Consider the following 57,421-nt stretch of genomic DNA (forward strand, 5'->3'; position numbering starts at 1 on the left):
GCCGTAGAATTTGATCACGTCGTCTGTATTACGCAGCGTCCATTGCGTATTTACGGCCGGTTTGAACGCGACCATGAACCACGACGCGGCATGCGTCCCGTCACCCTTGAACAGGTCCGAAACGATCTCGTCTCGGTTGGTGGTAAAGAAATCTACAACAGCCTGTCTTGCCGCATCATCCAACTCGTTAAGATACATCCGTTTAGGATCACGGCCTGATCTCAACGGCGGCGTCTCGCCGACAAACAGCCTCAAGGCCGCAACGACGTCCGTCGGCATCCGCCACATCTTTGCATACGTCGCCAGCCACCGTTTATCTATCTGATTAAAGCCATTCGGATTGCTCACGAGCTTGATCGAGATGCCCTCGACCTTTTCTCCGGCTTTTGTCTTTACACGGACCTCGACATCAGCCTTTTCACCATGCGGCTTGGCGGCGAGGACATTCTCAATTTTACTTAGGTCGTGATTCATCGCTGCAAGCCACTTCTTCGCGTCCTCATCCGTCTTCCAGCTATTGAACTTGTCCCGTATCTCGTCCTCATTCCGAAAGCCGCCTTTCGCCGTCCGCGAACCCAACTCCGTCGCATCGCCCTGATCTAAGCCACGCTCCGCCGCCTGGCCAAACGCGTGTCCGGCCAACAACAGCATGACTGCCAACGCCAGCAGCCCGATACGCTTGCGATCAATCATCGAGCGGACTCCGGACGAAGTTTTTATTTTGCATCACGTGAGTATAGATCTGAGTGGTCCGCACATCCTTGTGGCCGAGAAGTTCCTGAACGGTGCGAATATCATAATGATCTTCGAGCAGATGTGTTGCGAAACTGTGGCGAAAGGTATGACAATTTGCGTGTTTGTAGATCCGTAGTTTTTCGAGAGCCCGTTTTACAGCCTGCTGCGGAGTGCTTTCTGCGGTATGATGCCGCCTGACGACGCCATCCTCGCGCGTCGGTGAAAGCTTCGCGGAAGGAAACACGTACGTCCACGCAAACTCTTTATCGACTTTAGGGTATTTGGCCTTTAGCGCGTACGGCAACAATACAGACCCGAATCCGTGCGACAGATCTTCTTCGTGAAGCAATTTTACGCGCTCCAAATGCCGCCGCAGATCTTCGCTGAGGGCTTTAGGCAACATTGTGGTTCTGTCTTTGGCACCTTTACCGTCACGCACGATGATCTGGCCCATTTCAAACTCGACATCCTTTACCCTTAGCCGCAGCGCCTCGCTCAGACGCAAACCGCTTCCGTATAGCAGACCAACGATCAACTTTGTCGGCCCTTCCAGCTCGTTAATAATGTCCTTTGCCTCTTTCGGCGTAAAAACCGTCGGCAGACGCGCGGGCCGTTTGGCGCGTAAAACGCCCTCAATGACCGGAAGTTCGATCTCTAAAACCTGCTTGTAAAGAAATAAGATGGCGTTAAACGCCACGTTCTGAGTTGAAGCGGCAACATTCCTGTCCACGGCCAGATGTGTCAGATAGTCCCGCACCTCGGTCACGCCCATGTCTTTCGGATGTCTTTTATTGTGAAAAAGTATATACTCGCGAATATATCCAACATATGCCCGTTCTGTCTTGTGGCTCAGATGCCTAACCCGCATCACATTTCGAACGCGGTCAAGTAATTTTGGCGGATCTGACATAAGTTATTATGCTTGATAATACTTCGATTTTTGAGTATTATCAATGGCGATGTTGTTAATCAATAGTTGGGTGGCGCCACAACTAGGCCGTAGAATCGGATAGCACCTATGGAGCAACCGGCTGATTTCATTCGGCGTGCACCACTACCGAGCTTTATTGCACTTGCGTTCCTCTTCACATGGGCGCTCCTGCCGTTCGCCGCGGAGTGGTTGCCGGCTAGCCTCCTGGCACTTTGCGGGCCCGCAGTCGCCGCATGGGTCGTGACGGTTGCGGACTCCGCAACGGAGAGAAGAAATTTTGTCGGACGCCTTCGCTGCTGGCGTCTTCCGCTTAGGTGGTACATTGCGGCTCTGCTACTGCCTCTCGCGATCTCGGCGTTGAGGAGTGTCTCAGAGCTGTTCCTTGGAGCTACGGGGCCGATACAACCACAGCCCGTCTCCACACTGGGTCTGATCGTGTTTGTTCTGGTCGCCGGCGAGGAGATTGGGTGGCGAGGCTTCGTATTGCCTCGGCTCCTGAGCCGATTCGGACGTTGGTACTCAAGTGTCATCTTGGGGGTCATCTGGGCCCTCTGGCATCTACCCCTTTTCTACATCGACGGCATGCCTCAGCATGGCAACCCGTTCGCCGCCTTTATTGTTTATACCTGCGCACTTTCTGTGATTCTGACGTTTCTTGCTGAACGTACCCGAGGGAGTGTCCTTATCGCGACTTTGTTTCATGGAGCCGTCAACACATTTGGCTTCACGACTGTGGCCGCTGGGCCGGACCTGAGAGGGTGGTCCAATGCCGTGTCGTACGGGGTCGTCGCAATCGCAATCGGAGGCTTGGCATGGGGTCGACACCACACTCGTTCAGCCAGAACCTCGAAGGCGGCATGAGCGAAATGCGGCTCCCTCCGAGTCTCGGCGGCGCATCGATGTCGATCCGCCGGCTCGTCGGACTTGGTGCGATTGTGGCTCCCACACTCCATTCCATCACCGACCTCATGGAGTGGCTGCAGGGCGGGTTCTCCCCAGTCCAGCTCTGGCTGAACTATTTCGCCTTTCTCTTGGTGCCTGCGGTCCTCGTCGGTCTCTACGCGGTGCAACGCCCTCGAATTGGTCGAATGGGTCTTGTCGGATCCCTGCTCTATGGCTTCTCGTTCATCTACTTCGCACACTCCACGCTGCATGCCTTAGAGGCAGGGGTGCAGACCTACGAAGGCCTGTGGGCGGAGTTAGGGTGGCTTTACTCTCTTCACGGCGCTGCCATGATCCTCGGTGGCGTCCTGTTCGGGTCAGCCGCCTTGAAGGCCAGCGTGTTCCCTCGATGGACGGTCTGGCTGTTCCTGCTAGGCCTCGGCCTCAACCTCCTCTTTGCGGTGATACCGCTTGCAGAAATCTTCCAGACCCTCGGCACGACGGTACGGAATATCGGACTGGTCGGGATGGGGTTTGCCACGGGTGGCGGGGCCAAACTAGTGCACAAGGACGCCACCCAACAACAGCATGCAGCTGACGGCGCTTCGCGCCGCAGCTGATGCTGAGCGTTGGGCACAACATGGCAATCGCATACCTTACACACATGATTTCGAGCGGTGCCGGGCGCATGAATTGGAGCGTCTCTTTCCGTCGCGGCGAGGATCCGTATGGTGCGTCGATTACTTTGGAAATCCCCGAACCTGTATTGATCCTGGAACTTGAGGGCTCCATTCCAAAGAGTGAATTCGTCAAGCCAGATTTATCGGTTTGTGGCTGTCAGCTTGCGGAAGAATCTCTCCTGTCAGCATATCGCCGATATGGCTCCGCGCCGTCTGTGGAAATGGTCGCCCAACGCTCGCTGCTGATCTATCGCGTGCCAGGCGCTTCGAACGAAACGGAACTTGTCGCGAGTGCAGAAGAAATTGCAGGCGAGTCTTTCCGCTACCATTACGTCAAACGTCCGGGTGCCTAACAAAGCGTTGGACGCGGAGTCGCCGATCGCGTCGTTCCTGAAGTCGATGTTGATTGGCGGCGGCTTGGTCAAAGCGGTCGTTGGGCACCCACGTCAACGCCGCCGTTGACCTTGCGATGATCCATCGATATTGTGTAGCATATTGTGTGGAGAATTCTATGGCCACGAATCTTGCATTAGATCCGAGCTTAATAGACCGGGCACTCACCCTGAGCGGTGAGCGCTCGAAGAAGGCGGCTGTAACGCTCGCCCTCAAAGAGTTTATTGCCCGCCGCGAGCAGAAACGCATCACCAAGCTATTAGGCCGGCTCGAATGGGATGAGCGTTTTGATCACAAGGCCGAGCGCACTCGTCGGTGAGCCTTTTTGTCGATACCAGCGTCTGGTCACTCGCGCTTCGCCGTGATGCTCCGCCCGACGATCCAAAGGTTGGCATGCTTCGCAAGGCCCTGCTTGGCGGAGAGACCATTGTAACCGCGGGCATAGTTCTTCAGGAACTATTGCAAGGTTTCAGTGGGCCGAAGGATCAGGCCCGAATTATCGAGCATTTTCAGGCGTTGCCGATAATTAGTCCAAGTCGTGAGACTCACATCCAGGCGGCAATGCTCCGCAATAAGTGTCGGCGCGACGGCGTCCAGCTGGGAACTATCGATGCCCTTTTGGCCCAGCTTTGCATAGAACATGACCTTGCGATGCTGACCACGGACAATGACTTTGTGCACGCGGCGCGCTTCATTCCGCTGCAACTCGCACTTTGACCTCGTCGATGAAGAATCTCTTGCTTTCTCATACGCTGTTTCCTGCGGGGATATTCCTGGCCCTGCTATTGGGTGTGTTGCCCGCATTCGCTCAAACGAATGGCCAGACATCTGCAACGCCGGCCTCGTCGCCTATTCCCGCCACTGAACGAGCCAAGATCGAAAGCGTGATCCGCGAATATCTGCTCAATAATCCCGCTATCCTGCGCGAGATGATCGATGCGTTGCGGGTCAAAGAGGAGCGTGAAAAGGCAGAGGCGGCATCGGCTAGTCTGACCAGGCTGCGGCCGCAGATACTGAATGATGCCGATTCGCCGACAGGCGGCAACCCGGACGGCGACCTTACGATCGTCGCCTTCTTTGACTACAACTGCGGTTACTGCCGCAGTAATCTGCCCGTGGTCCGCGCGCTGGTCGAGCGCGACAAGAAGCTCCGCGTAATTTATAAGGAACTACCGATACTCGGCCCGCAGTCCGAGAAAGCCGCTCTCGCCGCGCTCGCTGCACATCGACAGGGCAAGTACGAAGCGTTTCACGACGCGCTCTTCGCCGGCCGCGCGGTCAGCGATGCCTCCATCAAGGCAATTTCCGACCGCCTCGGCCTCGATCATACTCGGCTTACCAAGGACATGGCCGACCCAAAGACCTTAGCCGCCATCAATCGCAACAAGGCCCTGGCTCAGGTCCTCGGTATTAACGGAACGCCCGCATACATCATCGGCACACAGATCATTCCCGGCGCACCAACCGACGAAACCCTCGAAACCGTGATCACCGAGGAGCGGGCAAAGCTCCCAAGAGCAGCAAACGAAAAGCCGTCGAGCGGCCCTGAGCAGAATTAGTACACCACCTCAGTTCGAAGGGATCTGAACGTCCCACTTGTCGCCGCCACCGCAGCCGATAACTCTCGGAACATTTGGTGAGTCAGGCAAGAGAATTCCCCTGTTGGTTTCTGTACCGGCCATCACGAATCCATTGCCGCCTTGGTACAGATGCATCCATCCAATGTAGTCGGGTTGGTTAAGACCGGGCAGCGAATGTTTCTGGATCTTTGTAAAAGTCAGCGTAAGATCGATGGACTTTCCAAGTTTCAACTCCGGTATTGGGTGGCGCACCTGGACGAACGCTTCACCGGACAAGAGTCCCGGCTTTGCCTTCCAGCCCCCGAACCAGCCGCCCTTGAAATTATTTTGTAGATTGACGACTGCATATACGCTGCACGTAGGCAAAGCGAAATCAGGGTCCGGCTTTACTCGCCTGACGCGAACAATGATGTATGACGGTTCGTAAACTGAGCCGGTCGCCGGTTTAATGTCAGTGCCCGGATATGCAGTGAAGCACGGCAGCGGCAGCCTGCCGTGCTCTTTAGCTGTTTGTGCATCGCCGCAGTCGGGTTCTTTTCCATCTTTCTGTATCTCTGCAAGAATTTTGTCGAGGCCCTGCTTGTACCACTTGGCAAGTTGGGCACGCATCTCGGGCGTGCAGGCGCCGCCCTGACTCTCGAAACTGTCGCACGAGAATTCGACCGCCGCATCAACGACCTTTCCTTTTCCCATCTCTTGAAGCGCCGCGGTGTCGGGCAGAGATGGGGGGACGCCGGCCGCCGCTAATCCAACCGAGATCGCAGTTCCCGCAAGCTGCTTTGCCGCATCCTTGCAGTCGTCTTTCGCTTTCTTCCCAAGCCAGTGACACGGCACGGTATTGGCAAACTGCGTAGCGAGATACGACTTGGCTTCGTCATAAAAGTGAGCGAGCCCGTCGTAGGCTTTGACCCAACCCGTCACACCTGTCTCGATCCATCCCCAGGTCGTCTTTTCCTGGGTCGAAGGATCAATCGGCGGACAATATGATCTGCCAGGCTGATAGGGAGCTAATGGGTGAGTAAACTTCTGGTAATAAGGATTCTTTACGACGACGATGCAACCCCATCGATTAGGATCGGGGAAAATAACCGGCCGGTGTTTGAGCAGCTTTACCTCAAACACGCTGGCCTTTGCCCGCATTGCCTCGGTCTCCGCTTTAATTCTGGCTGCCGATGCGAAAACGGCTGCGACGTCGATATTACCGTCCCGGCCGCCACGCGCCAGCGTGACCGTGGCACTCGGAGATCCGACCGGCTGGCCCGCGGCATCGAGCAGAACGATGCGTATGTAAAGACGCGGCGACGCCAATAGGCCTCTGCCCGTCGGAAACCATGAACTAATATCGACCTTAAAATCCCTCGTCTCACCTGATGGAGGAACGCTGTCAGGGACTGGCTTTATGCCGACAATGCCCGGCGGTGACAGCGGTGCGTCATTTGATGACGGTTCCTGGCTTGATGCCACGAGCACCGCGCTGTGGGCTCCGGGAACATTTGCGGACCATCGAAACGACCAGAGCCATTTCGTGGTGCTCGGCCCATACACGGCGTCCTTCACATAAACCAATGGAGCACCGTCCACCGTAAAGATCCCATTCCAGATCTGCAGTGTCGGGCGTAGGCTGATGAGTGCCGGAATGATGGTCCGAGGAGGTGAAGCAACTCGCGTCGGCTCCCGTGCAGGAGAAACAGCCTCGGTCATCATCAGCCGCACACGATCGATTCCCACTAAATAGCCGCTCGAACTTCGATCTTTTCCGGTGATCTTGACGCTCAGTTTGTGAGCGCCCGAACGGAGATCAAAACCACCAATATTGATCGGGCCAGAATGAACGACATTCGGCGCGAAGCCATTAAATACGCCGCCGGCACGCCGGCCGTCCACCTCAAATTGAAGCTGTCCGTAGTCAGGCGCACGCGTCAGTTCCAGTTCGACCGTGTATCGGCCCGCTGTCGCCACATCCAAGTTCAGATCGAGCACAGCACCAGGCTCGCCGCCACCCCAGAATAACTGCGCGTTGCCGCTCCAGCCTTGTCCAAAATCTGACATCGGCTGTGCCGTAACATTTCCACCTCTCGCGATCGCTTTCCCTGATCTGACGAGAGCTTCGCCTTCGTAAACGCCCGCGTTTGACCGAATCGGCTGGGCATCTGCGGACTGAGCTATCAATAGCACAAGGGCCTGCAGGACTATCACAAGCGGAATCGATGCGAGACGAAAGGAACTGTTTTCCTTCCCGTCCATATGCTCCTCCTTGTTCCCCCGCAGGCCCCCGTCTGATCGACGCCCTACGCCATATTGAAATCGTACTCCCTGCGCCATGAGGCGGCAAGGTCCTATTCTATTATCTCTGTCATGAAACGGACGGCTAATACGACCTTACAAGATCGACACCTGTGTAGTAATGCCGGATGATCGCGTCGTATTTAACGCCCATTTTGGCGAGGCCAAAGGCGCCGTATTGGCACATGCCGACGCCGTGGCCCCAGCCTCGGCCGGTGAAGGTGTAGCTTGAGACGGTCGAGCCGTTGTAGCGTTTGTTCATTACGAATAGCTGCTCGGGCAGGCGAAGCGCGGAGCGTATCTTGCCGCCTTTCAACGTTTTAACGCCATTCGAGCCGATGATCTCAAGCTCGATCGGGCGGCGTGAATAACCGACCTTTTTGACGTTAATGTCATAAAGCGTTCCGATCCCGCGGACATAGCGTGATAGACGCGACTGCACGGCGGAGGCCGAGACCGTCTTGTTCCAGTATTCCCACGGCGACATACGCTCGGCCGTGGTGGGCGTGTCGGTCGGCTCGACCTCGAGATACTTTACATCTCCGGCGGTGTCGAGTTGATAGCGGACCTGCTCGCCGCCGACGAGCGCGGCCTCGCGGACTGGATAAGTCTGCTCACCAAATTTCCTGAATAGGAATACATCAGGCCGAACGATCAGTTGCCTGACGCTTCTACCGCTCTTGAGCACCAGTTTGCCATCGACACTCGGTTGCGATTCGGCCGTAAGCATCTCCGGCATCCATTTTTTCTTGTCAAGGATCTGGCGGATCAACCGAAGCATCTTGGCCCTCGAGAACGGCCTGTTCGGCTGCAGCGTCAGATCGGGCCTAATCGCGAAATAGCCATCACGCAGCAATGCCGCGACGTCGGCCCGACGGTCGCGCGGTATCTCAGCCGCATCGTCAAACGACAGTTGATAGTTGATGTCCGATTCGGTCAGCAGAGTATCATTTTGGCCTAGAGAATAGACAAAACCGGCGATAATGCGGGCAAGTTCTACCGGCTTGGCCGAATCGCGGTTCACGTTTGGATATGTCTTGCCAAACTTTGCAGCGAGATTATTGAGCCAGTTAGACATCTCGCTCTCTGTCGGCACATCTTCAAACCATTCGTCGTTCATCTGCCCGGTCGATAGCTGATAACCATTCGACGCGAGCAGCGCCATCAGCCGCGTAAGCTCAAGATTGCCCTCGTCGCGGAGCTTCGCCGGTATTCGCGAGGTTTTGATCAGGAACGGCTCAAAGTGCCTGTGCCCCTCGAGCGAGCACTCGACGCCCTTGAGATACGGCTCGCCTTTCTCAAATATATTCCCGCCGTCCTCGGTTCGCCCGCCGCAAGTCGATGTGTAATAAGCAACGATCGGCTTGCCGTGATACGTCGCCACGACGCCGCGAGTCTCGCGGACGGCCTGTGTGCCCATCTTTGTCTCGATCGATACACCCTTGTAGACCTGTGAATAAACAGTCGGCACCATGTCGAATCCCTGATTGCCGTAGCCGCCGATATTCGCTATCGCATAGGTCCGAGCGGCAACCGCCTGTGCCTTTTGTGCTTCGAGCGCCGGCAATCCCAGTTCAGATGGGACCACGCCCAAGAGGTATTCCTCGAGCGGAACGACGTTAACGACCGTCAAACGACCGCGCGAATTGACGAACACCTCGATCTTGCCGCGATATGCCTTGCCATTGAGGCGAACCGGATTCGCTCGCTCATTGAGCGAGCCAAACGCCACTGACTTGAGCGACGAAAAACTTCCCGACTCGACCGGTGCATTTACGATCACCTCGCGCAGGTTAGGATCGATCGCTCCTGTCACCGGCAATGCCGAACCGGTCGCCTTGATCAAACTCCGGACCTCGCTGCGGCCCGGCATTCTTCATCTGCTGCGACAGCGCAACCGCCTCGGGCGTAACAACCGCCTTTTTTTCGACCACGACGACAGCGTCATCAAAATCCTTTTCCGCAAGCCTCGCCTTTAACGCATCGGCCTCCTCGGCCGATTCCTTGACCGAACCGACCCATACCTTCCACAAATTCGACGCCGGATCGACGCTTGCGATAGCTGTCTCACCGGTCGCCTCGCGTATGTCCTTTGCCAGATCGTCTGCGTCGCCCCGCGTCGGAAGCCCTTGAAACTCGATCCTGTAATCCTCGGTCTCCGGCGGACGATACGCCCTCGCCGATACCGTCACCCGCGTCGAAGCGATCAACCTCGGCTGCTCGTCGGGGCTTACAGCCACCAACGACGAATCACCCGTCGTGATCGTGACCGAACCCGCATTCGTCGCCAGCCCGATCCGTATCAGCGGCTCTGACGACAGCCTGAAATACTCAAAAGCAGTGTTCGCCGCAGCATTCTGGGCGGAGAGGGACGCAAGGACGGAAAAGATCAATGCGACGCGGAATTTCATGCCCCAATGATACCAGAATCAGCCGGCCCTATTTCTCTAAAGCGTTGAAAATGAACGGAAGCGTCCCCCACGACTGGCCGCGGTGCTGTGGGCGGAAGGCAAACAGGACGATGTCGCCCCGGCCGTATTTTACCTCGACAAGGGCGGCTTTTCCGTTGAGAAAGCTTTCGCCGAGCATCCAGCCTGAGAGCAGGGCGTCCTTGTCGGCATAGCGGGCGACGGTCGTCACGCGGCTGCCGTCGGTGATCGCGAATGCGGAACTTGTAGCAAAATACGCCGGCGTTTCGGGCGGCATCGCACGGGCCAACGGATGGCGTTGATCGATGAGCAGTTTCACGATGGAGCCGGGATTGTAAAATTCCTTTCGGCGAAGGCCCGACAGAACATTTTGTATCGGCAGGCCGAAGCGACGAATAACCATCTCGCACGAATCGTCAAAGCACACGAGCCGCCCGCCGCTCTCGACAAAGCGTTTGAGATTCTCAATACCTTTCTCGCTGATGCCACCTGCGAATTCTACGGGATAGCGATCTGTCCTTAGGCCGTTTACGATCGCGTTCTCACCGTCGGCGGGCAGGACCAAGACGTCAAGGTCGAGGCGGCCTGATTGGATTTCCGTGTCAGACACCGAGCGAAACGGTATCTGAAACGTATCGAGCACAAATCGCGTCCAGCCCTCATCCATCGAGCCGGTGTAGCCACGATACAGGCCGATGCGAGATTGCGAACGCAGAGGATTCGGCTTCTTGGAGAACGGCTCGAACGTCGGCGACAGGTTCATTACCGCCCGTGCCTGATTGATACTCGTGACCGGTTTGATCGTTTTTTGATATTTTCCGAGGTCGCGGATCTGCCAGGCTGTCTCGTATTCGATGCCCATCTGCAGCGGCAGTGTCCAGCCGGCAACGTCATATGGCGGCTCGGCCTCGCCGTTCGGGAGGCGGCGGTCGGGATACATTTGCCGTTCGAAAAGGCTGAGGATGTTGTTCTTCTGCGGCTGATTCACAAACACGAGGAAACTGCCCAGTGGCATCTCGTGAAACTCCGCGTCCGGTGCGATCTTCATCCATAGCTCGTGCGTCATCTCGTGCACTTCGATGCCCTGCCACATCAGGATCTCTAGGAGTCGCGCGATAGTCTCCGCATTTGGCTGGCCAGCCGGGACGATGAATGCCCTCGGCTCGTTGGTGAGTGGTGCAAGGTTCTCGCGGCCGCGTTCGTAGAAATTTCGTAGATAACGTTCTCGGTATTTCGACGCCATCTGCAACAGACTGCGCGATGCTATGGCCTCTATCTTGGCAATATCTGCAGGCTGCCAGGCGCCGCCGCGCCACGGATCAGGATGATTCGTGACCGCATCGAGCGGCGAGGCAAGGCCGCGCTCAGGGCGGCTGCGTCTTAGGTCGTCGAGCGTGACAATGACCGGCGACATCAGGTTTGCGCTCGCCGCCTCCGACAATATGCCTATCGAATTATGAAAGTATGGTGCCGAGCGAAAGCCGCCGTGCCACCACGTATCAAATGCGGTGTTTGTTGCCACACCCGCGACGTTTGCGGCCTGCAGGTCGGCGGCTATTCTGTAACCGATGAGCCCAACCTCGCGGAGTATCGATGACGATATGCGAGGATTTGTCGGATCGTAAAATGGCGGAATAATGAGCCGCGGCCCGTTCTGGCCCATCTGATGTATGTCGTAAACGATCTGGGGAAACCACTCTTGCCAATAGAGCCTCGTGATCCCCTGTGTCTCGACTAGGTTCATCATGAACCAGTCGCGATTATTGTCATGCCCGGCATAATGATGATAAAGCTGCGGCGGGGCCGTGCCCTCGCTCTTTGTTCCGAGGGTCTTGCGATACCAGTCCGCAACGATGTCAATGCCGTCGGGATTTGGAGAGGGAATAAGCAGCAGGACCGTATTCGCGAGTATTTCTTTTGTGTCGGCGTCGTTCGCGCTCGCAAGCTCGTAGGCCAGGTTCATCGACATCTGTGAGGCGACTATCTCGGTCGAGTGGATCGAGCATGAGATCGAGACGACCGTCTTGCCATTTTTGAGGAGGCCGGCCAGTTCGGTATCGTTACGAAGAGTTCGCGGATCCGAAAGTTTTGCTGAGATGCGGCGGAGCTTGTCGAGATTTCTGATGTTCTCGGCGGACGAGATAAAGGCGACGATCAGCGGCTTTCCGTTCGTCGACTTGCCGATCTCTTTTACCGTGACGCGGTCGCTGGCGCGATCGAGTTTGGCAAAGTAATCCGTGATCTGCCGCCAGTCGGCGATGGTCTTGTCGGCGGTCGGCGTGAAGCCGAGGACGGAAAACGGTGACGGCACCTGTGCGACAATCGCTGCTGAAAACAGTAAGATTGTTGCGAACGCGCTCAACAAATGATTCGGTCTGGCCCCGAAAATACTCATGCGCCTCCGGCTCAGGCTGCGACAAACGAACTGCTGACCTTTCCCGTCCGCAAGTCTAACAAATCGCGCATCTTCGGAAAAATTCGCTATTGGTGGTGCTGGTTCGTTGCCGCTGCATTGTTATTGGTCCTCGGCGTGCCATGTTTAACATTCGTCTGGATCATCAACCGAAAAACGTGGATCTATCCCATCGCATTCTGGGGTGCGAAGGCGTGGCTTAGAGGCTGTGGCGCCCGTGTTCGCGTTACCGGTTCTGAGAACCTCGACCCTGAACGATCATACGTCTTTGCGTCCAACCATCGCTCGTATCTCGACACGGCGACGCTGTTTGTTTACTCGGGCCCGCAAATGGGGTTGGTCGCAAAAAAGGAACTCCTTAAAGTTCCCGTCCTCGGCCAGGGAATGGGCTTTGCCAACGTCATCGCCATCGACCGTTCAAATCCTGAGCGGGCTATCGCCTCGATGCAAAAGGCGCGTGAGGTGATGGACGCGGGTTATTCGTTCGGTGTGTTTGTCGAGGGCACGCGTGCGATGCCCGGCGAACTGCTGCCATTCAAGAAAGGCGCGTTTCACCTCGCCATCCAGACCGGCGCGCCGATCGTGCCCGTTGCGATCAAAAATACCGATTGGATGATGGGCAAACGCACAGGCGTCGCCTATTCCGGCGAGATCGAGTTGGTCCTACTGCCGCCCATTGAGACAACCGGGAAAACGGCAGACGATGTGATGGAATTGCTGCTGGAAACGAGAGAAGCGATCGCGGCCGCCCTGGCCGAACCGCCTGCGTAAGCGGGCGGCCAGTTCGATGCGGCGAGTCCAAGTCTAAACGGTGGGTTTAAGTCAAGGAACTGGCCGCCCGCTTACGCAGGCGGTTCTGACTAGGGCTTCTTCGGCGTCGGCGTCGGCTCGGGTTTGGCCGGTTCGTCATCAAGTATTCTGACCTCGGTCCGCCCGACGGCGTAGTTTGTGTACCGCACCCGCATCTTGATCTTCACAACGGAGCCATTGTCGAAAACAAGTTCGTCATCGGAACGCGCATCGACTGGAAACCAGTATTTGCCGTCGATCTGCGCCCGCGTGGTCTCGACAACGGGAAACTTGTTCTCCTTCGTCTCCGGCACCGCTTTGCCCTTTGATTTGACGATCATCAGGTCGTCCTTATCTACCCAGACGCGGCCTGTGAAGAGCCGCAGCTTTGACTTCTTCGGATCCGGGATCGCCTTTGGCGTCACGTCGAAGACGTAAAGGTCGAGTTCGTCGATGTGTTCGGCGCCGATGAACGTAAAGTTGTAATGCTGTATCGCCGACGGCTCAAGCGCAAAAGGATTGACGCCGCCGAGGTCCTCGAGGTCCTCAGGTGTCACAAAACCCGGCGGCGTGGTCGCAACCGGTGCGAACAATATCTTCTCAAACCGGCCGCCGTCCGAATTGAACGTCATGAACGAATCACGGCGGAATGTGCCGGTAATGTTACCGCCGAGCCCGACAGTATGTACCGCCGCAAAACGATTAAAAACATAGTTCTTTAACGCCTCACGAAAGTCGCCCTCGTTCGCCGTAAACCGCTTGACGATCCGGTCGATCTCGACCGACGACAGATCAGTCTTTACAACGCCTGATGCCTGCCCGAATACAACACCGGCAAATGAGGCCAAAACAAGGATTACGACTATGAATTTGCTCATCATTGCGTGAAGTGAACCTAGACCATAGATGCCCATACTGAGCGATGCGTTGACCACGCCAAAGCTACATCCCATCCACGATCTCATTTAATGTCGGCGAAGGCCGCATCGCGGCGTATGTTCTTGCGCGCTCAGGATGATAATAGCCGCCGACGTCTTGAGCCCTTCCTTGGGCGACGATCAGTTCATCGTTGATCTTTGCCTCATTCTCATGCATTGCGTTTGCGACCGGTGCGAATATCGCAGAGATCTCAGCGTCCGAGTTCTGCGCCGCCAGAGCCTCAGCCCAGTACATCGCCAGATAGAAATGTGAGCCACGGTTGTCGAGTCCGCCGATCTTCCTTGCCGGAGACTTGTCGTTGGCTAAGAACTTCGCATTTGCTTCGTCCAGTGCGTCCGCCAAAATTTGAGCCTTCCGATTGTTCTGCGTCTGGGCGAGGTGCTCAAAGCTTGCCTGCAGCGCAAGAAACTCACCGAGCGAATCCCAACGCAGATATCCTTCGTGCAGGAATTGTTCGATGTGTTTTGGGGCCGACCCGCCCGCGCCGGTCTCAAAGAGGCCTCCTCCGTTCATAAGGGGCACGATGGAAAGCATCTTTGCCGATGTGCCAAGCTCGAGGATCGGAAACAGATCGGTCAGGTAGTCGCGCAGGACATTTCCAGAGACCGATATCGTGTCCTTGCCCTCGCGTGCGCGTTTCAATGTCTCGGTCATCGCTTCTTTGACATCCATGATGCGGATATCTAGCCCTGTAGTGTCGTGATCGCCGAGATATTTCTCAACCTTCGCAATGATCTGCGAATCATGGGCACGCCCTTTGTCGAGCCAAAAGATCGCCGTAGTATCAGAAAGTCTTGCTCGATTAACGGCCAGCTTTACCCAATCCCGTATCGGCGCGTCCTTGGTCTGGCACATCCTGAAGATATCGCCGGCGTGAACGTCCTGCTCGAGCAGAGCATTCCCGTTCCCGTCCTCGACCTTTATAGTTCCGTTCGCCGCGGCCTGAAAGGTCTTGTCGTGCGAACCGTATTCCTCGGCCTTTTGCGCCATCAAACCGACATTTGGGACGGAACCGAATGTCGTCGGGTCGATCGCTCCGTGTCGTTTCATATCTTCGATTATCGCATCGTAAAAACCGGCATAGGTCCGGTCGGGGATCATGCAGACGGTGTCCTCTTCTTTGCCGTCCTTGTTCCACATCTTTCCGCCGCCGCGGATCAGTGCCGCCATCGACGCGTCAATGATCACGTCAGATGAAACGTGAAGATTCGTCACGCCATTGTCCGAGTTCACCATCGCCAGCCGCGGCCCGTTCTCGATGGTCGCGGCAATGTCGGCCTTGATCTGAGCTTCTTTCGGGTGGCCTGCGATCTTCTCGTTTAGCGTTGCAAGCCCGAAGTTCGGGTTGATGTCCAGTTCCTCAAAGGTGTCCTTATATTTATCAAAGACGTCCGCGAAATATGTTTCGACGATCGCCCCGAAGATGATCGGATCCGAGATCTTCATCATCGTCGCCTTCAGATGTGCTGAAAGCAGAATGTCCTTTTCCTTCGCTTTCACCATCGCATTGCGGACAAATGCCTTCAATGCGGCAATATCCATGACCGAAGAGTCGATCACCTCGCCCGCCTTCAGCGGAGAAAAGTCTTTCAGGACGTTCTCAGAACCATCGCTCCCATAGAAAACGATCCTGAACTGTCCGTCACGCTCGACCGTGGTGGACGTTTCCGATCCGTAAAAGTCTCCGCCGCTCATATGCGCGACCGTGGTTTTCGAGTCTGCGTTCCACACGCCCATGCGGTGAGGATTGGCTTTCGCATAGTTCTTTACGGCCCGCGGCGCCCGACGGTCGGAATTCCCTTCTCTCAGCACCGGATTTACCGCACTGCCGAGGACCTTCGCGTATTTCTTGTTTATGGAGCGTTCATCGTCCGTCTTAGGCTCAGCGGGATAGTTCGGCACCGCGAAGCCTTGCTTCTGAAGCTCAGCGATCGCCTCTTCCAATTGCGGCACGGAAGCGGAGATATTCGGCAGCTTGACGATATTGGCTTCCGGCCTCGTCGCCAGTTCGCCCAATTCCGCAAGCGCGTCAGCAACCGTTTGGCCGTCGCTCAAATACTCGGGAAAGTTCGCCAGGATCCTTCCCGCAAGCGAGATGTCCGGCACTTCTACCTCGATATCCGCGCACTTTGTAAAAGCCTTTATGATCGGTAAAAAAGAATGCGTCGCCAGCATCGGCGCTTCATCCGTCAAGGTGTAGTAGATCTTCGATTTTTCTGCCATTCTGTTGTCTTGTAATATTGTGAGTTATGTTAGTATTCAACCCTATTTTAGGGTGCTTCTGGTCAAAACGTAAGTTTAACCGGTGCGGTTGATCTCGCTAACCCGAGTTCAGTCGTGTCGCGGTCTTTTCCAATAGATATGAAAAAAGCACTGACTGTTCTAATATTCGCTCTCCACCTCGTTTTTGCTCAACAGATCTCCGCGCAGGAAAAGAAGTTGACCGTTCTCTACACAAACGATCTGCACTCTCATCTTGAGCCGCACATTGTGCCGTGGGTTGACAAGACGCGAAAGGTCGGCGGTTTTGTAAACATTGCGACGGCGGTCAAACGCGAAAAGGCGGCAAATCCGAATACCGTTTATTTCGACGCCGGAGACTTTTTTGCAGGGCCGAATGTTAGCTCACTGACCAAAGGCGAGGCGATCTTTGACGCAGCAAACCACCTCGGGCTGGACGCAGCATGCGCCGGCAATCACGAGTATGACTACGGTTGGGAGAATGCATTCAAGCAGTTCCAACGCGTCAAGTTCCCGCTCCTTAATGGCAACATCTTTGTCAAAGGAACTAACAAACTCCATTGGAACAAGCCCTATATCATCAAGAAGGTGAATGGCATCCGGCTCGGCATCATCGGCCTGCATGAGAAATTTGCTTTTGATGACACGGTCGCGCCGGTCATGGTCAAAGGCGTTGAGGTCAAAGACGAAAAGGCCTATCTGCGTAAGTACATCAAAGAGCTGCAGCCAAAGACCGACCTGATCGTTCTGCTGATCCATATCGGCATTCCGGGCACACAATCCACCGGCGGCGAGGCGGACGTGGTCCGCAATCATCAGCATGACATGGATCTCGCCAAGGCAGTGCCCGGCGTCGACCTGATGATAACGGGCCATCCGCATAGCGGCACGCCGAAACCTATTGTTGCCAACGGAACGATCATCGTCTCGACCGATGGCTACACGATCGAACTCGGCAAGCTCGAGATCACCTACGACAAGAAACTGGACAAGATCACGCAGTACAAGAATCATTTTGGCTATCTCTATGACGATGAGTATGAGGACGACCCGGCGATGGTCAGAGTGGTCAATAAATGGAAAGACAAGCTAAAGGCCATTACGGACGAAAAGGTTACGACCATCTCCGCGCCGTTGACGCGCTCCTACGGCGAAGAATCCGTGATGGGCGACATGGTCGCTGATGCTATGCTCAACGCGCATCCGGAATACGACTTTGCGGTAACGAACAGCGGCGGCCTGCGTCAGGACATCGAGAAGGGCTCGGTGACGGTGGGCGACCTGATCTCAGCGTTCCCTTTCCCGAATATGATCGTTCAACTGGAAATGAAAGGCAGCGATATGCGCTCCGTCTTTGAACACGGAGCGGGCCTGACAAACGGCATCTTGCAGGTTTCGAAGGGAGTTGAGTTAGTGTATGACGAAAGCCGGCCGGTCGGGAACAGGATCGTCAAATGTAATATCAAGGGTGTGCCGCTCGATGACAGCAAGGCCTACAAGGTCTTGACCTCAAACTATCTGGCAGACGGCGGCGACGGCTTTCTCGCCTTCAAACGAACGCTCTCATACAAGAATACCGGCATCGATATGGTGCAATCGATGATCAACTATCTGAAGACATTTGATACCTACCAGCCCCGGCTCGAGGGCCGAGTGAAAAGTCAATAGCAAAGCATGAAACGGCAGCCGACACCGATCGTATCGATCATCATGGGCAGCAAGAGCGACTGGCCGACAATGGAGGCCGCTTCGCAGATGCTGGACGAATTCGGCGTGCCGCATGAAATAAAGATCGTCTCCGCCCACCGAACGCCTGACCTGCTCTTCGAGTTTGCCAAAACCGCCGAATCGCGAGGTATTGAGGTCATCATCGCAGGCGCCGGCGGCGCAGCTCATTTGCCGGGCATGTGCGCTTCGCAGACGGTGCTGCCGGTGCTTGGCGTGCCGGTCGAGAGCCGTGCCCTCAAAGGCCTCGATTCGCTTCTCTCCATCGCCCAAATGCCTGCCGGTGTTCCCGTAGGCACGCTGGCGATCGGTCAGCCAGGTGCAAAAAATGCCGCCCTGCTCACCGTCGCGATCCTCGCTAATGCGCGGCCAGAGCTACGCGAGAAACTAAGAAAGTTTAGATCAAAACAAACCAAACTGGTGCTTAAGTCTCGGCCTGACTCACTAAGGCCGAAGAACTGACCGCAGAACGCAAATTCAGAATCCGCCAAGACTGCGTTAAGCTATTCTTACCGGCTTAGCTCATTCTTTTGTGACAACGATACCTCCAGGATCAACTATCGGTGTTTTTGGCAGCGGCCAATTGGGGCGAATGTTCGCCATCGAGGCCCGCAAGATGGGCTATCGTGTCCACACGTTCTCGCCCGACAGCGACACCCCGACCGGCCAGGTCGCGGACCTTGAGACAACAGCATCGTATGACGACATCGATCAGGTTCGGGCGTTTGCCCAAAGCGTCGATGTGATCACGTTCGAGTTTGAGAACGTGCCCGCCGCCTGTGTCGAGGCGGCCAACGAATTCGTCGCGGTGCACCCGCGAGGCGAGATACTTCACACGACCCAGAACCGCCTGCGAGAGAAGATGTTCCTTGCCGAGCAGGGTATTCCCGTAGCGTCGTTCCGTCATATTATTTCGGCCGATGGTCTGTATCGGGCGACCGACGATGTCGGGTTTCCGTGCGTCCTAAAAACGGCAGGTTTTGGCTATGACGGCAAAGGACAGGCCAAGCTCAGGGCGCCGGATGATATCGAAGCCGCGTTTGCCTCGCTCGGCGGCAGCGACGCCGTGCTCGAAGCGTATGTCGATTTCGCAAAAGAGGTCTCGGTCGTATGCGCTCGCGATCAGGCGGGAACATTCGTTCATTACGGTGTGATCGAAAATGAACATAGAAACCACATCCTCGACATCTCATTCGCACCGGCCGAGGTCACAGAACAAGCGGCATTACAAGCGGTTGAGATCGCCAGAAACATTGCCGATACAATGAGATACGTCGGCACGTTGTGTATCGAGTTCTTTCTCACCTCAGATCAGCGGCTTCTGGTCAATGAGATCGCTCCGCGGCCGCACAATTCGGGCCATTTGACCTTTGACGCTTGTGTGACGTCACAATTCGAGCAGCAGGTCCGAGCCGTCTGCGGCCTGCCGCTCGGCTCAACCGAGTACTTTCGTCCGACCGCGATGGCAAATCTTCTCGGCGACCTCTGGGCACATGGCGAACCGAACTGGGCCGCCGCGTTGACCGATCCAAACGTGAAGCTTCATCTCTACGGCAAGATCGACCCGCGTGCCGGCCGGAAGATGGGCCACCTAATAGCTACAGCCAAAGACGCGCGGGCTGCTGCCGAGACTGTAGTAGAAGCACGGTCTCGCTTAGAAACTTCGCCCTAGCCCGACACCGCCAAGCACGCCGACAAACCCCAGGAAAACACTGAGAAACAGATAAAGGAACGCCGTCAAAAGTGCCCCTTCACGGACCAGGCCGTAGATCTCCATCTCGAACGTCGAAAACGTGGTAAACGCACCGATAAAGCCGACGATGATCGCCAAGGTCACATTCTCGCTTATATCGATTCGCCCGGATGCAACCGTTACCACAAATCCGATAAGAAACGACCCGACGACATTGATGACGAAGGTCGGTAGCGGAAATTTGTCGAACAGCGTGGCAAGCGGAGAGATATTGACCAAGTAACGAGCAACCGCGCCTGATGCCCCGCCGGCGGCAACGGCGGCGATCTGTATCACCGTATCCATATCGCGATGATAGCACTTTGGTTCGAGGCGAATCATTTGCGCGGCTTTTAGCAGCAAGATAAACTCAAACTTTATGGCCGAAGCCATTGCATTCTCGCGAAACGCCAAACGCGCGACAGTTTACGGCGAGATCACGCCGCAGATCGAGTCTCTGATCGCGGGTGAATCGGACGTGATCGCAAATCTCGCGAATATTGCAGCACTACTCAAAGAGTCGCTCGGCTTCTTCTGGGTCGGCTTCTATCTCGTAAAAGGCGACGAGCTTGTCCTCGGCCCGTTCCAGGGGCCCCTCGCCTGTACGCGGATCAAACGCGGCGAGGGCGTCTGCGGCCATGCCTGGCAAACCGCCGAGACCGTGATCGTCCCCGACGTGGACAAATTCCCCGGCCACATCGCATGTAGTTCGGCATCGAGGTCTGAGATCGTCGTGCCGATATTCAATGCTGAAAGGACTGTTGCGGGCGTTCTCGACGTCGATAGCGACCGCGAGAACGATTTTGACCAAACGGATGCAGACGGTCTCGGCAGTGTAGTCAGATCTATTGAGAGAGTCATCGAGGGCCACACGCACCCTCAGATGAACGAATGACACCTATCGAACACCCATATTGGGTTTGGATCACTTTCTTTTCCGTCGTCCTCGTCGCGCTTTTTGTTGATATCGGCATCGTCAACCGAAAGGCACACGCCCCCACGCGCAAAGAGACGTTCACTTGGGCCGCAGTTTGGGTCTCGCTCGCACTTGCATTCAATACGTTTGTCTATTTTCAGGTAGGCAATCATACCGGCGACTGGGCCGTTGCGATGTCGCAGGCCAAGCTGTTCCTCACGGGCTATCTGATCGAGTTATCTCTCTCTGTCGATAATCTGTTTGTTTTTCTGCTGATATTCACGTTCTTTAAGGTCCCGAAAAAATACCAGCACCGGGTGCTTTTCTGGGGAATAATGGGCGCCCTTGCATTGCGAATGATCATGATCTTCGCCGGCGCCGAATTGGTCGAGCGTTTTCACTGGATCATCTATGTTTTCGGGGCGTTCCTCGTTTACACGGGCCTCAAGATGTTCCAGAACACGGACGACAACTTTGAGCCGCACGAGAGTGCTATCGTCCGACTGGCGACAAAATACATTCGTATCAGCAAGCATTACGATGGCGAAAAGTTCTTCACCATAAACGACGGCGTCAAGACCGGAACGCTCCTGCTTCTGGTCCTGATAACCGTTGAGGTCACCGACCTCGTTTTCGCTGTCGATTCGATCCCCGCGATATTTGGCATCACGACCGACCGCTTCATCGTGTACACATCAAATATCTTTGCGATACTCGGCCTGAGGACGTTCTTCTTTCTACTCGCCGATCTTGCTGACAGATTCCACTTTCTCAAATACGGCCTCGCGTTCGTGCTGACCTTTATCGGCGTAAAGATGCTCTTGCCGTTGGCCGCCGAAGGTTTGATAATGATGCTGGGTGATAACGATCAGTCGAGCTTTGCAACGCTCGTGCGCCGGTTCCTGGCTCACGAATTCGAGCAGACGGTCATCAACATCTCGCTCAGCGTCGTCGCCGGTGCGATAGCCCTGTCGATCGCGCTGTCGATACTCTTTCCGCCACGGAAAGCCGAGGCCGACCAAGCCCTCACTGATGCAGGAGAATAAGTACCGCAAATTCTACGTTGACTGGTGGAATATCCGCCGCAGTAGTATTTACCTGCTGATCGCGATCATCCTGCTCGGCGCGGGCATCCTTTGGGGGCTCTCATACGCCTCGCGGAATAACTGGTTCCTTCCCGACGAGCAGGCAAATGTCCCCAAGGATGCTGCCCGGATCATATCGTTCGAGGGCGACGTCAGGATAACCCGGGCGGCAACGCGCGAGACGATCGTCGTCAAGCAGGAGACATTCGTCGCCGAGGGCGACACCATCCAGACGCAATCTGACGGCCGGTGTATCGTCCAGATGATCGACGGCTCGACCTATTCGGTGCGGCCGAACAGCACCGTCGTCGTCAAGACATCGACCAGCCTTTTTGGCGGCAAGAATGTGCGCGTAACGCTCGACGATGGCCAGTTAAATGTCCGCACAGACGATCAGCCGCAGGATGTGAACAACGTCGTCGAGGTCGCCGATTCTGAGAACAAACTGCTGCCAAAGACCGACGCCAGCTTCAATGCCGATGAGACAGGCGGCGAGATACGTATCAGCCGCGGCGGCGTGGAAACGACGATCGGCGGTGAGAAGACCACCATCAGCGAAAACGAATTTGCATCCGTCAGCGGCGGCAAGCTCTCGGTCCGCGAGCGGCTAATGGCCCCGCCGCGGCCCATTCAGCCGGGTAACTCGGCACAGATCGTCGATCAGGGCGGTGGCGTAAGTGTGACCTTTAATTGGCAGGACCCCGAACGTAATCCGGCGGCAAACTATTATCTTCAGGTGTCGCGGTCACCCACATTCGCATCCGACGCTATCATGGTTGACCGCAGCGGGATGACGGCACGCGAGTTTCGTCTCGCAGGGCTCACGCCGGGGAATTACTATTGGCGGGTAAAGGCGACGGGCCGCTCCGGCCAGACCACGAACTGGAGCGACGCGTGGAAGTTCATGATCGTTCGCGCCGGTGAACGGATGTCGATCGAGGCGTCGGATCTTCGAGTCGAGCGCGTCGGCGGCAATGTTTATCTGCTCAGTGGCCGGACCCAGCCGGGCATGGCCGTCCGGGCGGCAGGCCGTGATACGTTTGCCGGTGCGGACGGAACATTCAGGCTCCAAATATCGTCGCCCTCAGTGGAGACGGCTATTGAGATCGGCGACGACCGCGGCAATCGCTCGGGGTTCATCATCAGTCTCAGGAACGGCGCCATCCTCCGGCGTTACTGACACAAGGAGGCCTCGATATCGCACACGATCACGACCACCAACTGTCTGACTCACGCTCGCGGAGGCTCAAGTTCGCGCTGGCTCTCACTTTCGTATACATGCTGGCCGAGGCGATCGGCGGCTGGCTGACAAATTCGCTGGCGCTGATCGCGGACGCAGGCCACATGCTCACGGACGTCGCCGCAATGAGCCTGACGCTCGGGGCGATCTGGTTCGCGTCGCGCCCTGCGACAGCCCGTAAGACATTTGGCTACTATCGGCTGGAGATACTTGCGGCCTTTGTCAACGGCATCGCCCTTGCTCTCTTGTCGATCTGGGTCATCTACGAGGCGATCGGCCGCTGGGCGGCCCCGCCCGATATCAACGGCCCGCGGCTGGCGTTGATCGCCGTTGGCGGCCTTATCGTCAACATTATCGCCGCATGGCTGCTCCACGCCGGGCATCAGCATGATCTGAATATGCGCGGCGCGTTTCTCCACGTGGTCGGCGACCTGCTCGGTTCGGTCGCAGCGATCGCGGCCGGGCTCGCCATCGCAGGCTTCGGCTGGCTGTGGGCCGATCCGCTGGTCTCGATCCTCATCAGCCTGATAATCATCGTCGGCGCCTGGCGGCTTATCCTGGAATCGGTCAATGTCCTGCTCGAGGGCACGCCCGCCCATATCGATCTTGCCTCCGTCGAGCGGACCATTCTCGAGACCGATGGTGTCGCCGGCGTCCACGATCTGCACGTATGGACGATCTCATCCCGGCTCGATGCTCTGTCTGCCCATATCAGCCATCCGGACTCGGTCGCCCATTCAGACCTGCTCGCTGCTGTCAGAACGCGCCTTCACGATCGTTTCGGCATCGACCATCTCACTATCCAGATAGAGACGCTCGACCGCGAGGCCGAGGCTGTATATGTATGTGAGACAGGAACCAAGTGCTTTGAACCAAAGAATGCCTGATGGCCGGCATCGATCTCAAATACGGTCGTGGCACGCTGCCTCTCACCTTCGACGAGTCCCGATTCGATGTCCTCGCTGCGCCCGCTGCCGGAGCGTCGCTCTCTGACGCAGAGATCAATGGCCGGCTCGACCGCCCGATCAGCTCAGCACCGCTGGAAGACCTGATCGCGCCGGGCGAGACCATCCTCCTCGTCGTGCCCGACGCAACGCGGCAGACCGCGGCAGCGCAGATCATCAACCTCCTCGTTCGCCGCCTTATCGCAAACGGGACGGCTCCGCACGAGATGACGATCATTTTTGCCACGGGCATCCATCGCAAGGTCAGCTCGGACGAAAAGGCCGAGATACTAACGCCGTTCATCTATCAACGCATCAAAACCATCGATCACGGCCCACGCGACCTGATGCAGCTTGTCCGAATTGGCGAGACATCAGGCGGGATTCCCGTCGAGCTCAACCGAGCTCTCGTCGAGCATGATCACGTGGTCCTCATCGGCGGCGTGACGTTTCATTACTTCGCGGGCTTTACCGGCGGCCGAAAGCTCGTGTGTCCGGGCCTCGCCTCGGCACGCACGATAGCGGAAACGCATAAGCTCGCATTTGACTGCTCAACGCTGGCAAGACGAGAGGGCGTTGATACCGGCCTGCTCGACGGTAACGCTGTGCACGAAGCATTTGTCGAGGCCGCCGCGATGGCAACGCCTCGCTTCGCGATCAATACGATAGTCAACGACGCCGGCGAGGCGACAGAGGTATTCTGCGGCGATTGGATCGATTCGCACCGTGCCGCATGCGATGCCTACGCCGGTATGCATACCGTGGCAATCGCCGAGAAACGCGATCTCGTGATTGCGAGTTGCGGCGGCCGGCCCTTCGATATCAACATGATCCAGGCACACAAGGCCCTCGATGCCGCGTCACGCGCCTGCACCGATGGCGGCACGATCGTTCTACTCGCCGAGTGCCCTGACGGGTTGGGCCGCGATGACATGATCGATTGGTTCTCAGCCGCCAATAGCCGCGAACTCGCCGCCCGGCTTTGTGAAAAATACCAGGTCAACGGCCAAACAGCCTGGAGCCTGCTGCAAAAAGCCGAGCGGTTCGATATTCGTATCGTCACTTCGCTTGCCGATGAGGCCGCCGCCGCAATGCGGCTCAGAAAGGTCCAAACCGATGACATCGCCGCCCTGGCGGAAGGCAAGGGTTTTATAATCCCGACCGCCTCGACCTTGCGGATAAGCTAACTGCCGGACCGCAAGCTGGCAGCCTCCGTTCCCACTATTGACACCTCAAGGTCTGCGCAACAAAATTTACGTGAGATGAAGCGTAGTGTCGAACCCATTACCCTGACCGGCATCAAGGACACGCATCGTGCACGCCGGACCGAGATCAAGCAGCGTCTCGCCGAGTTTGCGGCCGTCGGCAAACGTGGTGACGATAACGAACTTTGGGCCGAGATGGTGTATTGCTTCTTCACGGGCGGCTGTTCGGCTCGAATGGGATTGAACGCCCTCGAGGCCGTCAGGCCCTTGCTGATGACAGGCGATCAGGCAGAGTTGGCGGGCCGGCTCAGCGGCGTTCACCGCTATCCGAATGCACGTGCTCGCTACGTCGTCGCCTCGCGTGAATTCCTCCGAGAACATTGCGGAATGCAGCTCCGTAAGAAACTGCACGGCTTTGACTGCGCCCTGGAACGCCGCGACTGGCTCGTCCGCGAAAAGGGCATCAAGGGCCTCGGATACAAGGAGGCAAGCCACTACCTGCGGAATATTGGCTTTTCCGGCTACGCGATCCTCGACAAACACGTGTTGAATTGCCTTGCCGAGCTAAAAATAATCAACGACCCAAAGCCACCCAACACGCGTTCAAAGTATCTAATGATTGAGACCAAGCTTCGCAAACTGACTGAGGGCCTGAAGATCGATTTTGATGAACTCGATCTAGTCCTTTGGTCGATGAAGACCGGTTCTATCCTCAAATGAGGCAATAATGCAAAACCGCGGACATAATGCAAGGCCGATACCAACGCCACGATACGGGTGGGCGGTCCTGCTTCTTGTCGTGCTCTTCGCTCTCTGCGTGAACCTCGCGGCCGCAACCACATCCGGCGACAGCGTAAAAACATTGATCCGCAAAGCCGCAAAGCTAACCAGGATCGGTTCGTACGGCGAGGCTGAGAAACTCCTGCGGCAGGCCCAAGCACTTGACCCGGACCGTTCGGAAACAAAGGTTGAGCTTGCATTTACACTGGCTAAACAACGCCGCCTCATCGAAGCCTATGATCTTGTGTTCCCGATCGCCAAGGCCGAATTGGAGAATGCGCGGGCTTTTTCTGTACTCGGCACCACGCTGCTCTACGCCGGCCGTTTTGCCGAAGCGCGGCCGATCCTCAATAAGGCCATTCGGCTAGACCGGCGGCAGCATCTCGCTTGGGCGGGATATGGAATGCTCGACTTCTACGAAAATGATATTGGCGAGAGTATCGAGAATCTTCGCGAAGCCGTCCTTCAAAAGCCTAATGAACCGGACTACTTATTTGCCCTTGCACAGGTCACGGCACGCGCCGAGCAGTATCAGTGGGCAGCCGACAACTATCGAGAGTTTCTTCGCGTGGCACACATCAGCGACGCTGACCGGCGAGAACGTATTAAGGGCCTGATCGCATTCCTTAACTATCTAGGCCGGGCCGGCGGGCTGTATGCATCGACGGGCAAAGACAATACGACCGTGTCGTTTGAATTGGTCGGTAACCGCCCTGTGATCCCGGTCCGTGTGAATGGGCGCGACGAGCCGCTAAGATTTGTGCTCGATACCGGCTCTGGTATCTCCGTCATGTCCATCGAGACGGCCCGGCGGATCAATGTTCGGCCGATAACCCGCGGCGGCTATGCACGCGGCATCGGTGGCAATGGTAAGTTTGAGATCGTTTACGGCCTCCTGCGTGAGATCGAGATCGGTGATGTTGAACTTGAGAATGTCCCCATCTATCTGCGCGAATTTCATAATGACGCCAACAGCATCGACGGCTACATCGGCCTGGCCCTGATCTCAAAATTTCTCACGACAATCGACTATGGAAACCAGACCTTTGCCCTAACGCGAAAGGCTGAGGCCGTGCGAACATTTGATCACGACCAGGCACTCTCTCTGCCGCTCCGGCTGACATCGAGCGGTTTTCTAAGCGGCGAGGTGAGCTTGCAGGGCCTCGAAGGCCCGCTGAATTTCATAGTCGATACCGGCGCCAGCGTGTCGGTCATTTCAGATCGCGTCGCCGGCGTCGAGACCATAATGCCGTTCATCAATGACGAGAAGATGCGCGTGTTTGGCTCGGCCGGCGTCAAGGAGGACGTTCCGACCTATCTGCTGCCGAGTGTGCGGTTTGGCAGCCATACGCGAACAGACATAATGGCCGTCGCGCTCGACCTTGACCTGATCAACGAGGCCTCCGGCTGGGAACAGTCGGGCATCCTCGGCGGAAATTTCCTTAAGAACTACAGGCTGACGTTCGACTTCAAGAATTCAAAAGTGATCTTCGCCGACGTTAGGCGTGAGAACGAATGAAGCTCAGCCTCTATCTCGAAACGTCCGTCGTCGGAGCGTATCTCGACAACAGCGAGCCGTTACGCCGCGATCTGACGATCCGTTGGTGGGAGCATGAGCTAACCGAATACCGCGCCTTTAGCTCAATCCTTGTTCAACGCGAACTCGAACGCCTGCCCGAACCGCACCGCACCGGTTATCTAAATCTAGTTGAACCGCTCGAACACCTCGACCTGACCGAGGAATCCGCTATCCTCGCCGATGGCTATATCGACCGCGGCATCTTCAGCAACAAATACATCGCCGACGCCATCCATTATGCCGTCGCATCGATCCACAAGATCGATTACCTCGTAACCTGGAACTTCGGCCACCTGGCCAACGTCCGAAAACAAGCCCGCCTCCGCCGATTCAACACCGACGCCGGCTTTTTCTCACCAACGATCGTCACACCCGAATTTCTCGTCCACACGCCGGTTTGAAACGCCGTACTCCGAAAGGTTCAGCCGTTTAATATCAAACTATTCCGGCAGATTCATCCGTCTTAACAGGTCTTTCGTCCGCGGATCGTCTCGAAGGGGCTCAAACTCGGCGGTCCATCGAACGTCCGCCAAAGAACCAACGTGCGTGACGAAATCCTTTTCCAGCCACTCGAACGCCTTGTCCTTATCGCCAAGGGCCGCATAGATGGTCGCGAGGTCCTTACCATACGCCTGCTTCTTTGCATATCGCTCCTCAAGCTCTTTGATCAATCCTTGAGCGTCGGCAGTGCGGCCAGAAAAGGCAAATGCCGCCCCGAGAGTAGCAAGATAGGCGGAATTCCGTCCGCTCAGATCCACCGCTTTTTGAAATTCGGCGACTGCTTCCTGTTTTCGTCCAGACTTAAGGTACGACCACGCTATCGCGAAATGCCCGCCCGGTATCGAAGGGTCTCGATCAATGATCTTATTACAGATCTCAATAGCTGCCTTTTGATCATTTCTCAGGAAATAAACCTGAGCAACATTCATATTTATGATGCTCGACAATGGGTCTAGCTCCTGCGCCCGAAATATCATTTCCGCCGCCTCGTCGTCCCTTCCCAATCCGAAGAGAAGAACCGAGTACCAATGATAGGCCGTTGCGTATTTTGGATTGAGTTCGATTGCCCGTTTGAATGCCGCCTCGGAATCGGCCCACTGCCACCGGTTGTAATAGACGTTGCCAAGCGTAGCGTACGGTTCGGCCATTTTCCCGTCGATGGCTATCGCACGCTGTGCAAAACTTTCCGCTCGCGACAAGGAATCCGATGGAGCATTAATTGCGTAATCTTTCGCTATCGAATAGCAGTCCGCAAGACCTACAAACGCAAGAGCATAATTTGGATCCCTGTCAACTGCTATTTGAAACTGTTCAATCGCATTGTTGATATTATCGCCGGTGCGCTTGCTCAAATAGAAACGACCGCGGAGATATGCCTGGTATGCGGTAGGATCAGTCGTCGCCTGCTCGGAAACCTTTGTACTTTCGGACTTGGTAAGTCGCGGCGACAGTCTCGCCGAAATATCTTTTGCGATCTCGCCTTGCAATAAGACTATATCCGATTGGCGCCGCTGGTATTGTTCGGTCCAGAGGACGCTATTTTTCTGAACGTCAACCAGTTCCAGGCTCAGTGTCAGAAGATCACCCCGTTGGGTTACGCGGCCGTTTAGTATCGCTTGTACATTTAACTCTTTGCCTATCGTCGTCGGATCGACGTCTTTCCCTTTATACCGAAAAACCGCAGACCTCGGCTTCACGTCCATCTCCGGAATATTTGTAAGGCTCTTGATCAGCGTTTCCGTCATGCCATCCGAGAGATATTCGACGTCCGCATTGCCGCCCTCGTTCACAAATGGCATCACTGCGATCGATTCGATCTGTTTGCTGCCCGCGCTGAAATATCGATAACCAAGGAATCCGCCGAGACCGAGTACCACAAGGACTGCCACCACCAACAAGGGCTTTGCCGCTCGATGTGCGGAGAAGCTCTGCTTTTCCGAAGGCTCGCCCGATGATTCATGCGGCTCCGCCGCCGCTGTGGTGTGGATATATGGCTGAGTTGGACTTTCGCCCACGGACTGGCCGCCCACTGAGGCAGGCGGTTCAGACAAGATCGCCGTAGCCGGCTCATCAGCGGGAGACCCGGTTGCTATCGTACCCGGCGCCGACACAGCTGGGCCGTAGAGCAACTCGGCTCCGTCGTCGAGACAGAACATCATCGTGTTGTCATATTCACGTCCGCAATGTGGGCAGCGTTTCATTCGGTCTTCTTTCCCTTTTTTCGGCGCGAAGTTACTAGGTTTTTTCAGCCCAATCAAAATCGCTTTCGAGTTCGTTGATGTAACATTCAATACTGCGGCAAACTTTGCGATTACCCTCAGTTCGAACTATTAAGAAATCCTTAATAGTTGCCGCCCGATCGAGTTCGCCTTCCTCAAATACATTCTTGAGATGCATATTGAAATTCGGCCCAGTCGTCTGAAACAGCTCCGCCATCAGCTTCTGCGTCAGCCAAACCGTCTCATTCTCAAGCGTACCTCCGGCTTCGTCTCGCCGGACTCGGTTTGGTAGATAATAAGTTGCGAGCTATTTTCCATACACACAGTTCATTCCGGCAGATTCATCCGTTTTACCAGATCCTTGAACCGCGGGTCGTCGCGGAGTCGTTCGAACCGTCCAGCAGCCAACAACGCCTGCGCCCGCTTCACTCAGGGTTTTCTTTGATAAACTCTTGGATCTTGGACTTAAGAGCTTGCAGGTCATTTTCGATCACGGCCCATACAAGATCAGTATCGATACTGAAATAGTTGTGAACGAGAATGTTTCTCATTCCGACTATCTTTTGCCATTCGATCTCTTCAACTTCCGATGTGGTTGTCGGCGACAAAGCACGAACGGCTTCGCCAATAATTTGTAGGTGGTGCAGAACCCAGGTCTGGATCAGTTCATTTTCATCAAAAACCGGGCGTCCATGAGCGGTATATTTCTCGATGCGTGCGATCGCCTCCAGAATATCGAGAAGCCTCTCACGGTCATCTCTCATATCGCGCGAGCCTCTCGCAAAACCCGCTCACGGATCCTGGGGCGCAGGCTCTTTTCCGTGACCACATCGACGGGACGCCCCAACAGTTGCTGTAAGTCCATTAATAACCCGCCCAGATCAAGCAAACTGCGACCGCGTTCCAGATCGACCAAAAAATCGAAATCACTATTACCATCGGCCTCGCCACGCACAACCGAACCGAATACTCGAATATTAGTCGCCCCATGCCGCCGCGCGATCTGAGCGATCTCTGCTCGCTTTTTTGAGATCTGTTCAATATTCATCGTGGGCCAAACTCCGACAATAATCTAACACAACCTATTCCGGGATCCCGACTCGTCTGACCAATTCCTTAGATTGCGGGTCGTCTCGCACGAAGTCCCAAGTTTTATTTATCTTTAGTTCGGGCAAATCCCGTTCACGCTCGTCATAGGCTTTGTTCAGATATTCGATCGTCTTTTCTTTGTCTCTATTCCGGCAGACCCATTCGTTTCAGCAGGTCCTTAAATCGCGGGTCGTCGCGGAGTGGTTCGAACCGGCTCTCCCACCGAATCGCGTTCAATCGGCTATCCCGCGTTTGGAAGTCTTTTTCCAGCCATTCGAATGCCTTATCTTTTTCGCCAAGTCCGGAATAGACAGCGGCTGCGTCGTTAGCTGCCGTCGTCTTTCGGACATATTTATCTTCGAGTTCTTTCGCAACGGCCATCGCTTCGGCTCGCATTCCGACCGCACCAAGGACAAACCCGAATTCGCTTAGAACGATATTCTGTCTATTGGTCAGTTCCACCGCCTTTTCCATCGCCTTAACTGCCTCTTCTTTTCGCCCAACTTTTAGGTACGAAAGCCCCAGATATTCGTATCCCCGACCGTAATTTGGGGCGAGTTCTATGACCTTTAGCGATTTCTTTATGGCTTCGTCGTGGTTGTTCTGCAATTGGTACATCATCGAAATATTGACACCAATTGAAGGCGATAGCGGGTCGAGTTCCGCAGCCCGCCTTATGATCTTTGCCGATTCCTCATATCTTCCCTGGTTCTTCAAGAGGATCGAGTACCAGTGATAGGCCGTTGCATAGTTTGGATTGATCTCGATAGCCCGTTTGTATTCGCGTTCGGCCTCTGTCCATTGCCACAGCTGGACATAAAGAATTCCCAGGGTTGCGTGCGGTTCTCCTAGCTGGTCATCAATGGCAATAGCCCGCTCGGCGTAAGCCTTCGCTTGCGGCAACGATTCGCTCGACGGAATTCCAGCGTACTCAGGCAACAAAACGTAACAGTCGGCAAGACCGGCGTAAGCAAGCGCGAAGTTTGGGTCTCGGTCAGTCGCCAATTTGAACTCCTCAATGGCCTTTCGAATGTTCTCCGCCGTCCGTCGATTCCAGTAAGTTCGTCCCTTCAAGTACGCCTGATAGGCTTCGTTGCTGTCGGTGTATTTTTTGGTGATGCCTTTTGTCTCACTACCAGCGAGTTTAAGTTCGAGCTTTTGCGTGATGGTCGTTGCGATCTCTCGCTGCGTTGCAAGCAGATCGGCCATCTTCCGGTCGTATTGCTCGGCCCAGAGAACCTTGCCGCCCTTTACATCGATCAACTGAACGCTGATGTTCAGGCTCTCGCCGACCTGCGAAAGCCTTCCGGTCATCACAGCATCGACGCCAAGCTCGCTCGCGACTTTTGCGGTATCGTCGGCCGCACCCTTGTAGCGCATCACCGAACTCGTCGGGCTGACCTTCAAATTCGGCAACTGCGACAGCCGATAGATAAGCGAGTCGGCGAGGCCATCTGAAAGATAGTCGGTGTCCGCACTTCCGCTGCGGTTCTCGAAAGGCAGGACCGCGATCGAATTGATCTGCTTAGAATTCGCCGAAGAGAAATATCGATAACCTAAAAATCCGCCGAGAACGATCACGGCGATACTCAATGCGATCAACAGCGGCTTCGCCGCTATATTTGCGGAAAAGCTCTGCGTTTCCGAAAGTCCGCCCAATGATTCCCGAGGCTCCGCCTCCGCTCCGGTATGAAGTATCGCCGTCTGCTCGGTTGTATGAACCTGAGCCATAGTCGGCGACTCGGACGCAGTGCCGCCTAAAGACGGGACTCCAGGCCCGGACAAGATCGCCGTCGCGGGTTCATCGCCCGCACCAGACCCGCTCGCCGGGCCAAAGAGCAGCTCCGAGCCGTCGTCGAGACAAAAGCTCATCGAATCGTCGTTATAATCTCTTCCGCACTGCGGGCATCGTTTCATCGTTGTCTCTTCTTCTTTGGTTCAAGAAAGCCAATCTTGCGTTTTAGGTACTTCGGGTCGCGCATGATCTCGCTTAGCAAGCCCGAAACGACGCCGAATTTCTGCCCGTGATAGTCGGTCACTTTTTCGAGTTCCTCGACCCGGTCGGCGAGTTCCTGATACAGTTCGAGCATCGCCCGCATTTTCACGAATGCCCGAACAACAAAAATGCTTGCCTCGACTGCCGTCTGACTATTCAACACACTAGCCAGCATTACGGCACCGTGTTCGGTGAACGCGAATGGGGCGTATTTGATGTTTGAACCGCGTTTCGATCCTGTTTTGTTCAAGGTCACAGATTGTGATCTTGAACGTTCCAACTCCGCTATCTCGGATTCTGAGAGCTCAAATAAAAAATCCTCGGGAAAGCGTTGTCTGTTTCGCCTAACTGCCTGTTTAAGAACGCGAGTCTCGACCTGATAGACCTCAGCCAAATCGCTGTCCAACATTACGCGCTGATCTCGAATAACAAATATCTTGTTTTCGATTTCTTGAATGACAGCTAATTCTGTATCAGGCTTTTTCATCAATTCATTTTGTTCTAAGGTCCCAATTTGCGACCTTAGACGTCATTCCGGGATCCCGACTCGTTTGACCAAATCCTTAAATCGCGGGTCGTCTCGCAGAGAACTAAGTGGAAGTCGAATCTTGAGTTCCGCGATCTGCGGTTCGCGTTGATCGTAGGCTTTGTTCAGGTATTCAAACGCTTTATCCTTGTCCCCGAGACGGGCATAGTCGACCGCAATTCGAAAGGCCGGCAGATAAGCATTTTTATCTTTCTCAAGACTCGATCTCTGACTATACAGTTGAATGTCTATTTGCTTTTGCACAAAAGCCTTATAACCGTCTTTTTCAAAAGCTAGTTGGAGGTCCTTGATGTTTTCAGGGCTGGAGCCGATGAGCTTGAGCTGGACAAGGCGTTGCTCGACGGACTCCGAATACATACCATTGGCCTCATAAATGTCGGAGAGGTTATTGCGAGGACCTTGAGCGTCCGGAAACAACTCAATGGTTTTCTTAAACTGAACAATTGCTTCGTCAGACTTTCCTCTAAATTCAAGTACTCTGCCCTTGTTGTTATTTATGATCATTGACAACGGGTCAAGTTCCAACGCTTTGTTTATTTCCGTTAGTGCCTTATCGCTAATGTCCTGATAGAAATAAACCTCGGACAGCCATTGATAGGCAGATGGATACTTTGGGTCGAGTTCGACCGCTCTCTTTAGTTCACTCTCAGCACCTTTAAGATCGTAATCATAGTTGGTTACGATCTGACCGAGCGAAGCGTGTGCTTCCGCCAGATTCGGGTCAATTTCGAGGGCTTTTTGTGCCGCCTGTTTTGCCAGCGGCATATATTCGCTTGGCCTGAAATTGCCGTAATAGGGCATCAAAGCCAACGTATCGGCGAGTCCCGCGTACGCGAGTGCGAAGTTCGGGTCAGCAGCGATCGCTTGCTGGAAATACTCTCTGGCTTTTTGAAAGTCATCGGTGTTTCGTTTGTTCCAATGAAACCGCCCTTTTAAGTAAAGCTGTTGTGCTTCGGAACTGGCCGTGTTGGTCTTGCCGACTCGCTCTTGTTCGGTCGCCGTTAATTTCAAACGAAGTTTGTCCGAAACAGTTTTGGCGATCTCGCTCTGCAATGAAACGAGGTCTGATTGTTTGCGGTTGTAGGTGTCGCTCCAAATCACATCCTGCGTTTCGGTATTGACCAATTCCAAACTCAATTTCAGATCATCTCCTCGTTGGGAAACTCTGCCCAATAAAACAGCTTGCACCTTTAATTCTTCACCAATTTTCTTCGGCGAAGCCTCTTTGCCTTTGTAATAAAAAACCGTGCTTCTTGCCTTGACCGACAAATTCGGAATGTTCGACAAACTGCTGATCAAAGTTTCAGTCATTCCATCGCTCAGATATTCAACGTCGGCATTTCCGCTCTCATTCACAAACGGCATTACAGCGATCGATTCGATCTGTTTCGCCTGAGTGAAAAATCGATAACCAAAAAATCCGCCGAGCACGATGACAGCGGTGGCAAGCGCGATCAATAGCGGCTTTGCCGCTCTATTTGCGGAAAAGCTACGCTTTTCCAAGGGGTCACCTAGACTCCCTTGAGGCTCCGCCTCCGCTCCGGTGTTAAGGATAGCTGTCTGTTCAGTCGTATTAATATGTGCGCGAGTCGGAGCGTCCGTCGAGTGCAATTTGGCAGTCTGTGGCTCATCGAACTGGCCGCCCGCTGACGCAGGCGGTTCCGACTTGCCACTCGCCGGGCCTTCGAGGAGTGCATTGCCGTCATCAAGACAATACAGCAGAGTATCGTCGTAATAATCCCGCCTGCACTCAGGGCATCGTTTCATAGTCCTAAAAGTATTCTCAGACGATCTTCGACCAACTCGACAGTTTGGTTTGAGACTTTTCCCAAGCGTCGTACCAGCCGTGATGTTGAGATCGAGCGAACATCTTCACACTTCACAAAACTCATCATTGTCAAACCACCTTCAGGCGGCTGGACTTCGACATGAAGCGGGATGCCCTTCGCTTTTGAAGTGATCGGAATCACAATAACTAGTTCAGCGGAGCCGTGATTAAATTGATCGACCGAAATAATCAAGGCTGGGCGCATGCCGGCCTGTTCGCGTCCCTTCGTCGGATCAAGGCTGACGAGCCATATCTCGCCGCGCGATGCCTGAATCATTCTTTATCAACTCCATCCAAAAGCGTGTTTTCCCACAGCTTGCGTTCGTCTGACTCTTCACTCCAAGCTGCTTGATCGGCTTTTAGCGCAGAAAATGCTGAATTGGTCGCTTCCAGCATCTTCCGTCGGCGCAGGTCTTCTATTGCCTGATCGATCACCGATTGCATCGATTGACCTTTGGCTTTGGAAAGAGTCTTCAATATCTGATAGCTATTCGAGCTGATACGGACGTTTACACTAGACATAATTCTCTTATCTCAGGGCATGATGTTACAGTTATGTGGCCTATTCTGTCAACATATTTGCATACATATAGTGATACATAAGATCAGGAATTCGAATTTATCAAATGGATCATTCCGTCAGATTCATACGTTTCAGCAGGTCCCTAAAGCAGCGTGTCGTCGTAATAATCTCGTCGGCATTCAGGGCAGCGTTTCATAAGATTCAATTCCTAAAATCCAACACGCCGAAGCAATGCCTGATATCGCGGATCGGAACGGAGCGGCTCGAATTTCACGTCAACCTTCAAGAACGGCAGCCAGATCGCCTGCTCCTCAATCGCTTTGTCGAGCCAGGCAAATGCCTGCTCATCATCACCGAGCGAAGCGTATATCTGTGCAAAGTTCAGGGCCGAAACATTGCCCTGCGTCGATCGCTGCTCAAACTCGTTAAGAATTCCAATCGCTTTCTCACGCTTCCCGGCCCTTGCATAGACGTAGCCTGCGACGGCGAGTGCCTGTGGGTCCATTGCTTCGGGTTTTGTCTCCTCAATGGTCTCCATCGCCGAGTTGAGGTCGCCCGCCTGGACATATGCCTCGGCAAGAAAGCTTTGCGAGACAGGATATTTCGGATTCATTTCAAGTACATCCAGAAACTGGGCGATAGCCCGTTCTGTCTGTCCTGCCCAGTGAAGGCTGACGCCGATCGCGTTATTATTCGGCGGCGATAATGGGTCGAGTTCGTGCCCCCGACGCGACTGGACGAGGCTCTCGTCAAATCGCCCCATCAGTGCGAGAAACCATCCATACCACATATGCACCGATGCGTTACCGGGATTTAAGGCGATAGCCCGCTTGAACTCGGCTTCGGCCGCAGGATAATCCCAGTCGAAGTACATTTTGATAAGCGCCAATGAGTTGTGAGCCTCGGAGAGGGACGCATCCAATGCCAACGCCTTATCGGCGGCTTTTCTCGCCTTTTGCCTTGCATCGCCGGATGAGAAGGAAAAGAACAAGAGTTCCGTATAAGCGTCAGCCATTGCTGCGAACGCCGATGCATACTCAGGGTCGATCGCGATCGCCCGCTCAAAGTTCCCGACTGCCTTCTCAAAATCTGTAGGCGTCCATTTGTTAAAGTGTGAAAGTCCTCGCAGGTAGTATTCGTATGCCTCGGGGCTTTGAGTGTGGTGCTTGAGCATAGAAGTTTTCTCATCACCGAGGAGTTTTATTTTTAAGGCATCGACCACAGCCACCGCGATCTCGTCCTGAATGTCAAAGATATCTTTCATATCGCGGTCGTAGCGCTCCGACCACAGTTGATAACCGTCCGCTGCGTTGACGAGCTGCACGTTGATCCGCAATCGGTCTCCGGCTCGCCTGACGCTGCCTTCGACAACCTTGCTGACGTTCAACGCGTCGGCGATCTCGCTTAGCCTTATATCTTTTCCTTTGAACAAAAAGGTCGATGTCCGGGCTGCGACCTTAAGGTCTTCGATCCGTGCCAATGCGTTCAGAAGCTCTTCGGACAAACCATCGCAAAAATATTCGTTGTCGGCATCAGCACTTACATTTGTAAACGGCAATACAGCGATCGAATTTGTCGCTCGTTTACGCGACTCGGCCGAGTCGAAGACCGCGGTCTGCTTTTCCAGCAAAGGGTCGAACGCCCTTGACAATATCGCTGTCGCCGGCTCGTCCGTCACCGTCCCCTGCACGAGCGATGTGCCGTCGTCGAGGCAATAGAGCAGCGTGTCATCAACGTAATCTTTTCTGCATTCAGGGCAGCGTTTCATATTGGTTTCATCGCGTAGCGATGGCTGAGTTTAGCCGTGGGTTTCAACCCACGGAATGTTAAATGAAATTGTCCGCGTCGCGTCAGCGACGGATGAAATATCCCGTCATTTCAATCGTCGCTACGCGACGAGAACATCCGTTATCGATGATCTGTGGGTTAAAACCCACGGCTAAATTCATTTTGCCGCTACGCGGCATATACGATCCTTCCTACATTCAGGACATCGTTTCATATTATTTCAGTTTCTTGACGCTTGAACTCTTCACCAAAGATGTCATTTGCGTTATCGCGATCGCGTTGAGTTGTTTCAAACGGACACTTTGAGGGAGATCATGTCTGATCAAGATCGCGCTGATGCTTTCGAGATTAGACAATACAACAAGCTGTTCGATAGTCGCGTGATCTCTAATGTTCCCCTGCAAGTCAGGATTTTCGTCTCGCCATTGCTTCGCCGTTTTGCTAAACAAAGCAACGTTCAGAAGATCGGCTTCAGTGGCATACACAATATTTATCTGAGATTTGGAAAGCTCTGCCGGAATCAAGTTCTCCTTGATCGCGTCTGTGTGAATTCGATAGTTGATCTTGGCAAGAGTTCTCTGAAGATTCCATTCGAGACTGAGGCGGTCGTTTTCTTCGTCCTTTAATCTTTGGAACTCAGTGATCAAATAAAGTTTGAACTCCGCGCTGATCCATGACGCAAACTCAAAGGCGATATCCTTGTGAGCGAATGTTCCGCCGTAGCGCCCTGCTTTTGAAACGATGCCGATGGCGTTGGTCGTTTCGATCCACCGTTTTGGCGTGAGGGAAAAACTGTTTGAGCCTGCCAGATTTTTAAACCCATCGAATTCGATGGAATTGAAACCCGGATTATGAATCTGTTCCCACAACCCAATGAATTCAATCGTGCTGCGATTTCTCAACCAATTTTGCAGAATGTAGTCACTTCTTTCGGAGTCACGATGACGCGCGATATCAGTCAGTGAGATGTAGTCCTTTTCGCCGCTATTAAAAACGGTGATTTCCGTGCCTTTGACCTCGATTTTCCGATTCTTCATAGTCTCGTCTGCATCAAACGATTCTCCCGTTCACTTCACCTTCGCACCTGACTTCTCCGAAACCGCTCTATTGCGGAAAAGCTGCGCTTTTCCGAAGTCTCACTAATACTCTTTTGCGGCTCCGCCGCCGCTGTCGTGTGGATCTGCGCACGTGTTGCTGCTTCGATCGGCGGTTCGGTCGAGTGCAAAATAGCGGTCTGAGGCTCATCACCGAACTGACCGCCCGCTGACGCAGGCGGTTCTGACAAGATCGCCGTTTGCGGCTCGTCGGGTGACGGCACCGAACCCTGCACGAGCGCAACTCCATCTTCGAGACAGTAAAGCAAACTGTCGTCAATATAATCTCGCCTGCATTCAGGGCAGCGTTTCATTGGTGTTTTGTTGATGAGTTTCAAGTTAGTTTGCTCGTCTGTTGCTTTGCAGTCAACCTTTTATAGCAAAAGAAAAAGCCGCGGAAAGCCGCGGCTTCTCTCTAAATAGCTTCTACGTGATCTATCGCCCGATGCCGTAGATATACGGCGCGATGATGAGTGAGACGATGGACATCAGTTTAATGAGGATGTTCATCGATGGGCCTGATGTGTCCTTAAAAGGATCGCCGACGGTGTCGCCGGTAACCGAAGCTTTGTGGGGCTCCGAGCCTTTGAAGACGGTCTCGCCGTTGATCTCGACGCCTTTTTCGAATGATTTCTTGGCGTTGTCCCAAGCGCCGCCGGCGTTGTTCTGAAAGATGCCCATCAGCACGCCAGAGACCGTAACGCCCGCGAGCAGTCCGCCGAGCACCTCGGGGCCGAATGTAAATCCAACCACGACCGGCGTGATCAGCGCGATGGCGCCGGGCATTATCATTTCGCGGATCGACGCCTTGGTCGATATCGCAACGCACTTTTCATACTCAGGCTGTGCCTCGTATTCCATGATGCCCGGTATCTCGCGAAACTGCCGCCGCACCTCCTGCACCATGTCCATTGCCGCACGGCCCACGGCCTGGATCGCCAGTGCTGAGAAGATGAACGGTATCATCCCGCCGATAAACAGGCCCGCGAGCACATTGGCCTTATAAATATCGATACGTTCGATGCCCGCGATGCCGACAAAAGCAGCAAACAGTGCCAACGCCGTCAGCGCGGCCGATGCGATAGCAAAGCCTTTTCCGGTAGCAGCGGTTGTGTTTCCGACGGCGTCAAGGATGTCTGTTCGCTCACGAACTTCGGCGGGAAGCTGACTCATTTCGGCGATGCCGCCTGCGTTGTCGGCGATCGGCCCAAACGCATCGATAGCCAACTGCATCGCGGTCGTCGCCATCATACCGGCCGCCGCGATCGCCACGCCATAAAGCCCCGCAAAGTAATACGACGCGACGATCCCGCCGGCAAGCGTAATGACGGGAATGACCGTCGATTTCATCCCGACCGAGAGGCCGCCGATGATGTTTGTTGCGTGGCCGGTCGATGATTGCTGCACGATCGACATCACCGGCTTCTTGCCCATAGCCGTGTAATATTCAGTGACAAAGCTCATGATCGCTCCGACGACGCTGCCGACCACAATGGCCGCGAAAACACCGTTGCGTGTAAAGCCCGCACCTCGCGCCGAGTTTGCCCACGTCATCGTCTCGGGCAGCATCCACATCACGACGAAGTATGACGCGATCACCGTGAGGATGATCGAGGACCAGTTGCCGATGTTGAGGGCGTTCTGGACGCTAGATCTGTCATCGCTGATCCTGACGAAGAATGTTCCTATGATGGAAAAGATCAGCCCGAGCCCGCAGATGATCATCGGCAGCAGGATCGGCGACATGCCGCCCAGGCTGTCAGCCGCCTTGATCTCCTGGCCCAGCACCATCGTTGCGAGGATCGTCGCAACATATGAACCAAAAAGGTCGGCGCCCATGCCCGCAACGTCACCGACGTTGTCGCCCACGTTATCTGCGATGGTCGCCGGATTGCGAACGTCGTCCTCAGGAATGCCCGCCTCGACCTTGCCGACAAGGTCGGCACCGACGTCAGCAGCCTTTGTATAAATGCCGCCGCCGACACGTGAGAACAGCGCGATCGATTCCGCACCCAGCGAAAAGCCCGTCAGCACCTCGATGGCGGTCGAAACCTGTGTTGCACCAAGGCCCGCAAACATCGCCATAAATACAATGAACAGTCCGCCGAGGCCCAACACTGCGAGGCTCGCCACGCCGAGGCCCATCACCGTTCCGCCGGTGAATGAGACCTTCAGCGCCTGTTTCAGGCTTGTGCGAGCGGCCTGTGTTGTGCGGACGTTGGCCTTCGTCGCGACCTTCATGCCGATAAATCCGGCTGTGGCAGAGAACACAGCACCAATGACAAAGGCGACCGCGATCACCCAATGCGAATGTATCTGCCGCCCGCCGATCTCATGGATCGTCCCCGAATATGCCAGCAACGCCGCCGTGATCACGACAAAAATGCTGAGCACTCGCCACTCGGCTTTGAGAAATGCCATCGCGCCATCCGCAATGTGCCCGGCAAGCTCCTGCATCGTCTTTTCGCCGGCGTCCTGACGGCCGACCCATGCCGATTTATAAGCCATCACCAGAAGGCCGATGATCCCAAATGCAGGCGCAAGATAAATAACGTAACTGTTCATATGTTAGATACTGAGCTAAATCTCAAAATCATTGATTATAGGCATTTTCACCACAAAGGCACAAAGGGCACAAAGAAAAGATCGCCCTCATCTTTGTGTCCTTTGTGTCTTCGTGGTGATTCTTATCAGTCACACCGCCACTGGCCCGCGACGCGTTTGGCGAATGCTCCGTCGCCGCTGCCGCCCTGTGTGCAGATGCCGGATGAATTCTTCCGACAGTCCTTGCAATACAGGAATGCTCCGTCCTTGACCGGCGGCCTGACGCCCTGGCCGGCCGTCCATGCGGTGATGTCGCGGAAGGTGATATTTGGGTCAAACTGCATCAGGCCATTGCCGATCTCGACGTTGTAGCCAAAGAAATTTGGCCGCCCCTCGATCTTGTTTGGCCCTGTGTCCTCGCCAAATCTGCCTGTCTCAAACATCCGCCGCCCGCCAAACGGCCCCGGATTCGCGACGGTCCGTCCCTGTTCATCAGTACAGCGGCCGGGCAGCACCTGCGAATCGTAACAGTAACGGTCGCCGACCGAATTGATCGTCACGCTCGGCTCGGCATCGATCGTCTTGGCGAGATAAAAGTTCCCCGTCGAGTTGTAGTTAAACCGCCCGTTCAGATCTACCTTGTCGCCGAAAACGCTGCCGATCACGTTGACCATCATTGATGTGATCGACCCGACCGGGCTTGTATAGATGCTCCGCTCGCTCCGCTCCGAGCCTGACGAAACGACCGTCAGCGACGTTCCCGTCACCATCGTCAGGAACGTCCCGCCGATATGTGTGCCATAGTTGTACCCACCGCCAAACGTCTGCTCGACCAGCACGATCCCTGCCTTTTGCAAGTAAATGCCGTCGCCCGGAGGATTTTGCTTTGAGTAGCTGAAGAATGAATTGCTGATCTTCCAGTCCGTATTGTAGGTATCTACCCAGATGCCGGTGCCGTTGTTGATGAACATGCCCTGATCGACCAGCACATAATCGAACTGCCACCCGCCGCAGTGCTGCTCGGCCGTGTTGCACCGCTCATCGTTCGCATTGTGGACGTAAATGCCCTTATCAAGATTTTGGAACGTGACATTCTCTATCTTGATGCTCTGGCTCGTATTCGGTTCCTGCTGGCCCATTTGGCCTTTCATTATCCATTTACCGAGCCCCTCGATACCGTAATTGCCGCGGTTCTGCCGAGGCATCTCGCCAAAGAGTGCCGAATTGCCAAGCAGTTCCATATTCTGGACCGTGACATGATTAGTGCAGCCACCGATGCGAAAGATCGTCTGGTTGTCATGCCTCAGTCTGAGCCGCGTCGATCCGCGTCGCGATGGCAGATTTGTCGTCGGGATCGACGCGTTCGCGCCGCTGCCCTGCAAGACGATGCCCGACGGCAGCGTTATGGCCTGATAGCTCGGGTCGCGGCGATTGCCGTCGAGCGTACCGACAATATAATCACCGTCAGGAAAATACAGTGTCCCGCCCTGTCTGACCGCGATCACGGCGATGGCATTCCTGATCGTATTCGTCCAGTCTGCCGGATCCGAGAACACATATTGCGGCGTTGGCCCTGGTGTCCGTGTGACAGGACGAAAGTCCTTTACGTTGAAAAAGCCCGTGTCCTTCGTCGTCGGATACCACAGATACACGGTGCCGTTCCTCAGTTTTACGTCGTAGAATGGCTCCGGCCCCTCAAAGCACCACGATCCCGTCGTGTGATTGATGTTGAACGAATTCGTGCCCGACTTTGTCGCGCCGTCGCACGCCGTCAGCCCCGTTGCCGGTGTTCGCTGTTGGGTCCCGGCGATAAATACGTCCACAGAGTTACCGTTTCCCGCTGACGGCTGATACTTGACCGGACAAACACCTGTAATGTCCGCCTCAACGACGAGCGAATAACCATCGAACTTATTCTGAGCGTAACCGCTTGAAAATAGAACAAATAGGGCCGCAACAATGGCGATGGGCCGGAACACATTCTGCATCTTGTAACTCAACACTCCTGCAAACTCGTTTCTGCTATACTAACGCAAATCTCACTCATGGCCATTCACACCATCACGGTCGCGTCGTCCGCACGCGAAGAGATGATCGACATTACGTCGAAAATTGCGGAGTTGCTCGACGCGTCGGGAGACGGTATTTGCGTCGTGTTTACGCAGCACACAACCTGCGGCCTGACCATCAACGAGAACGCAGATCCAGACGTCCAATCCGACATGCTGGGCTTTCTCCGGCGGCTGATCCCGCAGTCCGAGCCGAATTTCAAACATTTTGAGCACAACTCCGACGCGCACATCAAATCATCCATTGTCGGCTCGAGCGTGACGATACCGTTCGAGAATGGTAAGCTCCTGCTCGGCCGCTGGCAGGGCGTTTACCTCTGCGATTTCGATGGGCCGCGTGAACGCAAGGCCGTTGCAAAAATTATCGTCTGTTAGATCAAATTACTTGCTATTTATGCAACATCCATGCCATAATGTCCAAACTCGGGTCAACATTTTGCAGTTCGATCAGAAATCTTTGCGGGACAGTGGGACAGATGAGGAAAAAACTAGCAAACCCAACAAATACAACAGTTAAACCTGTCAGACCGTGTCCCAAAACTGTCCCAGCGTGGGACAGCCATCTCGGAGCCATTACGAACATGCGGGCTACTAATTTGGACCGCATATTGTGTATAATTGCCTGCAACGAAAGGAGATATGTGTATGCCAACGACTGATCCGTTCGTCGATGCCTACATTGACAAGGCAGAGGATTTTGCAAAGCCGATCTTGCGGCACATCCGCAAGCTGGTGCACGACGTTTGTCCTCACGTGATCGAGACCAAAAAGTGGAGCTTTCCGCATTTTGATTACAAGGGCTTGCTGTGTTCGATGGCGTCATTCAAGCAGCACTGCGCATTCGGGTTTTGGAAGCAATCACTGATCGAGAACGGCAGCTTCCCGGAGAAGACCGCCATGGGCAGCTTTGGCCGCATCACATCGCTTGCGGACCTTCCAGACGATAAGACGATGAAAGCGCTCATCCGCGAGGCCATGCGGCTCAACGACGAAGGGATCAAGGTCAAGAAACCAGCCAAGGAGAAAAAGCCGCTGGACGTGCCCGACGTTCTCCTCGAACAGCTCGCAAGCAACGAGAAGGCCGCCGAGACCTTTAACGCATTTCCGCCAAGCTGTAAGAAGGAATACATCGAGTGGATAACCGAGGCCAAGACCGAAGCCACCCGCGACAAACGCCTCGCCACGACCATCGAATGGCTCAGCGAAGGCAAACGGCGCAACTGGAAATACGAAAATTGTTAAGGATTTGAACCGCTAAATATACGAAATCAACGAAACTAACCACGCTCCGTTTCGTCTATTTAGCGTTTTTCGCGGTTAATTGATCTTATGGCAGAACCAATACTTGTAGCAAAAAACACCGGAGCCGAGTTCTTTATGCTCCCGCAGATGTCCAACCGCCACGGCGTGATCACCGGCGCGACCGGCACGGGAAAGACCGTCACCCTGCAGCGCATCGCCGAGGGCTTTAGCATGCGCGGCGTGCCGGTCTTTATGGCCGACATCAAGGGCGACCTGACCGGCGTAACGCAGCCCGGCGGCGGCAATGCAAAGATCGACGCTCGCAACGAACTGCTCGGCATCACGCCGACATTCGAGGGCTTTCCCGCGACTGTTTGGGATGTCTTTGGCAAACAGGGCCATCCGCTGCGTGCGACCGTTAGCGAAATGGGGCCGCTGCTGCTGTCGCGGCTTCTGCAATTGAATGAAACGCAGGAAGGCGTGTTGACTATCGCCTTTAAGTGGGCCGATGACAACGGCCTGCTGCTGCTCGACCTCAAAGACCTGCAGGCGCTGATGACCGCCGTCGGCGAACATGCTGACGAGCTCACGCTGCAATACGGCAACGTCTCGGCCGCATCGGTCGGCGCCATCCAGCGCGGCCTGCTCCAGATCGACGAACAGGGCGGCGACCTCTTCTTCGGCGAGCCGGCCGTGCGCCTTGAGGACTTTATGCAGACGCTCGGCGGCAAAGGCGTCCTCAACCTGCTCGCCGCCGACCAGCTCGTCCAGGCTCCCAAGCTGTATTCCACTTTCCTGCTCTGGCTGCTCTCAGAACTCTTCGAATCGCTCCCCGAGGCCGGCGATCTCGACAAGCCAAAGCTGGTCTTTTTCTTTGACGAGGCTCATCTGCTGTTTAATGACGCGCCGAATGCGCTTGTCGAAAAGGTCGAGCAGGTCGTGCGCCTGATCCGTTCAAAGGGCGTCGGCGTCTATTTTGTGACGCAAAATCCTGCCGACATCCCCGAAAAGGTCCTCGCCCAACTCGGAAATCGCGTGCAGCACGCCCTGCGGGCATACACGCCGCAAGAGCAGAAAGGCGTTCGAGCCGCCGCGTCGTCGTTCCGAGTCAATCCAAAGATCGACACCGAGACCGTGATCACCGAACTTGGCGTCGGCGAAGTGTTGATCTCAACGCTCGACGAAAAAGGCGTTCCGACCGTTGTCGATCGCGCCTTCGTCGTGCCGCCCGTCGGCCACATCGGCCCGATCACGCCCGAGCAGCGGCAGCAATTGGTCGCCAATTCGCTGGTCGCAGGCATCTACGACAATGCCAGCGACCGCGAATCGGCATTCGAACTGCTCAAGGTAAAAGCCGAGGCCCGACTCGCTGAGGAGCAGGCCGCCGCCCAAGCCGATGCTGAGGCCGAAGCCGCAGAAAAAGCTGCAAAAGAAGAGGCCCGTGCCTCACGCCCCACGGCCCGCCGCTCAGACAGCGTCGTCGAATCATTCGCCAAGAGCGCCGCCCGCTCCGTCGGCACAAACATCGGCCGCCAGATCGTCCGTGGTGTGCTCGGCAGCATCTTTGGCGGCAAGAGCAAGAGCAGTTGGTTCTGAGAAGATCAAACCGGAGGCTCCGGCCTTTCACAACCAAACTCCTGAACGATCAGGATCATGGCCAGGGCACATTCTGTCTGGCATCGAGAAGCCCGGAGGAATAGGCTTATGCCATCTACTATCAAGAAAGTCTTCAAGTGGTCCGGTATTGTGTTCGGTATCGTGGTACTCATCGCCATCGGCCTCGGAATCTATATCTATACATTGATCCCAAAGCCGATCGGCGAAAAGCCCGTGCTCCAATCAGAGTTGTTCACGAAACCTGAGAGAGAACTTCCGGTTGCAGGCAAGTTTGTCTATAAATCGGCGACGGAGCTCGCGGCGATGATCAAGAACAAACAGGCGACCTCGGCCGAGATCGTTCAGGAACACATCAATTACATCAAGAACAACAATTACAAGACGAATGCGTTTGTCTGGCTGTTCGAACAAGATGCTCTGGACGCCGCTAAAAAAGCCGACGAAAAGGTCGCAAAGGGCGAGCCGTTGCGACTGCTCGAAGGTATTCCGGTAAGCATCAAGGAAGAGTTTGCCGTCAAGGGCAAGCCGCATACCTGGAATGCCGAAATGTTTCAGGGCGTTATCGCTCCGAAAAATTCGGGCGTCGTCGATGCGATGATCAATGAGGGAGCGATCATTTTGGGCACAACGAATGTCCCCAAAATGCTCTTTGACGTTCAAACGATAGGCGAGATCTACCCGACCGCAAACAATCCGTATGACCTGACGCGAACGCCCGGCGGCAGTACGGGCGGCGGTGCTGCGACGGTCGCTTCGGGATTTGTACCGATCACCATGGGCGGCGATTTTGGTGGAAGTATTCGCATACCGGCTGCCGATTGCGGTCTGTACGGTCTTAAGACGACCGACGGAGCCACACCGGACTTTGGCGGTTCGCCGGGCGAACCGGGCGATCCGAAATACCACAGAATGATGGTTCCCGGACCGCTTGCGCGCACGGTTGACGATATCGATCTCGCATGGAACGCGATGATGAACAAATGGCCCGAGCAAAAGGCCAAAATGCTCGAGCCGAAAGGTGAACTGAAGGACTACAAGATCGCATACCTCGACGAATGGAAATTCGGCAGCGACAAGATGCTGGTGAGCAAAGACATCAAAGATGCTCTGGAGAAATTTACCGGAACGCTCAGCTCGAACAATGTTTCTGTGGCTAATGACCAGCCTGCGGATTTTGACAAAATGGTGGCGATGCATCGATTGCTGACGATCTATGTAGCGTTCGAAAAAGTGCCATGGCTGTTTCGCCAGTTCGTCATTCGGGATTTCAAGAGTGCGGATAATCACCGCATTGATATGGCAGAGGTTTACGACCGAATGTCCGACCTCGACCCGGCCAAATATGACGATATCCTAAAACGGCACAACGCTCTGAGAGATCAAATGGAAGCGTTCCTTACTAAATACGACTTTCTGATCCTGCCCGTCGCATCAACGGTCGCTATCAAACACAACCCCGAACACACGCCGATCTCAGTTGACGGCACGAATATTGATTATTGGGACAATTTCTTGTATCCCGTCGTCTTTAACGCGACCGGCCATCCGTCACTAACAGTACCGCTCGGCTTAAATGCCGATGGCCTGCCGATCGCCGTCCAAATTGTTGGGCCGCTGAACTCCGAGAAACGATTGATCGCATTTGCGAAACTGATCGAACCGCTTCACACCGGGCATGTAAAGCCTGGGGTTGAATAGGATGACCTCACACGAACATCAGCGGTGAGCAAGAAATTAGTAGAGCAAATACTGCTCCCTTTGATCTTTGAAAATTTGTAAACCATCATGCCAGCCGGAGATGATCGTCTCGAGTGACTGGCCGACTTCGATCGCCTTGCGGATCTTATCAGTGCCGCAAACCACATCGAACGGGTTCTTGCCGAATTCGTATTCGTAGTCGCCCTGCTTCCATTGGAAGTGGTCGGTGTAGAGATCGTAGGCGGTCTTGATCATTGCGATGCCGACGATCACGGGCGTAAACGCTTCGCGATCCGTGACGTGGATCTGAACGCCGCCGCAGGTCTGGCGGGCCCATTTCTGAAATGTGGGCTGGAAGTAGCACGGACGAAAGATGACGCCATCAAATGGGTAAGCATCTAAGGTCTCGGCCCATTGGTAAGGATCGATGAACGGAGCACCATTCAGTTCGAATGGCTTCGTCGTGCCGCGGCCTTCGCTGAGTTCGGTACCCTCGAGAAAAACGGTCGCCGGGAAGACGACGCATGTATCGACGGTCGGAGTGTTTGGTGACGGCGGCACCCACGGCAGGCCAGTGTCCTCAAACCACATGTCGCGGCTCCAACCGTCTATCTCAATGACCTCGAGATCGCAGCCGATACCAAAATGTTCGTTGAACATTTTTGCAAGCTCGCCACACGTCATTCCGTGGCGTGTCGGCAATTCGTATTGGCCCACGAACGACGTGAATGAGCTCTCGGTGACATTGCCCTCGACGTGGACACCGGTGATCGGATTCGGCCGGTCGCATACGACGACGCGCTTGCCGTATTTCGCGGCGGCGATCATGCAGTTTGCCATCGTGTAGATAAAGGTGTAGATACGGCAGCCGACGTCCTGCATGTCAAAGACGATCGTGTCGATATTCGCGAGCATCGCCTCAGTCGGTTCGCGCGTTTCGCTGTACAGCGAATAGACGGGCAGGCCGGTGCGCGGATCCGTCGCATGATCGGTCTCGATCATGTTGTCCTGCACATCGCCGCGAATGCCGTGCTGCGGACCGAAGTATGCTGTCAGGTTGATGTCGTCCCGCGCGGCAAACACATCCGCGACGAACGTGAGATCGGGCAGCACCGACGCCTGATTGCAGACCAGCCCGACCCGCGTTGCTCGTATCGCATCGAACCTCTCATCCAACAACCGCTCGATACCGAGCCGAACCTTCCGTTGCGTCATATCAAAATAATAGCCCAAGCTTTCGCTCGGGCTATATGTAAACCTCAAAGGTCATTTTGAAACTACTTCTTCTTAGCGGCCTTCTTTGCCGCAGGCTTCTTCGCGGCCGGCTTCTTGGCTGCGGCCTTCTTCGCCGGAGCTTTCTTAGCGGCCGGCTTGGCAGCTTTCTTAGCAGCAGCCTTCTTCGGTGCCGGCTTAGCTGCGGCCTTCTTCGCCGGAGCTTTCTTAGCAGCCGGCTTAGCAGCTTTCTTTGCAGCAGCCTTCTTCGGTGCCGGCTTCTTGGCCGCGGCCTTCTTCGCCGGAGCTTTCTTGGCGGCCGGCTTGGCATCACCGCTCACGATCGCAGCACCGGGAGCATGCTTGGCTACCGAAGCGATACCGTTCTCCATCGCCTTTGTGGTCTTGTACATCTCGCTCTTGCCGATGGCCTCGCCGTTGGCGGCCTTCATCACAAAGTACGACGAACCGTCCTTCGCTTTCTTCCGCTCAAAGCGTTTTGCGTTGCCGGCGTTCTTGGCGACCGACGCAGCTCCATTCTTGGCAGCAGCAGCCGTATTGTACGCCTCGCTCGTCAAGATGACCTGGCCATTGCTGGCCTTCAGATTGAAACGAAACTTGCCGGTCTTACCCGACTTGATCTCAAATTTTCCTGCCATTTAATATCTCCTTCTATTAACTGATTTGATCAAACCCCAATTCAGCGAATAAATATGTCATAGACCGCGCGCAATGGCAAGGCAAAAAACGCCTCATGTGCGTGCGGCTATGCGTCAGCGGTCGAGGCGTCCGGAGCATTTTCTTTCACCGAGCGAATTCCATTCTCCATTGCCGACTCCGATTCATACATCTCACTCCTGCCGATGACCTGGCCGTTGCTCGCCTTAAGATTAAAATACGGCTTACCGTTTGATGACATCTTCCGCTCGTAGCGAGCATCATCCGCAGAGTTTCGACGAACCGAGTCGATGCCGTTCTCGGCCGCCGCCTTTGTCTCATACATCTCGCTCGATAGTATGATCTGCCCGTTCCCGGCCTTTAGGTTAAAGTGAACCTGGCCGCTCGCCGATGTCTTTATTTCAAATTTACCCGCCATTATGTCTGCTCCTGTAAGTTATTCAAGAAAGTCGTGTCCCATGTCGCGCGGCACAAGATTGTTCGAGCGAATGATACGAACGCATTCGTTCCATCTGAGTATCGAATCGTCATTACCTTACCGTTTAGGACTTGTAAAGTTCTACCGCGAAAGCGAGGGCGAAGTCAAAGACCAGCATCGCAACGCAGATAATCGAGTGGCACTTATTGCCGTTGCCGCCGTCCCTATTGCCGTTCGCTTTAGCGAACGGTTCATGCTCATTATCTGTTTTGGGCTTTGGCCCAACCCACTCGTTTTTGGCCTAAAGCCATGTAGTTTGTAGCCAACGGCAATTCAGCGCACACGCCCAAACAGCTCCGTCATCTCCCGTAGACGTCCGGCCAGATCGTCATCTAATTGCCCGTCGCAGAGCTGCCATTTCCAATTGCCTTCAACGGTCGCGGGCGTGTTCATGCGGGCCTCGCTGCCGAGGCCGAGAAGGTCCTGGGCCGGCGCGATGACCGTGTCAGCGACCGACGACCAGATGCCGCGGAGCATCGAATCACAAATGCCGCGGCCTGATGCGGAGAGATACTTCCGCGCGTGCGCCTTTACGTTTCGCGGTGCCGTGCGGTACCAACCGCCGACGGTGTCGTTGTCGTGGGTGCCGGTGTAGGCGACGCAATCGTTCGGGTAATTGTGCGGCAGGTCGCGGTTGCGGGCATCGCCGCCAAAGCCGTACTGCAATATCCGCATTCCCGGAAAGCCGCACTCGGCACGCAGTGTCTCGACCTCGGGCGTCAGCGAGCCTAGGTCCTCGGCGATCAGCGGCAGTTCGCCGAGACGCCGCTTCAAAACCGCGAATATCTCGCGGCCCGGCACGTCTTTCCACTCGCCGTTCTCGGCCGTCTTTTCGCCGCCGGGCACTTCCCAATTGCGGACAAAGCCGATGAAATGATCCAGCCGCGCGATATCGACAGTCTTGAGCGTCCATGCGACGCGTGCCGTCCACCAGCCCATGTTGTCGGCGAGCATCGTCTGCCAATCGTAGATTGGATTGCCCCAGAGCTGGCCCGTCTTTGAAAAGTAGTCCGGCGGCACACCGGCGACGACGGTCGGGCGGCCTTCGTCGTCGAGTTTGAATAGTTGCTGATTGCACCAAACGTCCACCGAGTCGTACGCCACAAAGATCGGGATGTCGCCGATCACGTGCACGCCGCGCTCGTTCGCGTACGCCTTGACCGCCATCCATTGGCTCCAAAACAGGAACTGCCCAAACCTGACCGCCTCGATCTCGCGTGCCCATTGCGAACGAGCTTTGTCGAGCGCATCGCGCTCGCGCCGCCGCAAAGGCGCCGCCCAGTCCGACCACGCGGCCTGCTCGTGGGCGTTCTTCAACGCCATGAACAACGCCAGGTCGTCGAGCCACCACGCGTTCTCGCGTACGAACGTCTCATACGCCGCCCGCCGTCCGAAACGCCCCTCGGCCCGGAACTGCTCAAACGCCTCGCCCAGCACGTCTTCGCGATCATTCCCCACCGAGCCTTCTTCTATCAGCCCGTCCTCGGCGAGCTTCAATACCGAGATCAGCGACGTATTCCCGCCAAACGCCGACAACGCCGAATACGGCGACTCGCCCGCCCGCACGAGGTTCAGCGGCAATATCTGCCAATACGCCTGCCCCGCCGCGGCCAGCCAGTCCACAAACCACTCCGCCGCCCCCAGATCCCCGCCCGGCAAAGACGTCGGATGCAACAAAATACCGCTGGCGCGTGGAAATCTCATGTCCGATTCGATGCTGTTAGGTTATCACTCAGCGGCATCTTTCTCTTCGCGGCTTGCCGCTCTATTTGCGGAAAGGCTTGCTTCTCGTACGCTCGCACCGACGCCATCCTCCTCGCGGCTTGCCGCTCTATTTGCGGAAAGGCTTGCTTTTCGTACGCTCGCACCGACGCCATCCTCCTCGCGGCTTGCCGCTCTATTTGCGGAAAAGCTTGCTTTTCCGTAAGCTTGCCAAAAAAACGCGCGGCTTGCCGCCGCCCAACCGTCCGCCATGTTTAAGATATCGAGAGACCAGCCCGCCTACTATCTCACCTCGGTCACTCACAACCGGCTGCCGATCTTCCAAACCGACAAACTCAAACAAGTCGTAGCAAACGCCTTCGACGAAGCACGACGCTCGGGCGGCTTTCTACTGTTAGCGTATGTGATCATGCCCGACCATAGCCACGTATTGACAGACGACTCGAGAGAAATGAAGGACGTTCTCCGATTTCTTAACGGCATCTCAGCACGTCGCATCATCAACTATCTGAAAGAACACGAACTCGAATCTTCATTACAAAAGCTGCGGATCGCCGAACGTAAAGACGAGCAGAGGTTCTCCGTTTACGCACATCACCCAAACGCGATCCGCATCACCGGCGAGGACGCGTTCATGCAAAAAGTGAATTACATTCACCAGAATCCTGTCCGCGCGGGCCTTGTCGAGCATCCTGATGATTATCTCTATTCAAGCTCCCGCCAATGGCATAACCGTGCTCTGCCGGACGAACCCTTGATCACCGATCATCACGAGATCACCTGGCGATAGCGGTGGACCTGTTCGAATTGATTTCTAGCGGATTGCCGCTCTATTTGCGGAAAAGTTTACTTTTCCGATAAGCCCTAATTTCCATCGCGGCTTGCCGCCGCCTAAACTTTCGGCAGCGGCAACCCGTAAATCTTCAAAAGCATCGTCGGAAAGGCAAGCCTTTCCGCAAATAGAGCGGCAAGCCGTCGGAATGAGAAGACCTCACGCCGGTGGGTGAAGATCCACTTTTCGCAGCTTCTTGAAAGCCTCGTTCTTCGCGGCTTGCCGTCCTATTTGCGGAAAAGTTTACTTTTCCGGTAGGCCCTAAATTCCTTCGCGGCTTGCCGCCGCCCAAACTTCCGGCGGCGGCAAGCCGCAGGACTATTAAAGCGTCGCCGGAAAGGCAAGCCTTTCCGCAAATAGAGCGGCGAGCCGCCGGAGTGAAAGGGCCTCCTGCCAGCGGGCCGAGCACAAAAACCTCCGGGGTGAGCACAAAACCCTGGGGGGTTCACCAAAACCCGGCGACCCAAGTCCTCAGGACGGCGACCCACGGCCACAGAACAGCGTCCTGCGGCCACGCTCCGGGCGATTTTCACTGTTAGTTGTTAGTTATTCCTTGTTTCCAGCATTATTTCCATAACAAGGGCCGTGATCACCGCCGGTCACGGCTTGGTCGAAAACTATTAGCAACAATAGTATGATTATCACAATCCGATCCTGACTTGACCTATGAAGAAATATCTCGTTGGCGATGCATTCAATCTGATCAAGGAACTGCCCGATGAGAGTATTGACCTGATCCTGACGAGCCCGCCATACTGGGGCCTACGAACCTACGGGCAGGAGCATAATTGGGCAACGCTACGCGCGTGGGAAAAGGAAAAGCCGCGTTGGGAATCTCCTTCTTACAAGTGGTATCGCGAACATGGAGGGGTTCTTGGTCTCGAACCCTTACCCGACTGGTTTATTTCTCATCTAGTTGAATTCTTTGAACTCTCGAAACCAAAACTGAAGGCTGGGGGTAGTCTCTGGGTTAATCTCGGCGATACCTATTTCGCTCGCTGGTCGAGCATCCGTGACGCGGGGCGACAAGGTCTTGGTTCGGACATTCGGACACGCCGAACCACGCCAATGGGACGCTACCTGCAGGAAAAGCAGTTGTTATTAATTCCGTCCCGATTTGCTATCGCGATGCAAGAGGCGAAATGGATACTCAGGAATGACCTAATCTGGTCAAAACCGAATATTCCGCCCGGGCCAAAACGGGACAGACTCCGTTTATCGCATGAGCATTTCTTTCATTTTGTGAAGAAACCGAAGGAAGGCCGAGCGGCATACTACTATGACGTGGATGAGGCGGAAGCGGACCTTGATGTTGTGATATGTAATGTAAGACCTGGCCAGAACGGACATTCAGCAACTTTCCCACGTGAAATTATCGCTCCGAGAATCAGTTCATCGTGTCCTGAGTTTGGAACGATGCTTGATCCCTTTTGTGGTAGTGGTGCTTCAGTTGAAGCGGCGGCTAGTCTCGGGCGTAACGCAATAGGATTCGAAATAGTTGAAAAATTCTTACCGAGAGAGACCCGTTATGCCACAGGGTAGAAACTTTATTGGCGAGTGGTTTGGCCATCGAATATTTCCAACGATCAAGGCATCTGAACAGGACATTTCGGATTTTCTTTCGCATGAATGTCCGTTTCTGTCACAAGTACTTCGCGAATCCCGCAAGTGTGTTAAGAGTGAGAATTCCCTAGGCGTTTGCACCATCACCACTACAACAGTGGAAACAAAAGACTGGATGGTGTGCCCTTACCGATCGCTCGACCTGCCCTTTCTCAACCGAGTAGCAAGACGTCTTTTTGCGATTGATGGGGAAATTCTTGTTTACCCGGTCGTATCGCTCGCCGAGCGGATCAATGAGCTGAAAGAGGCATACGCAGCGGGCGTTACACCGATTGTATTTTTTCAAGATAAGCTTGGGGGTGAAATAAATCTTTCGGCCACTCCCCAGAGCCCAGAACTCTCCTTTGACATAACCCTTGTTCCCTTGCGTTTTGTTGATGACGAGATTAGATTTCGCAAGTTCGGGATTTATGAAGTTCAAACGATGGATTTCCATGGATCCTATCGCCACGCAGTCACTGCGCTGAGAAATGCCGTTGACCTGCATCAAAAAGACTTCACAAAGGTTCTGGCCGCAAACCCCGAGTGGATGGGACGGAATATTGAAGGACCCAACATAGCGAATGTTTTTAAGAGAACGTTCTATCAGTTGGTGCTCAAGTTTCGACTTGCAGGTCATGGAGAATGCGAAGGCGTCGCGCTGGGACTTCCAGCGGCCGTTTGGGATAGCTGGGCTCCGCACTTGAACGCGCCCGTTTTGGTTCCATTCGAGGATTATTTTGTCCTCGAAGGAACCGAACCTGGACGGCTCGCCAATTCTTGGATTTACGTCTTTGAAACCGAGACCGCCTCTGAGGGCTCACGGGAATCGCTTGGTGTTCGGAACGCGATTCGTGTCGATGTTGGAGCTTTACTCGCAAATGCTTTCAATGACGTTCCCGAATACATCACCACTAACCTAATAACCTTTATTCACCAGAGCATTCTTAGTCGAATGAAGCAGGCTTATCCCCAAGTCGAACTCGACGATCGCGCGTGACGGTATCGTGAATCCGATGGACCTGACTATTCGGAGCAGTCGTGTTGTTTTGCCGGACGGTGTCGGTGCGGCGGCGGTGCGGGTTGCGGATGGAAAGATAATTGCTGTCGAGGACTACGACCAAGCACGCGGTGGCGAGGTGTTCGACGCGGGGGATTCGGTGGTGATGGCGGGGCTTGTCGATGCGCATGTGCATGTTAATGAGCCGGGGCGGACGGAGTGGGAAGGTTACGAGACGGCTACGCGGGCGGCGGCGGCGGGCGGGGTGACGACGCTGGTGGATATGCCGCTGAATTCGATTCCGCCGACTACGACGCTTGCGGGGTTGGAGGAGAAACTGGCGGCGGCGGACGGGCAATGCACGGTCGATGTCGCATTCTGGGGTGGCGTGGTGCCGGGCAATACGGCGGAACTTGCGCCGCTAGTGACACGCGGCCTGCGCGGGTTTAAGTGTTTTTTGATCCATTCGGGCGTTGATGAGTTTCCGCACGTGAGCGAAGACGATCTGCGTGAGGCGATGCCCGAGCTGGCACGTCTCGGCAGCGTTCTTTTGGTGCACGCCGAGGTCGCGGGGCCGATAGATGCGGCGGCTCAGGAGTTGGCGAACGACGATCCGCGGGCGTATGAAACTTTTCTCAGGTCGCGGCCCCGTGAGGCTGAGAACGAGGCTATCGCGATGATGATCGGCCTTTGCCGCGAAACCGGCTGCCGCGTGCATATCGTGCATCTGTCGTCGTCGGACGCCCTGCCGATGATCCGCGAAGCCAAATCGGAAGGCCTGCCGCTCACCGTCGAGACGTGCCCGCATTATTTGACGTTCGCGGCCGAGGATATCGCCGACGGCGCGACGCACTTCAAATGCTGCCCGCCCGTGCGCGAGCGCGAAAACCGCGAACTGCTCTGGGCGGCGATTGCCGACGGCACCATCGACATGGTCGTCTCAGATCACTCGCCCTGCACGCCCGCGCTGAAACTGCTCGAACGCGGCGATTTTCTCGACGCCTGGGGCGGCATCTCGGCACTGCAGTTCGGATTGCCCGTGATGTGGACGAACCTTTCTTCGCGCGGCTTTGGACTCGCCGATCTTTCGCGCCTCATGTCCGAGCGAACGGCGCAGTTCGCCGGACTCGGCAACCGCAAAGGCAAACTCGCCGCCGGCTACGACGCCGACATCGTCATATGGGACCCCGAAGCGGACTTTACCGTGCGGCCGGAGTTGATTCATCATCGCCACAAACTGACGCCGTACGACGGCATGCATCTCAAGGGACTTGTCGATTCAGTTTACGTTAGGGGCACTCGCGTCTTTGGAAAGGACGCGTTTTCGCATACAATCGCGGGGAACCTTATCACCTGAAAAAGGAGGTCACTATGACCAAGATCAATTTTGGACGCCTGTTCATCGGCGGGCTGATCGCGTCAGTATTGCTGTTTCTGAGCGACGGCTTCCTGCACGAGAACATCGTCAAGCAGTATTGGGAATTCCTGTATCAGGGACTCGGTACGCGAATGCCGTCGGAAAGCCATGCGATCTCGCTGGTCTATTTCTTTATTTTTGAATTAGGCCGCGGATTTCTCGCGATATTTCTGTATGTCCTGATGCGTCCGTTTCACGGGCCGGGGCCGAAGACGGCGATCATCGCAGCGATCGTTGCCTGGATCACGTGCTCGATCACGGGGCCAGCGGAATTCATTCCGCTTGGATTTTACGGCCGCCGCATGTGGCTGATAATCGCGGGATACCAATTGGTGACGTCGATCGTCGCAAACCTGCTGGCCGCGTGGATCTATCGCGACCCGGCTACGACGGTGACACCTGCTGACGCGACATGAGCGATTTTACACAACTGGTCGATCTCGCTTCTGAAAAGCTCGGCGGCACGGTGTTGTTTGCCAATGACGATTTTTTTGCGGCGAAAGAGAACCTCATCAAACCGCACGCCGCCGAGTGGAAAGAGGGCCTTTACACCGACAACGGCAAATGGATGGACGGCTGGGAAACGCGGCGGCGGCGTTCACCGCGACTGGATGAGCCGTTCGACTGGTGCATCATCCGTCTCGGAATGCCGGGCGAGATCAAAGGCGTCGTGGTGGACACGGCGTTCTTTCGCGGTAATTTTCCTTCGCACTGCTCGCTCGACG

The 57,421-nt window shown here is 55.1% G+C and carries 56 protein-coding genes (2 of these 56 running past the window's edge); 28 read left to right on the plus strand and 28 right to left on the minus strand.

The annotated features are described in order from the left end of the window. Both IPM59_00865 and IPM59_00870 read right to left on the minus strand, forming a co-directional pair. A protein-coding gene (locus tag IPM59_00865) for a type II restriction endonuclease (protein ID MBK9214144.1) crosses the window boundary here: on the minus strand, nt 1-693 show its 5' portion. Its footprint begins 144 nt before the window's first position; the window shows 693 of its 837 coding nt (coding positions 1-693); its start codon is at nt 691-693; the stop codon falls past the left edge of the window. Then, nucleotides 686-1,645: an integron integrase gene (locus IPM59_00870; GenBank protein ID MBK9214145.1), complete on the minus strand. Its 960-nt coding sequence runs from the start codon at nt 1,643-1,645 to the stop codon at nt 686-688. The genes IPM59_00865 and IPM59_00870 overlap by 8 nt, the downstream gene beginning before the upstream one ends. Before the next feature lie 210 nt (nt 1,646-1,855). Here IPM59_00870 and IPM59_00875 point away from each other — a divergent pair, with 210 nt between their 5' ends. From IPM59_00875 to IPM59_00900, 6 genes are all read left to right on the plus strand, one after another. Beyond that, on the plus strand, nt 1,856-2,527 hold the full coding sequence (locus IPM59_00875) for a CPBP family intramembrane metalloprotease (protein ID MBK9214146.1): 672 nt from the start codon (nt 1,856-1,858) through the stop codon (nt 2,525-2,527). Continuing rightward, nucleotides 2,479-3,168, plus strand: a complete 690-nt coding sequence (locus IPM59_00880; protein MBK9214147.1) for a hypothetical protein — start codon at nt 2,479-2,481, stop codon at nt 3,166-3,168. The genes IPM59_00875 and IPM59_00880 overlap by 49 nt, the downstream gene beginning before the upstream one ends. Nucleotides 3,169-3,188: 20 nt before the next feature. Beyond that, nucleotides 3,189-3,581: a hypothetical protein gene (locus IPM59_00885; protein MBK9214148.1), complete on the plus strand. Its 393-nt coding sequence runs from the start codon at nt 3,189-3,191 to the stop codon at nt 3,579-3,581. Nucleotides 3,582-3,739: 158 nt separating this feature from the next. After that, on the plus strand, nt 3,740-3,940 hold the full coding sequence (locus IPM59_00890; GenBank protein MBK9214149.1) for a type II toxin-antitoxin system VapB family antitoxin: 201 nt from the start codon (nt 3,740-3,742) through the stop codon (nt 3,938-3,940). Further along, a complete protein-coding gene (locus tag IPM59_00895; GenBank protein MBK9214150.1) occupies nt 3,937-4,338 on the plus strand; it encodes a PIN domain-containing protein in 402 nt (133 codons plus the stop codon). Before IPM59_00890 ends, IPM59_00895 begins: the two co-directional genes overlap by 4 nt. 8 nt (nt 4,339-4,346) lie before the next feature. Next, a complete protein-coding gene (locus tag IPM59_00900; protein ID MBK9214151.1) occupies nt 4,347-5,180 on the plus strand; it encodes a DsbA family protein in 834 nt (277 codons plus the stop codon). Nucleotides 5,181-5,189: 9 nt separating this feature from the next. On the opposite strand, the gene IPM59_00905 is transcribed toward IPM59_00900, so the two are convergent. The 4 genes from IPM59_00905 to IPM59_00920 form a co-directional block, all read right to left on the minus strand. After that, nucleotides 5,190-7,445 (minus strand): hypothetical protein, encoded by a 2,256-nt coding sequence (locus IPM59_00905; protein ID MBK9214152.1) that lies wholly within the window; start codon nt 7,443-7,445, stop codon nt 5,190-5,192. A gap of 124 nt (nt 7,446-7,569) precedes the next feature. After that, the gene (locus IPM59_00910) at nt 7,570-9,357 is read right to left on the minus strand and encodes a SpoIID/LytB domain-containing protein (GenBank protein MBK9214153.1); all 1,788 of its coding nucleotides are present in this window, start codon (nt 9,355-9,357) and stop codon (nt 7,570-7,572) included. Then, complete coding sequence (locus IPM59_00915) at nt 9,278-9,895, minus strand: SPOR domain-containing protein (GenBank protein ID MBK9214154.1); 618 nt, start codon at nt 9,893-9,895, stop codon at nt 9,278-9,280. Before IPM59_00915 ends, IPM59_00910 begins: the two co-directional genes overlap by 80 nt. 28 nt (nt 9,896-9,923) lie before the next feature. Beyond that, nucleotides 9,924-12,224, minus strand: coding sequence for a hypothetical protein (locus tag IPM59_00920; protein MBK9214155.1), 2,301 nt, complete (start codon nt 12,222-12,224; stop codon nt 9,924-9,926). Between the two features lie 54 nt (nt 12,225-12,278). On the opposite strand from IPM59_00920, the gene IPM59_00925 reads away from it, so the two are divergent. Then, on the plus strand, nt 12,279-13,097 hold the full coding sequence (locus tag IPM59_00925) for a 1-acyl-sn-glycerol-3-phosphate acyltransferase (protein MBK9214156.1): 819 nt from the start codon (nt 12,279-12,281) through the stop codon (nt 13,095-13,097). 89 nt (nt 13,098-13,186) lie between these two features. Here the strand turns inward: IPM59_00925 and IPM59_00930 are convergent, their stop codons facing one another. Together IPM59_00930 and IPM59_00935 are read right to left on the minus strand one after the other, a co-directional pair. Continuing rightward, nucleotides 13,187-14,068, minus strand: a complete 882-nt coding sequence (locus tag IPM59_00930) for a hypothetical protein (protein MBK9214157.1) — start codon at nt 14,066-14,068, stop codon at nt 13,187-13,189. Next, entirely contained in the window at nt 14,058-16,277 is a 2,220-nt protein-coding gene (locus IPM59_00935) for an NADP-dependent isocitrate dehydrogenase (protein MBK9214158.1), read from the minus strand. The genes IPM59_00930 and IPM59_00935 overlap by 11 nt, the downstream gene beginning before the upstream one ends. Before the next feature lie 138 nt (nt 16,278-16,415). Between IPM59_00935 and IPM59_00940 the strand changes: the two genes are divergently transcribed. The 3 genes from IPM59_00940 to IPM59_00950 all read left to right on the plus strand — a co-directional run bounded on the left by IPM59_00940 (nt 16,416) and on the right by IPM59_00950 (nt 19,692). Further along, nucleotides 16,416-17,963, plus strand: coding sequence for a bifunctional metallophosphatase/5'-nucleotidase (locus IPM59_00940; GenBank protein ID MBK9214159.1), 1,548 nt, complete (start codon nt 16,416-16,418; stop codon nt 17,961-17,963). A 6-nt stretch (nt 17,964-17,969) separates the two neighbouring features. Beyond that, the gene (gene purE, locus IPM59_00945; GenBank protein MBK9214160.1) at nt 17,970-18,482 is read left to right on the plus strand and encodes a 5-(carboxyamino)imidazole ribonucleotide mutase; all 513 of its coding nucleotides are present in this window, start codon (nt 17,970-17,972) and stop codon (nt 18,480-18,482) included. 70 nt (nt 18,483-18,552) lie between these two features. After that, nucleotides 18,553-19,692: a 5-(carboxyamino)imidazole ribonucleotide synthase gene (locus tag IPM59_00950; protein MBK9214161.1), complete on the plus strand. Its 1,140-nt coding sequence runs from the start codon at nt 18,553-18,555 to the stop codon at nt 19,690-19,692. Here the strand turns inward: IPM59_00950 and crcB are convergent. Further along, complete coding sequence (gene crcB, locus IPM59_00955; protein MBK9214162.1) at nt 19,675-20,145, minus strand: fluoride efflux transporter CrcB; 471 nt, start codon at nt 20,143-20,145, stop codon at nt 19,675-19,677. The genes IPM59_00950 and crcB overlap by 18 nt on opposite strands. Between crcB and IPM59_00960 the strand changes: the two genes are divergently transcribed. From IPM59_00960 to IPM59_00995, 8 genes are all read left to right on the plus strand, one after another. Further along, nucleotides 20,132-20,647: a GAF domain-containing protein gene (locus IPM59_00960; GenBank protein MBK9214163.1), complete on the plus strand. Its 516-nt coding sequence runs from the start codon at nt 20,132-20,134 to the stop codon at nt 20,645-20,647. The two genes, crcB and IPM59_00960, sit on opposite strands and share 14 nt — an antisense overlap. Further along, the gene (locus tag IPM59_00965) at nt 20,644-21,714 is read left to right on the plus strand and encodes a TerC family protein (protein MBK9214164.1); all 1,071 of its coding nucleotides are present in this window, start codon (nt 20,644-20,646) and stop codon (nt 21,712-21,714) included. The genes IPM59_00960 and IPM59_00965 overlap by 4 nt, the downstream gene beginning before the upstream one ends. Further along, on the plus strand, nt 21,701-22,933 hold the full coding sequence (locus IPM59_00970) for a FecR domain-containing protein (protein MBK9214165.1): 1,233 nt from the start codon (nt 21,701-21,703) through the stop codon (nt 22,931-22,933). The genes IPM59_00965 and IPM59_00970 overlap by 14 nt, the downstream gene beginning before the upstream one ends. A 98-nt stretch (nt 22,934-23,031) precedes the next feature. Next, nucleotides 23,032-23,880 (plus strand): cation transporter, encoded by an 849-nt coding sequence (locus IPM59_00975; GenBank protein MBK9214166.1) that lies wholly within the window; start codon nt 23,032-23,034, stop codon nt 23,878-23,880. Beyond that, the gene (gene larA / locus IPM59_00980; GenBank protein ID MBK9214167.1) at nt 23,880-25,124 is read left to right on the plus strand and encodes a nickel-dependent lactate racemase; all 1,245 of its coding nucleotides are present in this window, start codon (nt 23,880-23,882) and stop codon (nt 25,122-25,124) included. Before IPM59_00975 ends, larA begins: the two co-directional genes overlap by 1 nt. A gap of 75 nt (nt 25,125-25,199) precedes the next feature. Continuing rightward, on the plus strand, nt 25,200-25,862 hold the full coding sequence (locus IPM59_00985) for a hypothetical protein (GenBank protein MBK9214168.1): 663 nt from the start codon (nt 25,200-25,202) through the stop codon (nt 25,860-25,862). 7 nt (nt 25,863-25,869) lie between these two features. Then, nucleotides 25,870-27,441 carry an aspartyl protease family protein gene (locus tag IPM59_00990; protein ID MBK9214169.1) on the plus strand — a complete coding sequence of 524 codons (1,572 nt, stop codon included), beginning with the start codon at nt 25,870-25,872 and terminating at the stop codon, nt 27,439-27,441. After that, on the plus strand, nt 27,438-27,902 hold the full coding sequence (locus IPM59_00995) for a PIN domain-containing protein (GenBank protein MBK9214170.1): 465 nt from the start codon (nt 27,438-27,440) through the stop codon (nt 27,900-27,902). The genes IPM59_00990 and IPM59_00995 overlap by 4 nt, the downstream gene beginning before the upstream one ends. 39 nt (nt 27,903-27,941) lie before the next feature. Here IPM59_00995 and IPM59_01000 read toward each other — a convergent pair whose 3' ends face one another. The 14 genes from IPM59_01000 to IPM59_01065 form a co-directional block, all read right to left on the minus strand. Beyond that, nucleotides 27,942-29,702, minus strand: coding sequence for a tetratricopeptide repeat protein (locus tag IPM59_01000; protein MBK9214171.1), 1,761 nt, complete (start codon nt 29,700-29,702; stop codon nt 27,942-27,944). A gap of 34 nt (nt 29,703-29,736) precedes the next feature. Next, the gene (locus tag IPM59_01005) at nt 29,737-29,937 is read right to left on the minus strand and encodes a hypothetical protein (protein ID MBK9214172.1); all 201 of its coding nucleotides are present in this window, start codon (nt 29,935-29,937) and stop codon (nt 29,737-29,739) included. A 208-nt stretch (nt 29,938-30,145) separates the two neighbouring features. Further along, complete coding sequence (locus IPM59_01010; GenBank protein ID MBK9214173.1) at nt 30,146-30,484, minus strand: DUF86 domain-containing protein; 339 nt, start codon at nt 30,482-30,484, stop codon at nt 30,146-30,148. After that, nucleotides 30,481-30,768: a nucleotidyltransferase family protein gene (locus IPM59_01015; protein ID MBK9214174.1), complete on the minus strand. Its 288-nt coding sequence runs from the start codon at nt 30,766-30,768 to the stop codon at nt 30,481-30,483. The genes IPM59_01010 and IPM59_01015 overlap by 4 nt, the downstream gene beginning before the upstream one ends. Before the next feature lie 185 nt (nt 30,769-30,953). Further along, nucleotides 30,954-32,726, minus strand: a complete 1,773-nt coding sequence (locus IPM59_01020; protein MBK9214175.1) for a tetratricopeptide repeat protein — start codon at nt 32,724-32,726, stop codon at nt 30,954-30,956. Continuing rightward, the gene (locus IPM59_01025; protein MBK9214176.1) at nt 32,723-33,292 is read right to left on the minus strand and encodes an ORF6N domain-containing protein; all 570 of its coding nucleotides are present in this window, start codon (nt 33,290-33,292) and stop codon (nt 32,723-32,725) included. Before IPM59_01025 ends, IPM59_01020 begins: the two co-directional genes overlap by 4 nt. A gap of 42 nt (nt 33,293-33,334) precedes the next feature. After that, complete coding sequence (locus tag IPM59_01030; GenBank protein MBK9214177.1) at nt 33,335-35,119, minus strand: hypothetical protein; 1,785 nt, start codon at nt 35,117-35,119, stop codon at nt 33,335-33,337. Then, on the minus strand, nt 35,116-35,457 hold the full coding sequence (locus IPM59_01035) for a type II toxin-antitoxin system PemK/MazF family toxin (GenBank protein MBK9214178.1): 342 nt from the start codon (nt 35,455-35,457) through the stop codon (nt 35,116-35,118). The genes IPM59_01030 and IPM59_01035 overlap by 4 nt, the downstream gene beginning before the upstream one ends. Further along, entirely contained in the window at nt 35,454-35,702 is a 249-nt protein-coding gene (locus tag IPM59_01040; protein ID MBK9214179.1) for a hypothetical protein, read from the minus strand. Before IPM59_01040 ends, IPM59_01035 begins: the two co-directional genes overlap by 4 nt. A 209-nt stretch (nt 35,703-35,911) precedes the next feature. After that, the gene (locus IPM59_01045; protein MBK9214180.1) at nt 35,912-37,471 is read right to left on the minus strand and encodes a tetratricopeptide repeat protein; all 1,560 of its coding nucleotides are present in this window, start codon (nt 37,469-37,471) and stop codon (nt 35,912-35,914) included. Nucleotides 37,472-37,706: 235 nt separating this feature from the next. After that, on the minus strand, nt 37,707-38,528 hold the full coding sequence (locus IPM59_01050; GenBank protein MBK9214181.1) for a KilA-N domain-containing protein: 822 nt from the start codon (nt 38,526-38,528) through the stop codon (nt 37,707-37,709). A gap of 35 nt (nt 38,529-38,563) precedes the next feature. Continuing rightward, complete coding sequence (locus IPM59_01055; protein ID MBK9214182.1) at nt 38,564-38,899, minus strand: hypothetical protein; 336 nt, start codon at nt 38,897-38,899, stop codon at nt 38,564-38,566. A gap of 121 nt (nt 38,900-39,020) precedes the next feature. Continuing rightward, nucleotides 39,021-41,150, minus strand: a complete 2,130-nt coding sequence (locus tag IPM59_01060) for a sodium-translocating pyrophosphatase (protein MBK9214183.1) — start codon at nt 41,148-41,150, stop codon at nt 39,021-39,023. A 125-nt stretch (nt 41,151-41,275) separates the two neighbouring features. After that, the gene (locus IPM59_01065; protein MBK9214184.1) at nt 41,276-43,132 is read right to left on the minus strand and encodes a hypothetical protein; all 1,857 of its coding nucleotides are present in this window, start codon (nt 43,130-43,132) and stop codon (nt 41,276-41,278) included. Nucleotides 43,133-43,174: 42 nt separating this feature from the next. Here IPM59_01065 and IPM59_01070 point away from each other — a divergent pair, with 42 nt between their 5' ends. From IPM59_01070 to IPM59_01085, 4 genes are all read left to right on the plus strand, one after another. Next, nucleotides 43,175-43,573 (plus strand): YjbQ family protein, encoded by a 399-nt coding sequence (locus IPM59_01070; protein MBK9214185.1) that lies wholly within the window; start codon nt 43,175-43,177, stop codon nt 43,571-43,573. Between the two features lie 270 nt (nt 43,574-43,843). After that, the gene (locus IPM59_01075) at nt 43,844-44,440 is read left to right on the plus strand and encodes a YdeI/OmpD-associated family protein (GenBank protein ID MBK9214186.1); all 597 of its coding nucleotides are present in this window, start codon (nt 43,844-43,846) and stop codon (nt 44,438-44,440) included. A gap of 87 nt (nt 44,441-44,527) precedes the next feature. Then, the gene (locus IPM59_01080; GenBank protein MBK9214187.1) at nt 44,528-46,036 is read left to right on the plus strand and encodes a DUF853 family protein; all 1,509 of its coding nucleotides are present in this window, start codon (nt 44,528-44,530) and stop codon (nt 46,034-46,036) included. A 108-nt stretch (nt 46,037-46,144) separates the two neighbouring features. Then, nucleotides 46,145-47,755 (plus strand): amidase, encoded by a 1,611-nt coding sequence (locus IPM59_01085; protein MBK9214188.1) that lies wholly within the window; start codon nt 46,145-46,147, stop codon nt 47,753-47,755. A gap of 36 nt (nt 47,756-47,791) precedes the next feature. Here IPM59_01085 and IPM59_01090 read toward each other — a convergent pair whose 3' ends face one another. The 5 genes from IPM59_01090 to IPM59_01110 all read right to left on the minus strand — a co-directional run bounded on the left by IPM59_01090 (nt 47,792) and on the right by IPM59_01110 (nt 52,097). Continuing rightward, a complete protein-coding gene (locus IPM59_01090; GenBank protein ID MBK9214189.1) occupies nt 47,792-48,970 on the minus strand; it encodes a DUF1343 domain-containing protein in 1,179 nt (392 codons plus the stop codon). A 62-nt stretch (nt 48,971-49,032) separates the two neighbouring features. Beyond that, entirely contained in the window at nt 49,033-49,626 is a 594-nt protein-coding gene (locus tag IPM59_01095; protein ID MBK9214190.1) for a YegP family protein, read from the minus strand. 107 nt (nt 49,627-49,733) lie between these two features. Next, on the minus strand, nt 49,734-50,063 hold the full coding sequence (locus IPM59_01100) for a YegP family protein (GenBank protein MBK9214191.1): 330 nt from the start codon (nt 50,061-50,063) through the stop codon (nt 49,734-49,736). 333 nt (nt 50,064-50,396) lie between these two features. Then, entirely contained in the window at nt 50,397-51,827 is a 1,431-nt protein-coding gene (gene malQ, locus IPM59_01105; protein MBK9214192.1) for a 4-alpha-glucanotransferase, read from the minus strand. 24 nt (nt 51,828-51,851) lie between these two features. Beyond that, on the minus strand, nt 51,852-52,097 hold the full coding sequence (locus IPM59_01110; GenBank protein MBK9214193.1) for a hypothetical protein: 246 nt from the start codon (nt 52,095-52,097) through the stop codon (nt 51,852-51,854). Between IPM59_01110 and IPM59_01115 the strand changes: the two genes are divergently transcribed. The 6 genes from IPM59_01115 to alc form a co-directional block, all read left to right on the plus strand. Next, the gene (locus tag IPM59_01115; protein MBK9214194.1) at nt 52,096-52,635 is read left to right on the plus strand and encodes a transposase; all 540 of its coding nucleotides are present in this window, start codon (nt 52,096-52,098) and stop codon (nt 52,633-52,635) included. The genes IPM59_01110 and IPM59_01115 overlap by 2 nt on opposite strands. A gap of 708 nt (nt 52,636-53,343) precedes the next feature. Next, nucleotides 53,344-54,219 carry a site-specific DNA-methyltransferase gene (locus IPM59_01120; protein ID MBK9214195.1) on the plus strand — a complete coding sequence of 292 codons (876 nt, stop codon included), beginning with the start codon at nt 53,344-53,346 and terminating at the stop codon, nt 54,217-54,219. After that, a complete protein-coding gene (locus IPM59_01125) occupies nt 54,206-55,279 on the plus strand; it encodes a hypothetical protein (protein MBK9214196.1) in 1,074 nt (357 codons plus the stop codon). Before IPM59_01120 ends, IPM59_01125 begins: the two co-directional genes overlap by 14 nt. A gap of 7 nt (nt 55,280-55,286) precedes the next feature. Next, nucleotides 55,287-56,636: an allantoinase AllB gene (gene allB / locus IPM59_01130; GenBank protein ID MBK9214197.1), complete on the plus strand. Its 1,350-nt coding sequence runs from the start codon at nt 55,287-55,289 to the stop codon at nt 56,634-56,636. Between the two features lie 14 nt (nt 56,637-56,650). Beyond that, complete coding sequence (locus tag IPM59_01135; GenBank protein MBK9214198.1) at nt 56,651-57,112, plus strand: hypothetical protein; 462 nt, start codon at nt 56,651-56,653, stop codon at nt 57,110-57,112. Continuing rightward, a protein-coding gene (gene alc / locus IPM59_01140; GenBank protein MBK9214199.1) for an allantoicase crosses the window boundary here: on the plus strand, nt 57,109-57,421 show its 5' end (the start). The gene runs 653 nt beyond the window's last position; the window shows 313 of its 966 coding nt (coding positions 1-313); the start codon lies at nt 57,109-57,111; its stop codon lies off the right edge, out of view. The genes IPM59_01135 and alc overlap by 4 nt, the downstream gene beginning before the upstream one ends.

Origin of the sequence: Chloracidobacterium sp. (genome assembly GCA_016715795.1) — a bacterium.
Taxonomy (GTDB): domain Bacteria; phylum Acidobacteriota; class Blastocatellia; order Pyrinomonadales; family Pyrinomonadaceae; genus OLB17.

What these genes read in the sequence shown, in the direction of transcription:
- IPM59_00870 (MBK9214145.1), bottom strand. Translation starts at nt 1,645, where the DNA reads ATGTCAGATCCGCCAAAATTACTTGACCGCGTTCGAAATGTGATGCGG.
- IPM59_00880 (MBK9214147.1), top strand. Translation starts at nt 2,479, where the DNA reads ATGGGGTCGACACCACACTCGTTCAGCCAGAACCTCGAAGGCGGCATG.
- IPM59_00885 (MBK9214148.1), top strand. Translation starts at nt 3,189, where the DNA reads ATGGCAATCGCATACCTTACACACATGATTTCGAGCGGTGCCGGGCGC.
- IPM59_00890 (MBK9214149.1), top strand. Translation starts at nt 3,740, where the DNA reads ATGGCCACGAATCTTGCATTAGATCCGAGCTTAATAGACCGGGCACTC.
- IPM59_00900 (MBK9214151.1), top strand. Translation starts at nt 4,347, where the DNA reads ATGAAGAATCTCTTGCTTTCTCATACGCTGTTTCCTGCGGGGATATTC.
- IPM59_00905 (MBK9214152.1), bottom strand. Translation starts at nt 7,445, where the DNA reads ATGGACGGGAAGGAAAACAGTTCCTTTCGTCTCGCATCGATTCCGCTT.
- IPM59_00910 (MBK9214153.1), bottom strand. Translation starts at nt 9,357, where the DNA reads ATGCCGGGCCGCAGCGAGGTCCGGAGTTTGATCAAGGCGACCGGTTCG.
- IPM59_00915 (MBK9214154.1), bottom strand. Translation starts at nt 9,895, where the DNA reads ATGAAATTCCGCGTCGCATTGATCTTTTCCGTCCTTGCGTCCCTCTCC.
- IPM59_00925 (MBK9214156.1), top strand. Translation starts at nt 12,279, where the DNA reads ATGATTCGGTCTGGCCCCGAAAATACTCATGCGCCTCCGGCTCAGGCT.
- IPM59_00930 (MBK9214157.1), bottom strand. Translation starts at nt 14,068, where the DNA reads ATGGGATGTAGCTTTGGCGTGGTCAACGCATCGCTCAGTATGGGCATC.
- IPM59_00935 (MBK9214158.1), bottom strand. Translation starts at nt 16,277, where the DNA reads ATGGCAGAAAAATCGAAGATCTACTACACCTTGACGGATGAAGCGCCG.
- IPM59_00940 (MBK9214159.1), top strand. Translation starts at nt 16,416, where the DNA reads ATGAAAAAAGCACTGACTGTTCTAATATTCGCTCTCCACCTCGTTTTT.
- purE (MBK9214160.1), top strand. Translation starts at nt 17,970, where the DNA reads ATGAAACGGCAGCCGACACCGATCGTATCGATCATCATGGGCAGCAAG.
- IPM59_00960 (MBK9214163.1), top strand. Translation starts at nt 20,132, where the DNA reads ATGGCCGAAGCCATTGCATTCTCGCGAAACGCCAAACGCGCGACAGTT.
- crcB (MBK9214162.1), bottom strand. Translation starts at nt 20,145, where the DNA reads ATGGCTTCGGCCATAAAGTTTGAGTTTATCTTGCTGCTAAAAGCCGCG.
- IPM59_00965 (MBK9214164.1), top strand. Translation starts at nt 20,644, where the DNA reads ATGACACCTATCGAACACCCATATTGGGTTTGGATCACTTTCTTTTCC.
- IPM59_00970 (MBK9214165.1), top strand. Translation starts at nt 21,701, where the DNA reads ATGCAGGAGAATAAGTACCGCAAATTCTACGTTGACTGGTGGAATATC.
- IPM59_00975 (MBK9214166.1), top strand. Translation starts at nt 23,032, where the DNA reads ATGCTGGCCGAGGCGATCGGCGGCTGGCTGACAAATTCGCTGGCGCTG.
- larA (MBK9214167.1), top strand. Translation starts at nt 23,880, where the DNA reads ATGGCCGGCATCGATCTCAAATACGGTCGTGGCACGCTGCCTCTCACC.
- IPM59_00985 (MBK9214168.1), top strand. Translation starts at nt 25,200, where the DNA reads ATGAAGCGTAGTGTCGAACCCATTACCCTGACCGGCATCAAGGACACG.
- IPM59_00990 (MBK9214169.1), top strand. Translation starts at nt 25,870, where the DNA reads ATGCAAAACCGCGGACATAATGCAAGGCCGATACCAACGCCACGATAC.
- IPM59_00995 (MBK9214170.1), top strand. Translation starts at nt 27,438, where the DNA reads ATGAAGCTCAGCCTCTATCTCGAAACGTCCGTCGTCGGAGCGTATCTC.
- IPM59_01000 (MBK9214171.1), bottom strand. Translation starts at nt 29,702, where the DNA reads ATGAAACGCTGCCCACATTGCGGACGTGAATATGACAACACGATGATG.
- IPM59_01005 (MBK9214172.1), bottom strand. Translation starts at nt 29,937, where the DNA reads ATGGCGGAGCTGTTTCAGACGACTGGGCCGAATTTCAATATGCATCTC.
- IPM59_01010 (MBK9214173.1), bottom strand. Translation starts at nt 30,484, where the DNA reads ATGAGAGATGACCGTGAGAGGCTTCTCGATATTCTGGAGGCGATCGCA.
- IPM59_01015 (MBK9214174.1), bottom strand. Translation starts at nt 30,768, where the DNA reads ATGAATATTGAACAGATCTCAAAAAAGCGAGCAGAGATCGCTCAGATC.
- IPM59_01020 (MBK9214175.1), bottom strand. Translation starts at nt 32,726, where the DNA reads ATGAAACGATGCCCGCAGTGCGGAAGAGATTATAACGACGATTCGATG.
- IPM59_01025 (MBK9214176.1), bottom strand. Translation starts at nt 33,292, where the DNA reads ATGAAAAAGCCTGATACAGAATTAGCTGTCATTCAAGAAATCGAAAAC.
- IPM59_01030 (MBK9214177.1), bottom strand. Translation starts at nt 35,119, where the DNA reads ATGAAACGATGCCCTGAGTGCAGGCGGGATTATTACGACGATACTCTG.
- IPM59_01035 (MBK9214178.1), bottom strand. Translation starts at nt 35,457, where the DNA reads ATGATTCAGGCATCGCGCGGCGAGATATGGCTCGTCAGCCTTGATCCG.
- IPM59_01040 (MBK9214179.1), bottom strand. Translation starts at nt 35,702, where the DNA reads ATGTCTAGTGTAAACGTCCGTATCAGCTCGAATAGCTATCAGATATTG.
- IPM59_01045 (MBK9214180.1), bottom strand. Translation starts at nt 37,471, where the DNA reads ATGAAACGCTGCCCTGAATGCAGAAAAGATTACGTTGATGACACGCTG.
- IPM59_01050 (MBK9214181.1), bottom strand. Translation starts at nt 38,528, where the DNA reads ATGAAGAATCGGAAAATCGAGGTCAAAGGCACGGAAATCACCGTTTTT.
- IPM59_01055 (MBK9214182.1), bottom strand. Translation starts at nt 38,899, where the DNA reads ATGAAACGCTGCCCTGAATGCAGGCGAGATTATATTGACGACAGTTTG.
- IPM59_01060 (MBK9214183.1), bottom strand. Translation starts at nt 41,150, where the DNA reads ATGAACAGTTACGTTATTTATCTTGCGCCTGCATTTGGGATCATCGGC.
- IPM59_01070 (MBK9214185.1), top strand. Translation starts at nt 43,175, where the DNA reads ATGGCCATTCACACCATCACGGTCGCGTCGTCCGCACGCGAAGAGATG.
- IPM59_01075 (MBK9214186.1), top strand. Translation starts at nt 43,844, where the DNA reads ATGCCAACGACTGATCCGTTCGTCGATGCCTACATTGACAAGGCAGAG.
- IPM59_01080 (MBK9214187.1), top strand. Translation starts at nt 44,528, where the DNA reads ATGGCAGAACCAATACTTGTAGCAAAAAACACCGGAGCCGAGTTCTTT.
- IPM59_01085 (MBK9214188.1), top strand. Translation starts at nt 46,145, where the DNA reads ATGCCATCTACTATCAAGAAAGTCTTCAAGTGGTCCGGTATTGTGTTC.
- IPM59_01090 (MBK9214189.1), bottom strand. Translation starts at nt 48,970, where the DNA reads ATGACGCAACGGAAGGTTCGGCTCGGTATCGAGCGGTTGTTGGATGAG.
- IPM59_01095 (MBK9214190.1), bottom strand. Translation starts at nt 49,626, where the DNA reads ATGGCAGGAAAATTTGAGATCAAGTCGGGTAAGACCGGCAAGTTTCGT.
- IPM59_01100 (MBK9214191.1), bottom strand. Translation starts at nt 50,063, where the DNA reads ATGGCGGGTAAATTTGAAATAAAGACATCGGCGAGCGGCCAGGTTCAC.
- malQ (MBK9214192.1), bottom strand. Translation starts at nt 51,827, where the DNA reads ATGAGATTTCCACGCGCCAGCGGTATTTTGTTGCATCCGACGTCTTTG.
- IPM59_01115 (MBK9214194.1), top strand. Translation starts at nt 52,096, where the DNA reads ATGTTTAAGATATCGAGAGACCAGCCCGCCTACTATCTCACCTCGGTC.
- IPM59_01110 (MBK9214193.1), bottom strand. Translation starts at nt 52,097, where the DNA reads ATGGCGGACGGTTGGGCGGCGGCAAGCCGCGCGTTTTTTTGGCAAGCT.
- IPM59_01120 (MBK9214195.1), top strand. Translation starts at nt 53,344, where the DNA reads ATGAAGAAATATCTCGTTGGCGATGCATTCAATCTGATCAAGGAACTG.
- IPM59_01125 (MBK9214196.1), top strand. Translation starts at nt 54,206, where the DNA reads ATGCCACAGGGTAGAAACTTTATTGGCGAGTGGTTTGGCCATCGAATA.
- IPM59_01135 (MBK9214198.1), top strand. Translation starts at nt 56,651, where the DNA reads ATGACCAAGATCAATTTTGGACGCCTGTTCATCGGCGGGCTGATCGCG.